Below are 56888 nucleotides of genomic sequence, written 5' to 3' on the forward strand. Positions count from 1 at the left end.
GCCGAAGTGCAAAGGAGGGTTCGCGTGTCAAGCCCTCGGTTGTTGTTCTAGTTGGTTTGGGCGTCCCCGACCCAATGACCAGGAACTTCGTGGTTGCGATGTTCATGCAAGCATTAATTAATTAATGCTTGCATGAACTAGTGCGTTCTGTCTTTAGGTCTTGCACTCACGCACGCAATCACGCACGCACGCAATCACGCACTCATGCACGCATGCGTTAAGTAGTTAGTTATCTAGTGAGTGACTGAACGCGTGAGTTAGATAACTAGTGAGTGAACGAACGCGTGAGTTAGATAACTAGTGAGTGAACGAACGCGTGAGTGAGTGAGTTAGTGCTAGCATGAGTTCATGAAGGTAATCATGGTGTATAGCGAGGCCGGGGGCGTCACGAAAACCACCACAGCTGTATCGCTGGCGATGGTTTCGGCGGCGGCTGGAAATTCCACCACCTTGATAGATCTGGACCCTAGAGGTGCTGCCACCAAGTGGGTCGGCAGTTATCCAGACGAATCCTGGAAGCATGTGGGAGCGATCCTTGCGGACTCGAATCCGGAGGGGTGGGCTGATGACCTGGCAATTCCCACCGAGTGGTCCGAACGTCTGCGAATTCTTCCTTCAGCGCGGTCCCTCTCGAATCGCGAAAAGGACTACGAAGACCATGCAGAGCTACGCCTCGCCGTGGCATTAGAGGGACACTCCTCGAATGTCGTAGTCATCGACTGCCCAAACCGGCAGGGTGGTCTTCTGACCCAGAACGCGCTGGCTGCTTCCACGCTTGTTGTCTATGCGGCCACGGCCAATCAAGACGGACTCGACGGGGTCGAGGGGGCGCGAGAGAGTGTCCAAAAGTTCCGAGCAAGCCGCGAGAAGATCGGGGCGACGGTCAACCTCCACGAAGCAGGGATTGTCGTCGGAGCTGTGAAGGACACGGTGATGACGAAGGTGTCCACCAAGGCGCTTGAGCTTCTACATGAAACAGGACTTCAGCTCAGCCCCATCATCCCGAACCGGACGATCGTTGACCAGTCGCGAATGACAGGGGAGTGGTACGGCAAGTTCGACAAGGGTTCCCCTGTGCTTGCCGCTTACCAGCAGGTATTTTCAAAAATCATTAATTAATGCATGCGTTCACGCATTCGTGAAAGGTAGCGACAGTGAGTAGCGAACCCGACCTGAGCATCCCACGCAGAGGGCCCCGTCCCGCCGCCGATGAAGCCGTTGACTCCGCTGAGGTCGCACGGGCAACGAAGATCCCGCCCCGACCGGTGGGGCGACCCCGCCGTCAGAGGGCCGAACCAGTCATTCAATTCTCGACGCGTTTGGGTATGAGCTACCGAGAAGCCATCGACTCGGTCATGGATGAAACCGGCGACACCATCCGCGAAATCATCGAGCACGCTCTCCTAGAGACCTACCCAGGCCACTTCAAGCAAAAGTCGTCGAAGCAGCGGTAAGACGGCGAGCTGAAACGCCCAGGCCTGACTACCACCTGCAGGGCCCCGGCAGTGCTGACACACCACCGGGGCCATCGGCCACAGACAACCAAGGAGCTGTGACCTATGAACCACCGTAACTCGCAAGCCGCCATCGAAGACCCTGGGAGCCCCTCTGAGGCACCTTCGGTCGAAATACACCCTGCTGTCATCGTGTGGGCGCTCGTAATCGGGCTTATAGTCGCTTTCGCGGTCACAGCATCAAGCTTCGCTCTCAGCTTCGTGACGCTTTATGACCTGGCAGCTATGGCAGGCGCGCGCGATTTGGCGTGGGTAATCCCCGTAGTGCTGGACGGCCCGATCCTCGCGGCCGGCATCTTCCGAATCGCGCTGTCTCAGCACTCCGACCGGCGAACCATCGTTGGTCGAAGATTCATTATCGCGGTCTTTGCCCTTACCGGCCTGGCCAGCATGGCGGGAAACGCGTACCACGCAGTGTTAACGGTGACAGATCTCGATGCCTCGGTTGCAGGGGCGATCGGAGCGCTTGCCCCCCTCATGGTGATGACGATGAGCGAGATGATCTCCATCGTCATCAGCGCGCCTCGGCTCCGCGCCTCGGGCCCACCCAACACCACCGCCCCCGATGTCGAGGTGCCGCCTAAGGCCGAGAGCGCGCAGACCAACGAAGCGACAGCCCAGCTCATCACTCTCTTCGACGAGCGTGGTGGCCTTGATGACGCTGTCTGGCTAACCGCCCACATGTATCAGAACCATCCAGACACTCAAGGCAACTTCGCCGCCGTCAGCAGGCACTTAGGCGTAACGGCTACGGCCGTGTCAAAGCGCTACGACAAGTGGGCGAGGCTGATGAATGCGGTGACCGCAGCGAAAGCAGCGGAAGCCGAAGCTCGAAACTCGGCGGACCGCAACCAGGATCGCCTCAAACGCGACGCGGCGGATGATCCTTTAGTTTCCAGCCCAAGTTCCGACACTGCGGCTCCCGAGTATGCGGAGGCGACACGGTGACACAGCAACGAGCCCATTAAGACCCCGCGGCGCTGTGATCACCGCGCGGACGCCGATGAGTTTACCGACCGCGGTTACGCCGGCGCATCGATCAAAAACATCATCGCCAACTCATTCATCGAGCGAGCAAAACCACTTTCGCAGGACTCGCCTCGTAGAGGCGAGTTTCGGTTGCGCTCACCAATCACCCCCGAGCGACCGATCTGAAGAGGCGTCGGGCCCGCTGTGACCGAAACCCGCGGCGCAGCAGCTTCCTGCGGGTTTGGGTGTGCGTTTTGACCATCGTCATAACGGACGATCGAGAACGGCCTTCCAGGGCCGAGTCTGTCAGTTTCAGAAGTAGGCTGCACGATTTGCTGGGGTTTTACCCGTGATTGCAGTTGTCTTCTGACATTCTGAGTGCAGAAGTGAACTGCACAATCGGCACCACAGGTCGGGGTGTTCAAGGCTGTGGTGGGGGTGGGCGGCCGATGTGCGGACGGGTCGATACGTCGACCAGAATCATCGGTATGACGGAAGAGCGGTCGGCAGAGACTTTTGTGGGGTTCGCGGTGCGCTGGGAACCCTATGGAGGTGCCGATGACGAAGACATCTTCGTGGCGTTCGGGATTTCGGGTGCGGAGTATCGGCGCCGGTTGTGGTGGGCCTTGAATCTGCCCAGTGGCCCAGACCTGGACGACGATGTCCGTGATCGACTCCGTGAGTACGCCATGCGTACCACGCGCCTACGCCGTCGTCGGGGCGGTAGCGAAGTTCGCGATGCACTCAGTGGCGTGTGGAAATGGGGTGATTCCTACGGTGATCGCGACGTGAATCGACTTCCCACCAGCGAGGGCGATCAACGCGAGGATCAGTAGTGTCGATGACGTTTGTCAGTGTCAGAAGTTGGCTGCACTTCGTGCTGACGCCGGGTGTTGGCCTGGGGAACCTTTGGTGCGGTTTCGCAGCGCCCGCGTGATGTCGATGATCGTCATGGCCAGCAGGACTGGTTTGGCAATGCTCAGTACGGCCGCGGACCCGATGACCGAGGCAACCAGAATTGAGTAGATGTCCACCGGTCAGGTCTTGTCGCTGATGTCGTTCGGTGTTGTCGGTGCTGTCGTCGACGGTTCGGATTTGTGGTGCTCGATGATGTCGGCGTCGTCGGCGAAGATCAGCGTTCCGTCTTCCGACGCGATGGCCCATCGATGGGGCATGGCCCAGTCTCGGCCGGCGGCGGGGACGGTCAGCAAGTAGTCGGCGAAGTCCTCGACTACGGTCCCGGTAGCGGTGCCGCCCTCTAGGCGTCGCACTTGGAGTGTGTCACCAATGGTGGGTGGTGTCGTTGTGATCTCTACCGGTTCGGTCATGACGGAATTGAAGCAGACGAATTCTCGTGGCTGATCATGCGTCCATCGATTTTCAAAGTCGTCGATGTGCCCGAGACCCCCACGGTGGCAGCTTCGGAAGTTGACTCGCATCGGCCCGGCGGGCCATGTGCGAGAAACGGCGATTGGCGGTGGGCTATTTCAAGTGCCGGTACAGCGTCGATCGCGACACTCCGAGCACTTCTCGGATGTCGGTGAGTGACATTCCGCCGGTGCGCATTCGCTTCGCTTGTTTGATTTGCGTCCCGGACATCGCCGGTGGTCGGCCACCGAGTCGCCCTTGGGCGCGTGCCACCGCCAGTCCGAGGTTGGTGCGTTCGCGGATGAGGTTGCGTTCGAATTCCGCCAACGCTCCGAAGATGGAGTAGATCAGCTTTCCGCCGGAGGTGGTCGTGTCGATCGCTTCGGTCAGCGAGCGGAATCCGACGCCATCGACGTCGAGCTGCTCGACCGTTTCGAGGAGATGGGGGAGTGATCGCCCGAGACGGTCGAGTCGCCACACGACCAACGTGTCGCCGCGCCGCAGATGCGAGAACAGATCCGACAGCTGCGGCCGAGACGTCGTCGCACCCGACGCAGTTTCCGTCCACACTCTCGAACACCCGGCAGCGCTCAAAGCTTCGCTCTGCGCGTCGGCGCTCTGATCGGTCGTCGACACCCTCGCGTAGCCCAGAAGTTCTCCCACAGGGTCGAGTGTGTCACAACTCGTCGTAGGGACACATTTCGGCGTGTCGGTTTTGAACATGAGTTCTGACACACACGCCCATCGTCCTTGCCGTGTCAAATCCAGGGCGTGTCTAAAACGAAGGTTAAAGACACGTAGTCATAAGTGAGCGCCTAGGTTCGGACGATCGGGCAGTCAAAGCACCAAAGGAGTAATCTAGCGTTTTCGCTAGATTACTTGAGAGGTGTCAAGTGCAGCGCACTTCTGAACTCGTGCACTCGTCTTCTGAAACTGACATAGTCCATCGGCCGCGGCCGGAAGCGAATTGTCCGGTAAGACCGTCTTTCTCGACCCCGGCCACCAAGGCACCGGGCATTCGGAGAATCTGCAGCGTCAGGTCGACGATGGCCGCGGCGGAACCAAAGACTGTCAGACCACGGGCATGACCACACTGGACGGCGTGCCCGAGCACACCATCAACTGGAAAGTCAGTGAACTGGTTCGATCCAGCCTGGAAAGTCTGGGTGCGACGGTGAAGACGAGCCGAGCGGACGACACCGGGTGGGGCGGATGCGTCGACGACAGAGCACGCGCTGCGAGCGAGTCCGGGGCCGATCTCGCCGTGAGCATCCACGCGGATTCCACGAGCACCACAACCGATACCGGTAAGCACGGATTTCATCTGATCGTTCCGACGCTACCGATTCCGAACGCGGCGGCCGATGCAGCCCAGTCCGGAGGTGGGCGCACGGCTTCGAAGCTGATGCGCGATTCGTACGTGCGTGCCGGATTCGATCCGGCCAACTACGCAGGCGTCGACGACGGAATTCAGGAGCGATCCGATGTCGCCGGCCCGGCGTTGACCACGGTGCCCCTCGTCTTCGTGGAAATGGGCAACGGATCGAACCCGGACGATGCGGCACTTCTGGAAAGCTCGGAAGGCCAGCTCGAGCACGCGATCGCGATATCGACCGGGATCATCGATTACCTGCTCGGTGCCGAGACGTCCGCTACGACGGCAGCGAGCCCGGCAGCTGCACCGGCCGGTACGACGAGCACCGACACCCCGGCACCGGCGACATCCTCGCCCACAGGAGCGGGGACTGCCGTCGAGGGCCGTAGTGCGTTGTCGCGATTGCTCGAGAGCGTCTCTCCGTACATCGACTCCTTCGGGGTCGACGGTTTGTCCTCGCTGGTGACCCAGGACAACGTCGCCAGTGTGTCGAACTTCGCGCAAGGCCTGCTGAAACAGATGCTCGCCGACCGGTAGGCTCGGACGCCGTGACGCGTCGACGAATCCCGGTGGTGATCATCGCGGGCTTCCTCGGCGCCGGGAAGACGACTCTGCTCAATCACCTGCTGCGCAACGACGCAGGGATTCGAATCGGCGTCGTGGTGAACGACTTCGGGGCCATCAACATTGATTCCATGCTGGTGGCAGGGCAGGTCGATTCGATGATCTCGCTCGGCAACGGATGCATCTGCTGCGCGGTCGATCTCGACGACATGGATGCGATGTTCGATGCGCTCGCACATCGGCGTTCGAGCATCGACGTGATCGTGGTGGAGGCAAGTGGGCTGGCCGAACCCCGCAACCTGATCCGAATGGTGCGCGGCAGCGAGAACGAGTTCATCGTCTACGGCGGGCTCGTCGTAGTGGTCGACGCCGTGGAGTTCCCGCAGACCCGTGTACTGCACCCCGAAATCGACCAGCACCTGCAGTTGGCCGACCTCGTGGTGTTGAACAAGTCCGATGCCGTCTCGGCATCCGAACGCTCCGACCTCGAGTTCACGGTGCGCGGCGTTGTAGGTGAGGTGCCCGTCGTACCGGTCGCCTTCGGTCGAGTGGACCCACTGTTGCTGTTCGACCGTCGTGAGGATCGTGCTGTCGAGTCGACGATCGCCGTGCAATTGTCGCTCGACGAGCTCCTCCGTCAGCAGCATTTCGAGCATGACGACGAACACGACGACTGCGACCACCACCTACACGCGCAGTACTCGCACACCGAGTTCGTCACCACCGATCCGATCGAACCGCGACGGTTGATCGAGTTCCTGGAGAATCCCTCGGGAAATCTCTACCGCATCAAAGGTGTCGTGTATTTCGCGATACCGGGCTACATGCAGAAATTCATCGTCCATACCGTGGGTCGCCACATTCGTCTCGAAGCGACGTCGTGGTCGAGGGGTGAGACCGAACAGACCTCGCTGGTGCTGATCGGTACCGAACTCGACACATCGGTAGTGGAGAAACGGCTGCGGGCCTGCGTGCGGGAACCGGCCGAGCGCTGCGATGCCTCGTCGATGCTCCCGGTCCATCGCTACCTCGACACGGCGTAGCTCCTACAGTCCGACCCACTCGGTACGTCCGCCCTCGAATCCCTGCCGCTTCCAGATCGGAACCTCGGCCTTGATGCGCTCGACCAGACGGGCGCAGGCCGCGAAGGCCTCGGCGCGGTGAGCCGAACCGACGGCAGCGACGAGGGCGAGATCGCCGACCCGCAGGTCGCCGACACGGTGTACCGCCGCCACGGTGAGACCGGTCTCGGCCGAGACCTCCGCGCAGCATCGGCTCAAGAAGCGCTCCGCGTCGGGGTGGGCGCGGTATTCGAGGGTCTCGACGGCGTGGCCCTCGTCGTGATCACGCACGATCCCGCTGAACAGCACAACCGCGCCGTGACGTGAATCCTGCACTGCCGCTTCTACTTCGGCGCTACTGAGTGGTTCACTGGAAATTCGTGCAACGAGCTCACTCATCGTGGGGTCCTCCTCCGGCGATCTGGGCCAACACATGGTCCAGCAATGGATCGAGTACGGCGAGACCGTCCTTGACGCCGCCGGGCGAACCCGGCAGATTGACGATCAGCGTGCGTCCGATCAGCCCCGACACACCCCGGCTGAGCACCGCGTGCGGCGTCGCAGATGTTCCGCGGGTCCGGATCGCGTCGGCGATTCCGGGCATGTCCGTATCGAGGAGCGCTGCCGTGGCCTCCGGCGTCGCGTCGGTCGGGGACACTCCGGTGCCTCCGGTACTGATGATCAACGACGGTTCCCCGCGTAGCGAGTCCTGCAGTCCGGCCGCGATATCGGCATCGGCATACACCAGCGGACCCCGCACGGTGAAGCCTCGATCGGTCAACCAGCCGGCGATCGCCGGGCCGGTGGTGTCCGGTCGTGTTCCCCGCGCGCCACCGGTGGAGGCCACCAACACCGTTGCCGATCGTGCCGACTCCGCCCTCGGTGCGGCCGACTCCGGAGGGAAGCCCTGCTCCTGATCGCGCTGCCAATGGCCGTGTTTGCCGCCGTCCTTGGTGATCAGCCGAACGCCGTTCATCGTTGCGGCAGGGTCGACTGCCTTGACCATGTCGTGCAAGGTCAGCCCGGCCACCGCCACGGCCGTCAGTGCCTCCATCTCCACTCCGGTGCGGCCGGTGGTGCGCGCTGTGGCCTCGACCGTGATGGTCGAGTCGGTGAACCCGAACGAGATCTTCACCGAGGAGAGCGCAAGCTGATGACACAGAGGAATCAGCTCCGAGGTTCGCTTCGCCGCCGAGATGCCCGCGATGCGCGCTGTGGCCAGGACATCGGCCTTGGGCATATCGTCTGCGCGCACGAGCGCGATGACCTCGGCGGTGGTGACGAACTCCCCGGCAGCGACGGCCGTTCGGGAGGTCTGCTTCTTGTGTGCCACATCGACCATGCGAGCGCGGCCCTGATCGTCGAGATGGGACAGGTGGGAGTGCGAGGCATCGGTGGTCACAGTGGCCATACTTCCACGTTGGATCCCGCCGCGAGTTCGGTTGTCTCGGAGTCGATGTCGATCAGAACATCAGCCCAGGCCAGTGCAGCGACCAAATGAGAGCCCGGGCCCGCCACGAGCTCGACCCGTCCGTCGTCGCGTAGCCTGCCGCGCAGCAACTGTCGTCTGCCCGGAGGGGACACGATCGCGTCGTGCAGCAGCGCCGTACCGGACGATATCGGAGGTAGGCCTGCGGCCCTGCGAACGATGTTGCGCGCGAACATGATGTACGAGACAACCGTGCTGACGGGGTTGCCGGGGAAGCTGAGGACAGGAACGCCGTCGAACATCGTCATGCCCTGCGGCCCGCCCGGTTGCATGCGGACCGAACCGAAGGTGCCGCCCAGTGGGCGCAGCACGTCCTTGACCACCTCGAAGTCGCCCATCGAGACTCCGCCGGAGGTGATGATCAGCTCCGCCGACTGTGTTGCCTCGTCGAGAACCTGTCGAAATCGGCTCGGATCGTCCGAGCTGCGCGCGACCATGACCACCTCGGCACCACTGGCTCGCAGATGCGCGGCCAGAGTGATGCCGTTCGAGTCGTAGATCTGGCCGGGGGTGAGCGTCGATCCGGCATCGACGAGTTCTGCACCGGTGGTCACCACAGCCACTCGCGGGCGTGAGCGGACGTCGACCTCGGCGTAGCCGACGGCCGCGAGCACCGAGATGTGCCGGGGTTCGAGCACTCGACTCGCCTCGACCAGCACTGTTCCGATGCGAACGTCGCTGCCCTGTTCGCGAACGAATTCACCTGGGGCGCGGCCTCGTTCGATCGTCACCGAGCCCTCGGTGGTCACCGTGGTGTCCTCGACGGGGACGATGGCGTCGGCTCCCTCGGGAATCGGTGCGCCGGTCATGATCTTCGCCGCGCTACCCGAGGCCAGCACGGCCGATGCCGCCGGCCCCGCCGCGATGACGGTCGAGACCGGGAGAGTCACCGGAGTCGTGCTCACCGAACGTGAATCGACTGCGTAGCCGTCCATCTGCGAATTGCGGAACAGGGGCAGATCGACCGGCGAACGCACGTCCTCGAAGCAGACTCGACCCAGTGCCTCGGCCAGCGGAATGCGCTGCGCAGGTCTGGTCGCCAGTGCCGCGAGCAGAGCCTCGACGGCCGCGGCGTGCTCCTCGACGGAAGTGGCGCTCACTGCGCAGGTCCGGTGATCGCGCAGGTGTGCTGAGCCGTCATGGGTGACCATCCTAAGCACGCCGATCAGACCGTCGAGTGTGGGCTGCGGCATACTGGGTAGACAGGTTCACGGCAGGCGTGATCGAGATCGACGAAGGCGAGGTACGAGGTGACGGTGGACAGTGTCACCTCGCTCGGAATCCCGGTGATCGGGGGAGCTGCGCGCGGCAGTTCGCCCGGGCAGGCGAATTCCGTGGAGGATCGACCGGACGTACCCCATCTGATCGACCGCTTCGGGCGCGTCGCACGAGATCTACGTATCTCCATCACCGAGAAGTGTTCGCTTCGCTGCACCTACTGCATGCCGGAGGAGGGCCTTCCGGCAATTCCTGCAGCGAATCTGCTCACCCCTGCCGAAATTGCCCGCGTGGTCTCGGTGTCGGTGCGTCTGCTGGGTATCCGCGACGTGCGTTTCACCGGAGGCGAGCCGCTCATGCGCCGCGACCTGGACGAGATCCTGCGGTTGTGCTCCGATGCGGCGGCAGGCGTGCCACTGTCGATGACCACCAATGCGGTCGGACTCGAGCATCGGGCGAGTTCACTGGCCGACGCCGGGTTGACCCGGATCAACGTCTCTCTGGATTCGGTCGACCGGGCGGATTTCGCGCGCTTGACCCGTCGAGACCGGTTGCCCTCCGTGCTCGCAGGCATCCGAGCAGCCAAGCGAGCAGGCATCGGGCCGGTGAAGGTGAACGCAGTTCTGATGCACGACACGTTGTCCGGGGCAGTCGACCTGTTGCGGTGGTGCCTCGACGAAGGGGTGGCGCTTCGCTTCATCGAGCAGATGCCGCTCGACGCGGATCACGAATGGGCCCGCAACAACATGATCGACGCCCAGACTCTGATCGACGAGTTGTCGATGGCGTTCGAGTTGCGCTCCGTGGGTCGCGCGGATCCGTCCGCGCCCGCCGAGGAGTGGAGCGTCGACGGTACGGACGCCACGGTCGGCATCATCGCGTCGGTGACGCGCTCATTCTGCGGGGACTGCGACCGAACGAGGGTCACCGCCGAAGGGACCATTCGGTCGTGCCTGTTCAGTGACGACGAGACCGATCTGCGCGCAGCACTTCGCGGCGGTGCCACCGATCACGAGTTGGCCGACGTGTGGCGCGGAGCGATGTGGAACAAGTGGGCGGGCCACGGCATCGACGCCGAGGGCTTCGTCCCGCCTGCGCGCAGTATGGGGGCAATCGGTGGGTGATCTGCAGTCGACGAGCGATGCCGTGCCGTCGACCCGTGTCGAGGTGCGCTATTTCGCCGCCGCGGTGGATGCCTCGGGCTGCGACTGCGAGTACATCACCGTGCCTTCCGGGGCAACTCTGAAGGATCTGCGGGACGAGATCCGATCGCGTCACGGTGCGCCGATGGAGCCGATCCTGCGAGTATCGGCGTATCTCGTCGGTGACGATCTCACCCGCGATCTCGATCGTGCGATCGGCAGCAGAGTGGATGTCCTGCCGCCGTTCGCAGGTGGCTGACCTGCGCTCGGTTCAGCCACCTGCCGCAGCGCTCAGCGGCCGGTCTTCCACCAATCGTCGAACGGCGTCACCGGTACCGCGCGCTTGTGACGGGTCGCCATGAACATCTTCTCCAGCTTCTCGGCCACCTCGTCGGCGACCTCTCTGCCTTCGAGGTAGTCGTCGATCTGCTCGTATGTCACACCGAGCGCCTCCTCGTCCGGTAGAGCCGGGCGATCGTCTTCGAGATCGGCGGTGGGGACCTTTCGCCACGTGCTCTCCGGTGCGCCGAGCTCGCGCAGCAGAGCGGCTCCTTGCCGCTTGCTCAAGCCCGTCAGCGGCGTCAGGTCGACGCCGCCGTCGCCGAATTTGGTGAAGAAGCCGGTGAGCGCCTCGGCGGCATGGTCGGTACCGACGACGACGTAGCCGAGCTCGCCTGCGATGGCGTACTGCGCAACCATTCGCTGCCGGGCCTTGACGTTCCCGCGCACGAAATCGCGCACCTCAGCGGTGCCCAACGCGTCTGCCGTTGCAGCTGCGGCGGCATCGGCCGCCTCCCTGATGTTCACGGTGACCGTCCGGTCCGGTTCGATGAACCGCAGTGCGATGGCCGCATCGTCCTCGTCGGCCTGCACGCCGTAGGGGAGTCGAACGGCAACGAACTCGGCCTCGTGACCGTCGGCCCGCAGCTCCGCTGCGGCCTGCTGACAGAGCTTGCCGGTGAGTGTGCTGTCCTGTCCGCCGCTGATCCCGAGCACATATCCGGAGGCCGGCGTCGACGTCAGATAGTCCTTGAGGAAATCCACCCGCCGGCGGACCTCCGTGACCGGGTCGATGGTCGACTGCACAGCCAGCTCCCGCATGATTCCGGTCCGCAGTTCCGAGTTGATGAGTCCCATCACGTCATCCTAATGACGGGTGCACGGGAGCCGCCCGCACCCGCGCCGTGCGTAGTGTCGGTGGTCGTGAGCGCACCCTCCGACATCTTCGTCAAACGTGACCCCGACGCGCATCCGGACTTCTTCGCGGCCGAGGCGACCGGGCTGCGCTGGCTCGGCGAGGCAGGTGCGCCGGTCGTGCGGGTGCTCGGGCTCGGACCGACGTACATCGAGCTCGAACGCCTGGTTGCGGCCCGACCCACGCGCTCCGCCGCCGAGAGATTCGGGCGAGAGCTGGCAGGCGTGCACGCTGCGGGAGCGCTCGGTTTCGGTGCCCCGCCGACAGGCTCCGACGGGGCACCGTTCACCGGGCGACTGTTCATCGGCTCCCGTCCCATGAGCAGCACGGTGCATCGCACGTGGGGAGCCTTCTACGCAGCAGAACGAGTCCTACCTTTTCTGCGCATCGCTGTCGATGCCGGGAGCGTCACTGCGGCGGAGGCGTCGACGGTCGAATCGGCCTGCGCACGGGTGGCAGCGGGGGAGTTCGACGATGGCGAACCGCCGAGTCGGCTGCACGGGGATCTGTGGAACGGCAATGTGTTCTGGACCGAGGCGGGCGTGGTGCTGATCGATCCGGCGGCCCACGGCGGGCATCGCGAGACCGATCTGGCGATGTTGGCCCTGTTCGGATGTCCGGGACTGGACGCGGTCATCGAGGGTTACCACGACGTTCGGTCACTGCGAGGCGGTTGGCGCGAGCGCATCCCACTGCATCAGCTTCACCCGCTCGCCGTTCACGCTGCCGGACACGGCCGTTCCTACGGTGAGGCGCTGCACGCTGCGGCCGTCGCAGTCGAGAGACTGTGAATCCGACTGTCGATCCGCGGGGCTAGCCGACGCGAGTTGCTCTGCGTACCAAGTCTTCCCAGCCGTCGGCCAGCCGCTCCTTGGTCATTCCGAGATCGCGGTATTGGTGCAACACCAACGTTGCTTCCAGTGGTGTGAGGAGCCAATGTGCGAGCAGCGGGATGTCTCCGTCCACGCCGGCGGCGCGGAGCAGCGAGACCACGTGCGTGAAGTTCACCATGTGCGCCGGCGCGGAGTATCGACCGTCGGCCGAAGTCTCGGCGGCGCGGAGTATTTCACCCTGGGTGCTGACGAATTCGAGCCGCGCCCGTCCGAAGGCGACGAGCCGGTCGACCGGATCGGCACCGGGGCCCAGTGGCGGGTCGCCGAACATGAAGGCGTGTTGCAACTTCTGCTCGGTGTGGTCGAGCAAGGCTCGCATCAGCCCGGCCCGGTTGCCGAAGCGGCGAAACACTGTGCCTTTGCCCACGCCGGCCCGGTGCGCCACCGCGTCCATGGTGATGGCGTCGGCCCCGATGGTCGCCACCAGATCCGTTGCGGCATCGAGCAGCAGGCGGCGGTTGCGTGCTGCGTCGCATCGCTCGGTGTCTTCACCCGCAATGGGCAGCATGGGGCGGGTCACAGTGATCAGCTTACCCCGGCGGGAACATAAATGGACCACAGTCCGTTTTCATGGTTAGAATCGATCAGACGATCACGTCATCCGAACTTTCGAAGGAAGGTCTCATGTCAGACGCTCAGGTACTCGTTCTCGTCGGCAGCTTGCGTGCCGAATCGATGAACAGGCAGATCGCCGAGACCGCCGTCACCGTGGCACCCTCCGGTGCCGAGGTCGTGGTGTACGACGGTCTGGGAGATGTCCCCTTCTACAACGAGGATGTCGACGTGGAGGGGGCCGTCCCCGCCGCCGCGCTCGATCTGCGCGCAGCGGCCGAGAAGGCGTCGGCCCTGCTGTTGGTCACGCCCGAATACAACGGCACCATTCCTGCCGTCTTGAAGAACGCCATCGACTGGCTCTCGCGTCCTTACGGTGCCGGCGCGATGGTCGGTAAGCCGGTCGTCGTCATCAGTGCATCGCCGAGTGGCAACGGGGCCAAGTGGGCACACGAGGACGCGAGCAAAGCGGTCCGTATCGCCGGTGGATCGGTGCTCGAGGACGTACAGCTCTCCATCGGCGGCACCGGCGACAAGTTCGGTTCGGCTCACCCGCGCGAGAACGCCGAGGTGTCCGGAGAAATCGGCCATGTGGTGGCCGAGTTGGTCAAGGCCTCGAATGAACTCGTCAACGCCTGACGCCTAAATGGTATCGGAAATCGTTTTCATGTAGTCTCGGCTCATGAAGGTGAGAAATTCTCTGAAATCGCTCAAGAACAAGCCCGGCGCGCAGGTGGTTCGTCGCCGCGGCACGATGTTCGTGATCAACAAGAAGGAGCCGCGGTTCAAGGCTCGGCAGCGCTGACGCGAACGTCATCGACGACGAGGGCCCCCGGATATGATCCGGGGGTCCTCGTCGTGCATGGTCGACCGCCGATGACGATCGTCACAATGTGCGTCGACTCTCGTTGTGATGGACAACACGCCTCGCCTGTGACGTACGACACGCCGAACTGACGCGATTTTTTCCCGTGAGCAACCCTGTGACCAGCGAATACCATGAATGTTGTTCGCAACATGTCGTGTTGTAGGCAGATGTCGGACACAAGGTGTAGTGTTTGTCCGACCGAGAGGCCACAACTCGAAGAGCCTGAGAATGCGGGTTCGAGCAGGTCGAAGTCGCCCTGAGCGGGGGATGTTCTCGGTGCCACACGCAGAGCACATCGGTCGCCATCGGTGCACCCGATGGCGACAAGGGAAAGAGGGACACCCATGAGCATCACCGTTTACACCAAGCCTGCCTGTGTTCAGTGCAATGCCACCTACCGCGCTCTCGACAAGGCGGGAATCGAGTACTCCGTCGTCGACATCTCCCAGGACCCCGAGGCCCGCGACTACGTCATGGCTCTCGGCTACCTACAGGCTCCCGTCGTCGTCGCCGGTGAGGATCACTGGTCCGGATTCCGCCCGGATCGCATCAAGGCCCTCGCCGTGAACGCCGCTTGAACAGAGCGAGAAAGTGAGCGGTGAGCGTGGAACCGCGATCCTCCAACTCACTGGTGTACTTCTCCAGCGCATCGGAGAACACGCATCGCTTCGTCTCGAAACTGGACATTCCTGCAACACGAATTCCGCTCCGTGATCCGGAAGGCACGTTCCGTGTCGATTCCCCCTACGTTCTCATCGTGCCGACGTACGGGGGAGGGGTCACCTACACCGGGCGCGACACCAACTACGTCCCCAAGCGCGTGATCAAGTTTCTCAACGACAAGCACAATCGGTCGTTGATTCGAGCGGTCATCGCTGCCGGAAACACCAACTTCGGTGATTCGTTCTGTTTCGCGGGAGATGTCATCTCGCAGAAATGTGCAGTCCCGTACCTGTACCGGTTCGAGTTGATGGGTACCCCGGAGGACGTTCTTCGGGTTCGCGAGGGACTCGAAGACTTCTGGGAGCGCGAGGTTCGTCGCGCCGCCCACACTCACTAGCCCACCACGCAACATTAGGAGCACTCGCCGTGGCACCGACCATCACCGACGCAGCACCAGCGCCCACCGTCCACGGCGGCGGCGACATGGATTACCACGCGCTCAATGCGATGCTCAACCTCTACGGCCCCAACGGCGAGATCCAGTTCGAGAAGGATCGCGAGGCTGCCAATCAGTACTTCCTGCAGCACGTCAACCAGAACACCGTGTTCTTCCACGATCTGGACGAGAAGCTCGACTACCTCGTCGAGGAGAACTACTACGAACCCGAGGTGCTGGATCAGTACTCGCGCGAGTTCGTCAAGTTCCTGATCAACCACGCGTACTCGAAGAAGTTTCGATTCCCCACCTTCCTCGGTGCGTTCAAGTACTACACCTCCTACACGCTCAAGACATTCGACGGCAAGCGTTACCTCGAGCGCTTCGAGGACCGTGTCTGCATGGTGGCCCTGACGCTCGCGGCCGGAGACGAGGCGCTGGCCACCGATCTCGTCGACGAGATCATCGCCGGCCGGTTCCAACCCGCGACGCCCACCTTCCTCAACTCCGGTAAGAAGCAGCGCGGCGAGCCCGTGTCCTGCTTCCTGCTGCGTATCGAGGACAACATGGAGTCCATCGGTCGGTCGATCAACTCCGCGCTGCAGCTGTCCAAGCGCGGCGGCGGAGTTGCACTGTTGCTGAGCAACATTCGCGAATCCGGGGCTCCGATCAAGCGCATCGAGAACCAGTCCTCGGGTGTCATCCCGATCATGAAGTTGCTCGAGGATTCGTTCTCGTACGCCAACCAGCTCGGTGCCCGTCAGGGTGCGGGCGCGGTGTACCTGCACGCGCACCACCCCGACGTCTACAAGTTCCTCGACACCAAGCGTGAGAACGCGGACGAGAAGATCCGCATCAAGACGCTCTCGCTCGGGATCGTCATCCCGGACATCACGTTCGAGCTGGCCAAGAAGAACGAGGACATGTACCTGTTCTCGCCGTACGACGTCGAGCGCATCTACGGCGTGCCGTTCGCAGACATCAACGTCTCCGAGAAGTACTACGAGATGGTCGACGACAAGCGGATCCGCAAGACCAAAATCAAGTCGCGCGAGTTCTTCCAGACTCTGGCCGAACTGCAATTCGAGTCCGGCTACCCGTACATCATGTACGAGGACACCGTCAATCGCGCGAACCCGGTGAAGGGCAAGATCACTCACTCGAACCTGTGCTCGGAGATCCTTCAGGTCTCGACGCCGTCGACGTTCAACGACGACCTCTCGTACAGCCATGTCGGCAAGGACATCTCGTGCAACCTGGGCTCGCTCAACATCGCCAAAACGATGGACTCGCCCGATTTCGGTAAGACCATCGCGGTGGCCATCCGTGGTCTGACTGCGGTCTCGGATCAGACCCACATCTTCTCTGTGCCGTCGATCGAGCAGGGCAACAACGATTCTCACGCGATCGGCCTGGGGCAGATGAACCTGCACGGCTACCTCGCGCGCGAGCGTATTCACTACGGATCGACCGAGGGCATCGACTTCACGAACATCTACTTCTACACCGTCGTGTTCCACGCGATCCAGGCATCGAACCAGCTGGCGAAGGCGCGCGGGCAGTACTTCAAGGGCTTCCCCGACTCCAAGTACGCATCGGGTGAGTTCTTCGACAAGTACATCGATCAGGTCTGGGAGCCGGCAACACCCAAGGTGGCCAAGCTGTTCGCCGATTCCGGCGTCGCCATCCCGACACAGGCCGACTGGACTGCGTTGAAGGCCTCGGTGCAAGAGCACGGCATCTACAACCAGAACCTGCAGGCCGTGCCGCCGACGGGTTCGATCTCGTACATCAACAACTCCACCTCGTCGATCCACCCGGTGGCGTCGAAGATCGAGATTCGCAAGGAAGGCAAGATCGGCCGCGTCTACTACCCGGCACCGTATCTCGACAACGACAACCTGGACTACTACCAGGACGCATACGAGATCGGTTACGAGAAGATCATCGACACCTACGCTGCTGCAACGCAACACGTCGATCAGGGTCTGTCGTTGACCCTGTTCTTCAAGGACACCGCCACCACTCGCGACATCAACCGCGCGCAGATCTACGCATGGCGCAAGGGCATCAAGACGCTGTACTACATCCGTCTGCGGCAGATGGCCCTCGAGGGCACCGAGGTCGAGGGCTGCGTGTCCTGCATGCTCTAGCGCTCTGCCGTCGTGCGCCTTTTGCGTACCTGGAGGTACGCAAAAGGCGCACGACGAAAGATGTCGTACCCACTTGGCACGATGACCGGCCATGGACGATGGTCGGGGGGACGGTCGAGAACTACAGGTTCTGATCGATACGCAATGGGGACTGTTCACGCAGTCGCAGGTCACAGCCTTGGGTTACAGTCGAAACAGGGTTCGCCGACTGGTGAACAGCGGGGCGTGGATCACTGTGCTCAGAGGCGTCTACTCCATCTTCACCGGTCCGCTGACTCGCGAGCGGGTCCTGATGGCAGCACTTCTGTACGGAGGTGGGCATGCGATGCTGAGCCATCGATCCGCGGCCGAGGAGTGGGGATTTCGGCCGCCCGAACCCACCGCTGCGGTCCATGTGACCGTCCCGTACGGAAAGTCCGCCCGCAACCAGCGTTCCACGGCGCGCAAAGACCCCACCGTCGGGACCAGGCTGGTAGCGGGCGTCGGATCGTCTCTCCATCCTGGAGTGGTCGTCCACAGATCCCGCGCGCACCGGCACATCGGCGTCGAGGGTGAGATGCCGCGGACGACGTTGGTGGACACCGCAATCGACCTTGCGGTGTCCGAGTCGACACCCGAGCAGGCAGTCGCGAGCCTGGTGTCGTCGGTGACCGATCGCAGCATCCGCTTGACCGATGTGCGGGAGCAGATCGCTCTCCGACGGCCATACCGTACTGCACGGCGCTCGGCAAGGCCATCGACCTGCTCGCGAACGGAGTTCAGTCGATTCTCGAACTCGAATACGCAACCAACGTCGAAGCGGCTCACGGGCTTCCGGCTGCCGAGCGACAGAGTCTGGTTCAGGTCGACGGACGCACACTGTACGAGGATGTGGTGTACCGGGTCGGAACTCGCACCGTGACGGTGCGTCTGGACGGGCGTCGCTTCCATTCGATGCGCGAGGTCGCGTTTCGAGATCGGCGACGGGACAATGCCGCGGAACTCGCAGGCCGGGCGCGGCTGGTGTTCGGCTACGAGGAAGTCAGCCGAGATCGGTGTGGCGTGGCGAGAGATGTCGCACAGGTTCTGCGGCGCGAGGGTTGGGGCGGTGTCCCCACGTCGTGCGCCTTTTGCGCACCTACAGGTACGCAAAAGGCGCACGACACAGATCTTGTGTTGGCTATTGATGTCGGACACAAGCGGTAGTGTTCAGGCAGGCCAGTATTCGGCAGATTTCTTCGGTAGATAGGACACATGGTGAAGCTCATCGATCGCGTCTCCGCAATCAACTGGAATCGGGTCCAGGACGACAAGGACTCCGAAGTCTGGGAGCGGCTCACCAGTAATTTCTGGTTGCCGGAGAAGGTGCCGGTGTCCAACGACATTCCGTCCTGGGCCACGTTGACCGCCGTCGAGAAGCAACTCACCATGCGGGTGTTCACCGGCTTGACGCTGCTGGACACGATCCAGGGCACCGTCGGCGCGGTCAGTCTGATTCCGGACGCCATCACGCCCCACGAAGAAGCGGTGTACACCAACATCGCCTTCATGGAGTCGGTGCACGCCAAGAGTTACAGCTCCATCTTCTCCACCCTCAGCTCCACCCGCGACATCGACGACGCGTTCCGCTGGTCCGAGGAGAACGTCAATCTCCAGCGCAAAGCCGAGATCGTCCTGAACTTCTACCACGGGGACGATCCGCTCAAGCGCAAGGTCGCGTCCACGCTGCTCGAGTCCTTCCTTTTCTACTCCGGCTTCTATCTGCCGATGTACTGGTCTTCGCGCGCGAAGCTCACCAACACTGCGGACCTGATCCGCCTGATCATCCGCGACGAGGCGGTACACGGGTACTACATCGGCTACAAGTACCAGAAGGGCCTCGAGAAGGTCAGCGAGGCGCAGCGCGAAGAGCTCAAGAACTACACGTTCGAGTTGCTGTTCGAGTTGTACGACAACGAGGTGGAGTACACCCAGGACCTCTACGACGAGATCGGGCTGACCGAGGACGTCAAGAAGTTCCTGCGGTACAACGCCAACAAGGCGCTCAACAACCTCGGCTACGAGGGCCTGTTCCCCAAGGACGAAACGGATGTGAATCCGGCGATTCTGTCGGCACTGTCGCCGAACGCCGACGAGAACCACGACTTCTTCTCCGGTTCGGGCTCCTCGTACGTCATCGGTAAGGCGGTCAACACCGAGGACGAGGACTGGGATTTCTGACGGCCCCCGGGCACACCGGGACGCTCACGAATTCGGTGGACGTCCCGGTGCGCGAATATCCTTCGCCTCTTTCGGCATTCGACCCTGCTCGCTCAGTGCCCGGCGCAACAAGAACTCGATCTGAGCGTTGGTGCTCCGTAGTTCGTCCGACGCCCATCGAGCAAGGGCGTCGTGCACAGCCGGATCCAGCCGGAGCAGAATCTTCTTACGCTCGGCAACCATGGCTCACTGGTACAGCGATCCGGTATTGATGACCGGCTGGGTGTCGTTGTCGCTGCACAACACGACCAGCAGATTCGACACCATCGTGGCCTTGCGTTCCTCGTCGAGCTCGACGAACTGCTTTTCCTCGAGCTTCGACAATGCCATCTCCACCATTCCGACAGCGCCTTCGACAATCTGCTGACGCGCCGCGATCACCGCTCCCGCTTGTTGGCGTCGTAGCATCGCCTGAGCAATTTCCGGGGCATAGGCGAGGCGGTTGATTCGGGTTTCGATGACCTCGACGCCTGCCGAGCGCACCCGGGCGTGCACTTCCTGCGACATGGCAGCGGTGATCTCGTCGGCGTTCTCCCGCAACGACATCCGTCCTTCGGCGTCGTAGGGATAGCTGCCTGCGATGTGGCGGACCGCCGACTCGGTCTGTACGGCCACGAACTCCTCGTAGTCATCGACCTGAAACGAGGCCAGAGCGGTATCGGCGACCTGCCAGACGACGATGGCCGAAATCTCGATCGGATTGCCCTCGGCGTCGTTGACCTTGGATTGCCCGGTCTCGTGGTTGCGAATTCGCGTCGAGATGGCCCTGCGGTAGGTCAACGGATTGGTCCAGCGCAATCCCGGAGTGCGCAAGGTACCGCTGTACGAGCTTCCGAGCAGTTGCAGAACCCGAGCTTGGTTCGGTTGCACCAGCGTCAATCCCATGAGTGCAGGAATCGAGAGCACGAACAGCACGATTCCGCCGACGACGAGTCCGACGATCGAGAACACGAGTCCGAGCGCGAACGCGGCGATTCCGCCGAGAAACAGCACCAAGCCGACGCCGAGCATCGACCAGCCGGGCAGATCCCATCCGGTGCGTTCGGCGATGGTGGTCGTTGGAGTACCCGTCGGCTCCTCGGCGACGGTTACGGGTGTGGACATGGGGACCTCCTAGTCGATGATGATATTAAAGTGATATCACATTTTGTCGATCGAGGGAGCCCGAGGAACGGTCAACTCGGCGTGAGTGGGTGAGGTCAGCGGCGGAACCACGCCGCAGGATCGTCGGCGACGGCTTTCTCGATCCGCAATTTCGAGGTCGCGGTGAGATTGTCCGGCAGCGCGTCGAGTGCGAACCAGGCCACGTCGAGGTTCTCGTCGTCGGCGACGTGCGGGACGCCTGCGACATATCGGGCGAGGAACGTGATGTCGAGATACTGCGCGACATCGCCGTTGGGATAGGTGATCGGCTCGGTCACATCGACGCTCGTCAACCGAACGATCGTGGCCTCGACCCCGGTCTCTTCGCCGATCTCTCGCAGCGCGGCGGGCGCGGGTTCCTCGCCCGGCTCCAGGATTCCGGAGACCACGGCCCAGGTGTTGTTGTCCGCCCGCAGCGTCAGCAGTACACGTCGGTCGTCATCGAGAACGACCGCACTGACGCCGGAGAGCCACAGGGGAGAGGTGCCGACGACGCTGCGCAGCGCTTGCACGAATTCTGGGATGGGCACGGCGACGGAACCTCGCGTTCAGGAGACGTAGGCGTTCAGGAGACGTACGCGTTCAGGGAAGCGGACAGATCGGCCAGGATGGCTCGTGCTGCGACGACACCGCTACCAGACCACACCGTGTCGTTCACCGCGAACACTCGCCCGTCGGTGACCGAGCCGAGATCGTGCCAGGCGTCGCTGTTCATCACCTCGCGACCGAAACTCTCGCCGTCCGGACCGGAGAACCGAACGTAGACGATGTCGCCCTCGGCCGGCGCGAGGTCATCGGAATCGATCGAGAAGTCCGGGCCGCGCTGACTTTGCGGTCTCGCGACCCCCACCTCTGCCAGAACCTGACCCGCGAACGAGTCCGGCCCGTCCACCTCGATGGAGTCTGCGCCGAATCGGATGACCGACGCCTGGGTCTGAGTGGCGTCGATCTCGCGACCGACTCGCTCGGCATCGGCGGAGAACGAGGCGAGCGCGTCGAATCCGGACTGCCCTCTACCCAGCGCCGCCGCCGACTGCAGGAAGGTGTCCTTCCAGTTCTGTCCGGTGGCGGTGAAGACGGTCGGTGCGATGGCGCTCAGGGAGTCGTAGGTATCTGGTCCGAGAGAATCCGATCCCAGGATCAGATCGGGATCGAGAGCGGCGATGGCATCGATATCCGGTGCGCCGACCGGACCGACCGACGGCACGGACGCCAAACCGGTTCCCAAGTACAGCGGTTGATCTCCGTCGCCGCGGAAATAAGGATCGAGCGTCGCCGCGCCGACGACGCGTTCCCAGATTCCGACCGCGCAGCTCGCGTCCAGGCCTGCAGCGTCGAGTACGACGATGCGTCGAGGGTCGGCCGGGATGACGCTGATTCCCTCGGCGTGGCCTACGGGTCGGGTGTCTCCCTCGACGCCGGTCCGATCGAGTGGGGCGAGGGCGGGGCACAGCCCGACGGTGTCTCGGTTGTTCCCGACCACTCCGGCACCGGCGATGTTGGTCGTGGTGCGGATGATGCTCGATGCGTCGTCGCCGGACTCGGAGTCCGAACAACCTGCCAGTGCCACAGCTGCGGCAACGCACACTGCGGCGACAGCGCCGATTCTGCGCGGTGCGCACGAACGGGGGTGGCGCGGATGGAATGGCACAGCGGGACTTCCTTCGCCGGTCGGGTGGTTTCACACAGTATCGGAAGGCGACGGCGGTGAAACACTCGAACGGGCACCGTCGAGCTCACGAAATCAGCGGCTGCGGCGAGGTCGCCCACGAGGACGGAAATGCCGACAGCGCAGGCAGATCACTCGATTCGGGCGGCAGCGTTCGCGTCCAATACGACACACGGTAGGACCGGTTCGGCAAGCCTCGGTCCGACGGTCTACGATTCGAGGAGCGCACGACTAGATGACGTCGCCTCGTGGTTCGGGGTCCGACGCGCAATCAGGAGGATCTGTGACTGCCCTAGCGCCCAGGCCCGCTTCCGCGGTGGATGCTGCTCGGCCGTTCCCGCAGCGGATGGGACCGAAGGGGTCGTTTCTGCACAAAGCGGTAACGACCACCGATCCCAAGGTGTTGGGGATCATGTACATCGCGACATCGTTCGCGTTTTTCCTCGTCGGCGGGCTGATGGCGCTGTTGATGCGCGCCGAGTTGGCCGTACCCGGCCTGCAGTTCCTGTCGAACGAGCAGTACAACCAGCTGTTCACCATGCACGGCACCATCATGCTGCTGCTGTACGCGACACCGATCGTGTTCGGCTTCGCGAACTACATCCTCCCGCTGCAGATCGGTGCGCCCGACGTCGCGTTCCCGCGGTTGAACGCGTTCTCGTACTGGCTGTACCTGTTCGGGGCGTTGATCACCACGGCCGGGTTCATCACTCCCGGTGGCGCGGCGGACTTCGGATGGACCGCCTACACACCACTGACCTCGGCACTGCACTCGCCGGGTGTGGGTGCCGACCTGTGGATCATGGGTCTTGCCGTTGCCGGCCTCGGCACCATCCTCGGCGGCGTCAACATGATCACCACGGTGATCTGCCTTCGTGCCCCCGGTATGACGATGTTCCGCATGCCGATCTTCACCTGGAACATCCTGGTGACGTCGATCCTGATTCTGCTGGCCTTCCCGCTGCTGACGGCGGCGCTGCTCGGCTTGGCCGCGGACCGGCACCTGGGTGCGCATCTGTTCGATCCGGCAACCGGTGGCGTACTGCTGTGGCAGCACCTGTTCTGGTTCTTCGGTCACCCCGAGGTGTACATCATCGCGCTGCCGTTCTTCGGCATCGTCACGGAGATCTTCCCGGTCTTCTCCCGTAAGCCGATCTTCGGATACTCCGGTCTGATCTACGCGACGATCGCTATCGCGGCACTCTCCATCGCGGTGTGGGCGCACCACATGTACGCCACCGGTGCGGTGCTGCTGCCGTTCTTCTCGTTCATGACGTTCCTGATCGCCGTGCCCACCGGTGTGAAGATCTTCAACTGGGTCGGCACCATGTGGCGCGGTCAGGTGACGTTGGAAACGCCGATGCTGTTTTCCATCGGCTTCTTGATCACGTTCGTCTTCGGCGGATTGACCGGTGTGCTCCTGGCCTCGCCGCCGATCGACTTCCACGTCACCGACACGTACTTCGTCGTCGCCCACTTCCATTACGTCGTCTTCGGCACCGTGGTGTTCGCGACGTACGCAGGCATCTACTTCTGGTTCCCCAAGATGACGGGCCGGATGATGGACGAGGCGCTCGGCAAGTGGCACTTCTGGCTGACGTTCTTCGGCTTCCACGCAACGTTCCTGGTGCAGCACTGGCTCGGTAACGAGGGAATGCCGCGTCGTTACGCCGACTACCTCCCCTCGGACGGCTTCACCACGCTGAACATCATCTCCACGATCGGTGCATTCATCCTCGGTGCGTCGACCCTGCCGTTCGTGTGGAACATCTTCAAGTCCTACCGATACGGCGAGGTCGTCACCGTCGACGATCCATGGGGCTACGGAAACTCCCTGGAATGGGCCACGTCCTGCCCGCCGCCGCGGCACAACTTCACCGAGCTGCCGCGAATCCGGTCCGAGCGTCCGGCGTTCGAGCTGCACTATCCGCACATGGTCGAGCGGATGCGCGCGGAAGCGCACGTCGGTCCCGGAGCACATGGCGGTAGTACCACCGCAGTGATGGAACAGGTCCGCCGGGCTCCGATCGCCACCAGCGATCACGAGGGCTCCGGCGACCACGACCCCAAGTAGTTCACAGCACAGCGAGAGCCCCTCCCGGCTACCGGGTGGGGCTCTTCGCTTGCGACAATCTCGTGGCAAGCGAAGTTCGGGGCAAGACCAAGATCCGGTCGGTAGACGGCCACACGCGAAAGGGAGATCCGGTGAGCTCGAGCGACACCGCAGTGCTGGTGACGGTGACGGGACCCGACAAGCCGGGTGTCACGTCGGTGCTGTTCGCGGCGCTGTCTCGGCACGACGTGAGCTTGCTCGACGTCGAGCAGGTCGTCATCCGAGGCCGACTGACCCTCGGTGTTCTGCTCACCTGTCCCCGAGATCCCGAAGCCCTGCAGGAAGAGCTCGAGGACGCCATGGCCACGGTCGGTGTGCATGTCGACGTGGAGATCGGAACCTCGCGGGCCGGCGGACAGATATTGGCCACCCACGTCGTCGTGGTTCTCGGCCGACCTGTCACCGCACGGGCCTTCAGTGCCATCTCGCGCCAATTGGCCCGTCAAGGTGCCAATATCGACTCCATCAGAGGAATTGCCGATTACCCCGTGACCGGCCTCGAACTGCAGGTCACGGCAACCGACACCTCGCCCGATGCCGACGTGCAATTGCGCACCGGTCTCGCGGCGATCGCGGCGGGAATCGGTGTCGACATCGCCGTGGAACGAGCCGGGATCGCGCGTCGATCCAAGCGGCTCATCGTCTTCGATGTCGACTCCACGCTGGTGCAAGGCGAGGTCATCGAGATGTTGGCGGCTCGTGCCGGCCGCGAAGACGAGGTCCGCGCGGTCACCGAGGCGGCCATGCGCGGCGAGATCGACTTCACGGAATCGCTCGAACAGCGGGTGGCCGCGCTGGCAGGTCTCGACGAATCGGTCATCGACGAAGTCGGTGAGAGTCTCGCGCTGACGGCAGGCGCTCGCACGACCATCCGGACCCTTCGACGACTCGGGTTCGCCTGCGGCGTCGTATCTGGAGGTTTTCGTCAGGTCATCGAAGGGCTCGCGCACGAACTCGAACTGGACTACGTCAAAGCGAACACGCTCGAAATCATCGACGGAAAGCTCACCGGGCGGGTCACCGGAGAAATCGTCGATCGCGCGGCGAAGGCGACGGCGCTACGGGAGTTCGCGGCCCAAGCCGGCGTGCCGATGGACCAGACCGTCGCAGTCGGCGACGGTGCCAACGATATCGACATGCTGACCGCGGCAGGTCTGGGTGTTGCATTCAATGCCAAGCCGGCGTTGCGAGAGATTGCGGATACCGCCATTTCGCATCCGTACCTGGACGCTGTGCTGTTCATACTCGGTGTCACCCGCAACGAAATCGAAGCCGCGGACGCAGTCGACGGGGGAGTCCGCCGCATCCCGATCCTGTGACGGGCGAGTCCGTGGCCGGAGGTCCCGAGTTCGCGGAGGTGGACATCGACGTGGCCGACCGGAGTGACGAGGAGCAATTCTCCTCGGACAACACGTTCGCCTCGCGTCATGGCGCGCTCGCTCGTGGGTACGGAGGGGCAGAGGATCCAGCCGATTCGGCGGACGTTCTGGCCATGCCGCTGGTGTTGCACATTCCCAAGGCCGATCCGCCGTTGCGATTCGAGTTGCTCGAGGCAGCGGCAACGGCCACGGTCATGCTGTGCCTCGATCCGCGTGTGGGAGTGGGTGCTTCGTGGCACGAGTCCTTCACCGACTGGACATCGGCTCGGATTCGCAAAGTCGCCCGGCGAGCGCGCGACGCGCAGTGGGCCGCGTCACAGGATGTCCCGGGCGTCACTGTCGACATCGGTGGTGCGTCGGCACGGGCATTCGTGCCAGGCCGAGTCGGGGATCTGGATCCGCGGATCAAGCGCCTGCAGATCGGTGGCACGGACGTACCGGCCGAGGACGAGCCCTCGCCCTCGGAGGGTCCGGTCTTGTGGGTGGATGCCTCATTGTCCATGACGGTGGGTAAGGCCGCGGCTCAAGTGGGACACGCCTCGATGTTGCTCGCCGGGGCGATGAGCGTGGACCAGTGTCGACAATGGGCCGCGGCAGGTTATCGGTGCTCGGTCCGCTCGGCCGACTCCCGTCAGTGGGCGCGTGCGATGGATGAAGTGCGGCGCGGCGAGGCCGTTGCCGTGCGAGATGCCGGCTTCACCGAAGTGGCACCCGGTTCGACGACGGTGATCGCGGTTCCCCGATAGCGGAGCTATCCCAGACAAAGGTCCACTGTCGTGTAAGTGGCTATGCAGATGGTATCCAGCAGTGCGGAGACTGAACCCATGTTCATCTCACCGTTTCGCTCGGTCGTCGGTAGGCGGCTGCCCTCTCGACTGATTGCCCTCTACGTGGGGCTGTGGCTGTACGGGGCGTCGATGTCGTTGATGATCGCCGGCGGCCTCGGCGTCAATCCGTGGGATGTACTCCACCAGGGTCTCGAAAGCCACCTCCCGCTCAGTTTCGGAACCATCACCGCCATCACCGGAGTGGTGGTGCTCCTGATGTGGATACCGCTGCGCCAACGCCCGGGCCTGGGAACCGTGAGTAACGTCGTGGTGATCGCGCTCGCCGTGGATGCGACCACCGCGATGTTGCCGAATCTCGACGGGATCGTGATTCGAGCACTGGCGATGGTGTCGGGGATCGTGATCAACGCGTTCGCCACCGCGCTCTACATCGGTGCCGGAATGGGGCCGGGGCTCCGAGACGGATTGATGACCGGCCTCGTGCACAGGACCGGGTGGTCGATTCGGCTGACTCGCACCGGGATCGAATCGACCGTAGTGCTCACCGGTTGGTTGCTCGGCGGCACGCTCGGATTGGGAACTGTGCTCTACGCGCTCGGAGTCGGTCCCCTGATACAGCTGTTCATGACTCACTTGCCTGCGCTGCGGTACACCAGCACCGTGGATCCGGTTACCGATATCGTCGAACCGGCTTCCAGCGCAACGGTATCGGAGGGAACCCCGTCGAGATTGGCGGAATCGAGTACTGGGACGAAACGCGAGGTCGACCAACTCGGGCACGCCAGAGTGATCTCCGCGGGTCCGCCCGAATGCAGAATCAGCAACGAACTCGCATCGTCGACGCGGCCGCCGTCGGAAGCGTAGGACCGGACGTCGGAGCCGTCGACCCAGGCTTGGATGGTCCGTATCGAATCGTCGTTCCAGCGAGCGGTGTCGAATTCCGTTCCGGCGGAATCGAACCACACCAGATCGGGCCGACCGGTCGGCGTTGCTCGGCCGGTGAAGAACTCCTGCTGCCGAAGGGTCGGTGCACTCGCGCGGATACGAAGCAATCGGCCGACGTAGCGAATCATGTTCTGATCAGCGGCATCCCAGTCGATGGCCCACGCATCCGCGGCCGGTGTGTCCTCAGGAACGCAGTACGCGTTGTTGTTGCCGGCCTGAGTGTGGCCCAATTCGTCGCCGGCGAGCAGCATCGGCGTTCCGGTCGACAGTGTCAGTGTGGCCAGCAGGGCACGAACATGGCGACCGCGTGCGTCGAGGATGGACTTGTCTTCCGTCGGCCCCTCCACGCCGTGATTGACGGACGAGTTGTTGTCGGTTCCGTCCCTGTTCTGTTCGCCGTTGGCTTCGTTGTGTTTGTCCTGGTAGGACACCAGGTCTCGGGCGGTGAACCCGTCGTGCGCGGTGATGAAGTTGATCGATGCCCATGGCAGGCGACCGCCGCCCGCGAACAGATCTTCCGAACCGGCCAGCCGCGATGCCACGTCACGCACGCCGTGATGACCTGCCCAGAAGCCGCGCATCGTGTCGCGATAGCGATCGTTCCATTCCGAGAATGCAACGCCGAAGTTGCCGACTTGGTAGCCGGCTCCGGTGGCGTCCCATGGTTCGGCGATCAGTTTGGCTTGCGACAGAACAGGATCGACGGCGATGGCCGTCAACAGCGGTGCGCGAGTATCGAATCGCCAACCCCCGGGCCGGCCGAGAGTGCTGGCGAGATCGAATCGGAAGCCGTCCACACCCATCTCCTGAACCCAGTACCGCAGGCTGTCGCACACCATGCGCACCACCGCGGGCGAGGCGGAATCGAGGGTGTTTCCGCAACCGGTCAGATCGACGTCCGATCCGCGTCCGTCGAGCAGGTAGTAGCCGGGCGCATCCAACCCCCGCCAGCTGATCGAGGGGCCGTCCACCGAGGATTCGCACGTGTGGTTGTAGACGACGTCGAGGATCACCTCGATTCCCACGGCGTGCAACGCGTCGACCATTGCGGCGAACTCCTCGACCTCCTGGCCGGGAACGGCAGCGAAACGCGGGTCCGGCGCAAAGTATGCTCCCGTCGAATAGCCCCAGTGGTTTCGCATTCCACGCGCACGCACGCCGGGCTCGGTGAACGTGGTCTGCACCGGCAGCAACTCCACCGAGGTGATGCCGATGCGCGCGAGATGTTCGAGTACCGCGGGTTGGGTCAGGCCGAGGTAGGTTCCGCGAAGATTCTCCGGCACAGCGTCATTGCGGGCGGTGAACGATCCCACGTGCAACTCGTAGAGGACGGTTCGGTCCCAGGGGACGTCCGGCCGCGCAGGTCGGTCGGGGCCGGTCAGCGGTGCGCGTACCACGGCGACGGGTACGTGGCCGAGCGAATCGACAGAACTCGGTGCCCCGAACGGATCGTCGACGTACGCCAACGAGGCAGCCGGGTCTCCGAAGCCTCCCGTCACTTGTCGCGCGGAGGGATCGAGCAGAAGTTTTGCGCCGTTGAACCGACGCCCCGAGTGTGGATCCCAGGTGCCGTGCGCACGGAAGCCGTACCGGTCGCCGGGCCGGACTCCGGGGACGAACGCGTGTCGAACCCCGAAGGTGCGGGTGGCCAGCTCTACCCGGCGTTCGCCACCCTGCGGGTCGATCAGGCACACTTCGACGCCCTCGGCCTCGGGCGCGTGGACTGCAAATTGTGTACCAGTTGGCATCGCCGTGGCACCCAGAGGGAACGGCGAACCAGGCGGATTGGGGCTGGATTCACCGTCGACCGACGGGTGCGGGCTGGGAGGTAGATCGTCATTGCGCGACACGCGTGCATATCCTGCCGTGAATGCGCAGCGGATGTGCGAGAAGATAGGCGTCGTGTCTGAACCGGATCCCGACCTGCTCGTAGATTTCACCGACGTTGTCGTCCGCCGCGGCGGGGTGACCTTGGTGGGACCCGTCACGTGGAAGGTGGAACTGGACGAACGATGGGTCGTCCTGGGACCGAACGGTGCCGGAAAGACGTCGTTGCTCCGCATCGCGGCGGCCGAAATCCATCCCACCTCGGGTACAGCCCACGTTCTCGGTGAGGTGATGGGCAGATCCGACGTCTCCGAACTGAGACCGCGGATCGGCCTGTCCTCGTCCTCACTGGCGCATCGCATTCCGGCCGACGAACTCGTGTCCGATCTGGTGGTCTCCGCCGGGTATTCGGTGCTCGGGCGCTGGCGCGAGAAATACGATGCGGTCGACACCGAGAGGGCGGTGGAGATGCTCGAGAGTCTCGGTGCCGAACATCTCGCCACCCGCACCTATGGAACCCTCTCCGAGGGGGAACGCAAACGGGTTCTCATCGCGCGCGCTCTGATGACCGACCCCGAACTGCTGTTGCTCGACGAGCCCGCCGCAGGCCTCGACCTGGGTGGTCGGGAGGAACTGGTAGCACGATTGGCCGATCTCGCGGCCGACCCGGACGCGCCTGCCACCGTGCTCATCACCCATCACGTGGAGGAAATTCCCCCTGGGTTCAGTCACGCGCTGCTCCTCAAGGAAGGCGGCGTGGTGGCGCAGGGATTGGTCGACGACGTCGTCACGGCCGAGAACCTGACCGAGGCGTTCAGCCAGTCGATCTCGCTCGATCGCGTCGACGGCCGGTTCTTCGCCCGCCGTACCCGCGCTGCCGGAGCGCATCGGCGCTAGCCCGTGCCGCCGGATCGAGCTGCTCGGTGCAGCGGTACGTTGCCGACATGAGCTCGAACGGTGCTGCCGATCACGTCCCTGCCCGCGACGCGGCGACGGTCATTCTGATTCGCGACAGTCGATCACGGACCGAGGTCGAGGTGTTCTTGCTCGAACGCGTCGGTGGGATGGCGTTCGCGGGCGGTATGACGGTCTTTCCCGGTGGCGGCGTCGACGCGTCCGACGCGGCAGCAGACGTCCGATGGGCCGGCCCGCCGCCGTCCTGGTGGGCCGAGCGCCTCGGAACCGACGAGGGCAAGGCGCAGGCTCTCGTGTGTGCGGCGGCGCGAGAGACGTTCGAGGAGTGCGGGGTGCTACTGGCCGGGTCCACCCCGGATTCGATCGTTGCCGACACCGCTCCCTTCACGGCGGAGCGGGGCAGGCTCGAGCGGCGTGAACTCTCGTTCGCAGAGTTTCTGACCGCTCACGATCTGGTGCTGCGGTCCGATCTGCTCCGGCCGTGGTCACACTGGATCACGCCGGTCGGCGAAGCGCGTCGGTACGACACCCGGTTCTTCGTCGCGGTCCTGCCGGAAGGCCAGATCGCGGACGGTGACACCAGCGAGGCTGCGTCGGTGAGCTGGCGTTCGACGGGTGACGCGCTGGCGGATTGGCGCGCCGGCCACACCATCCTGCTGCCGCCGACGTGGAGTCAGTTGGACGAGTTGTCGCGTTTCGCCACTGTCGCCGAGGTCGTCGATCACGAACGTCGGATAGCGCCGGTCCTGCCGACGTTGATCCGCGAAGACGGCGCAGTCCGGGTGCTGTTCGACGGAGACGATGCCTACTACGCGGGAGTGCGACATCCCTGGTCGGATCGTCCGGAGTCGGCCCGGTAGCCTTCCGCACATGGCTGAGTTCGTGAATCTCGAGGTTTCCGACGGTATCGGCACCATCCGCTTGGATCGTCCGCCGATGAATGCTCTCGATCGTCAGATGCAGGAGGAGATTCGCGCTGCGGCGCGTCAGGCCACGGTCGATGCCGAGATCAAGGCGGTCGTCGTCTACGGCGGCGAGAAAGTGTTCGCGGCCGGTGCCGACATCAAGGAGATGGCGAACTTGTCTGCGGCAGAGATGGCGGAGATCGCGGGCGACCTGCAGTCCGCACTCGGCTCGCTGAGCACCATCCCCAAGCCTGTCGTGGCCGCAGTGACCGGATACGCACTGGGCGGCGGGCTCGAGGTCGCGCTCGGGGCCGATCGTCGAATTGCCGGCGACAACGCCAAGTTCGGAGTCCCGGAAGTGCTGCTCGGGGTGATCCCCGGCGGCGGCGGAACTCAACGACTGGCTCGGCTGATCGGGCCGAGTCGTGCGAAGGACATGGTCTTCACCGGGCGGTTCGTCGGCGCGGAGGAGGCGCTGCGCATCGGCTTGGTGGACGAGGTGGTCGCTCCCGACGAGGTGTACAACGCGGCGCGGGCATGGGCGGCCCAGTTCACCACCGGTGCATCGCGAGCGCTCGCTGCAGCGAAGGCGTCGATCGACCAAGGGCTCGATGTCGACCTCACCAACGGTCTTCGCATCGAAGCTCAGCAGTTCGCGGCCCTGTTCGCCACCGAGGATCGCACGATCGGAATGACGTCGTTCGTGGCCGACGGGCCGGGTAAAGCGAGGTTCACCGGTAGGTGAACATCGTCGATGGCCGAGAAGAGTTGTTCTCCAGCTACCGGATAGTAGGCTCGCCTGATGACTGCAAGCCCCCACGACGGTGTGAATAGATCGATCTCGAGTGTGTCGGTCGAGGCGGAGGATCGGACTGTCGATCCGGCCCCGAACCCGCACGCCACTGCCGAGCAGGTCGAAGCCGCACGGTCGGACACCAAACTGGCGCAGGTGCTCTACCACGATTGGGAAGCCGAGACCTACGACGACAAGTGGTCGATCTCCTACGACGAGCGCTGCATCGATTACGCCCGCGGAAGATTCGATCAGGCCGTCTCCGGCGACCCGTCGGCCCAGTCGGCTCTGCCGTACGGGCGCGCACTCGAGCTGGGCTGCGGAACGGGTTTCTTTCTGCTCAATCTGATGCAGGCAGGCATCGCCGAGAAGGGCTCGGTCACCGATCTCTCTCCCGGAATGGTGAAGGTCGCCCTGCGCAATGCCGAACACCTCGGACTCGACGTCGACGGCCGCGTCGCCGATGCGGAGACCATTCCGTACGAGGACGACACCTTCGACCTCGTCGTCGGGCACGCTGTGCTGCATCACATCCCGGACGTCGAACAGTCCCTGCGTGAGGTACTGCGTGTGCTCAAACCCGGCGGCAGGTTCGTCTTCGCGGGTGAACCGACCACGGTGGGCAACTTCTACGCTCGCTGGCTCGGGCGCATCACCTGGGAAGCGACCACTCGCGTCACCAAGTTGCCGTTCCTCGCGGACTGGCGCAAGCCGCAGGAGGAGCTCGACGAGTCCTCGCGGGCAGCAGCACTCGAGGCCGTCGTCGACCTGCACACGTTCGACCCGACCGATCTCGAGAACATCGCGTTGGCGGCCGGAGCCGAGCAGGTACAGGCCAACACCGAGGAGTTCGCCGCCGCACTGCTCGGTTGGCCGGTGCGGACATTCGAAGCCGCTGTTCCCGCAGGCAAGCTGGGCTGGAACTGGGCCAAGTTCGCCTTCGGTGGCTGGAAGACATTGAGTTGGGTCGACGAGAACGTGCTGCAGCACGTGGTTCCGCGCGGACTGTTCTACAACGTGATGATCACCGGCACCAAGCCTGTGCCTCGCGCTTGATCGGCCCCGCCCTCGCCGCCGGCCGACTGCGAGTTCGGTAGTGGGCTACGAGTTCACCGGCACCGACCTCGACTTCCTGCGAAGCGAGGCCGGTGCAGGCGCTCTCGACGCCGTGGATCGACTCGAGCTGACAGCGCGTACATCGGTGCGCGATATCGCGTCGGTGCGGACTCGTTTTCCTGACCAATTCGGTGCCGTGATCGAAACCGTCACCGTTCGCCGCAAGGCGCGTGCGAAGTTGGTCGATGCCGACCACTGGTTGGTGACCGACGAGGCCGTCCAACAGGCAACGCCGACGATCGTGGCGCGCAGGCGGGCTGTCCGGCTGGCCGGACGGCGGGTGCACGACGTCACCTGTTCTATCGGCAGTGAACTCGCGGTGTTGGTCGGATCGGCCGAGCTGGCGTTGGGAAGCGATCTCGATCCGATTCGTCTTCGCATGGCCGCACACAACGTCCCTGATGCCGCAGTACTGCGTGCCGACGCGTTGACCCCGACAACCCGCGGGACCGTCGTCGTGGCAGATCCCGGCCGTCGAGTCGGTGGCCGGCGACGGCACGATCCGGCCGCGCTGCAGCCTCCGTTGCCGGATCTGTTCGACGCTTATCGAGGGCGCGATCTGGTGGTCAAGTGCGCCCCCGGACTCGACTTCGATGCCCTCGACTGGGCGGGTGAGATCGAGGTCGTCTCGCTCGACGGCGGAGTACGCGAAGCGTGCCTATGGTCGGAAGGGCTGAGCGAGCCCGGTATCGGCCGTCGTGCGGCGGTTCTTCGATCCGACGGTAGTGCGCTCGACATCACCGATGCCGAATCCGACGAGATCCCGGTTCGGCCGCCGGGGGACTACATCGTCGATCCCGACGGCGCAGTGGTGCGGGCCGGTTTGGTGCGGCACTACGGGGCCAGATTCGGTCTGTGGCAACTCGATCCACGCATCGCGTATCTGACCGGCGATACCGTCCCGCCGGGGGTGCGCGGGTTCCGGATTCTGGAGCAGTCGAAGTTCTCCGAGAAGGTGTTGCGTCAGCAACTGAGCAGGCTGGACTGCGGCTCGGTCGAGATTCTCGTTCGCGGGGTCGACGTGGATCCGGCATTGCTTCGACCGCGGCTGAGGCTTCGAGGGGCCGTGGCGTTGTCGGTCGTGATCACCCGGCTCGATCGTTCTGCCGTGGCCTTCGTGTGCGAGCCCGGTGCCGTCGGTCAGCCGGTGTAGGTGAAGATCTCACCCAGGTAGCCGGCGGTGACGATCTGGCCGTCGGGCCCGACGGAGGTGCCTACCGTGGAACCGACGACATCGGGGACAGGTTGCGAGTCCACCGTTTCGCCGGTCGCCGCGTCGAAGGTGAGCAGGGCCAGGCCCTCGCCGTCTCGGACGACGGTATGGCCGTGTCCGTCGGCGGATTGCGCCGCCGTTCCTGCTTGCACGATGTCCTCTCGTACCCACACGCGCTCGGCGGAATCACCGTTGTCACGTAATCCGATCAGGGTGCCGTCGCCGCCTGCGGGGACGATCGTGCCGTCCGAGGCGATCGAGGGGGAGGCCCCGATGCCGAGTCCGGTGCCCTCCGTCCACTTCTGGTGCCCGTCGGTCGTATCGAAGGCGGTCAACCGCCCGTCCACGTCCGCGAGATAGACCGTCGAACCGTCCGCCGACAGCACCGGAGACGACGCAACTCCCGCGGGCAGGAGATCCGAGGACCAGCCCTCGGCCAGTCCGGGCGAGCCGTCGCGGTTGTAGGTGACCGAGACGAGTTGAGGCGCAATGGAACCCGGACGCCACAGCGTCAGATACATCGTTCCGGTCGCGGTGTCGACGGCAGGGGCCGCAGGAACAGGGCATTCGGATCCACCCGAGCTGCATTGGGCCAGGCCGGTGTCGACCGGCAGAAAATCGGTGTTCGGATCGGCGAGGAAGTTGGGCGTGGGAACGAGATCGAGGATCGGCACTCGAAGGTGCCCGGTCTGCGAGTCCAGGACGCTGACCTGACCCATCTGGGTGACCGAGACCACGCTCCCGTCCCCGAGGAACTGGGCCGATTTGGGGACGCCGTACACCGGTGTACGCCAACGAAGTTGCCCGTGATCGTTGTACGAATTCATGCCGCCGTCGTCGCCGATGTAGACGTTGATGGCCGAGTCGACGGTGGGCGTTGCGGTCACCGCCGAGGGGCCGACGCGGTTGCACCAACGCTTGCGGGCGGAATCGATCTCGAACGAGAACAGGTTGCAGCCGGATTCGGTTGCTGCAGTGACGAACATCTGGCCGGTCGAGCCGATGGAGACCGGCGACGACACCGTGCCACCGGTGGGCCGGGTCCAGTCCAAGGTCAGGGGAGTGTCGACCGATACGGCAGTCGAGCCACTGTTGCGGGCGTCGGCATGGGCGGCGGGCCAGGAATCGGGAGAGAGCGGGTCGATGGCGGTCGTGTCGGAACTGCAGCCGCTCAGAGTCACCAGCACGAGAGCAGCTGCGACCGCAGTGCCCTTCATACCGGTGCTGGTGGTGGCACTGACGCCGCGCATGGATTGCTCCCCATCGGTTCTCGAGTGCCCGACGCGGTGCCGGGGCGTCCTGTTCGTCTGTGTCGACGAGAGTCGACAGGCAACCCTAGCTCCCCGGTGGGCGCCGGCAGAGAGCGGGCGAACGGGAAACTAGGGTGAACGTCCATGACGAGTATGTGGAACGCACCGCTGCGGACCCGGTGGCGCGGGTCGAGACGCCGCGATACCGAGCAGGCGCGGTTTCTCACGCGTGCTTCCCTCGAGTGGGTGCTCGCGAACAAGGCATACACGCCCTGGTATCTGGTGCGGTACTACCGGCTGGCCAAGTTCAAGTTGGCCAATCCGCACGTGATCCTCAAAGGGATGGTGTTTCTCGGCAAGAACGTCGAGATTCACTCCACCCCCGAACTCTCGCGCCTCGAGATCGGCCGCTGGGTCCACATCGGTGACGGCAACGCCATTCGCTGTCACGAGGGTTCGCTGCGGATCGGAGACAAGGTCGTCTTCGGCAAGGACAACGTGGTCAACACCTATCTCGATATCGAGATCGGCGCGTCGACTCTGGTTGCCGACTGGTGCTACATCTGCGATTTCGATCATCGGATGGACGATGTGAACATGCCCATCAAGGATCAGGGAATCGTGAAAGGGCCGGTGCGGATAGGGCCGGACACCTGGATTGCTGCCAAGGTGACCATCCTGCGCGAGACTCGGATCGGGCGTGGCTGTGTGCTCGGTGCGCATGCGGTGGTCAAGGGTGAGATCCCCGATTACAGCATCGCCGTCGGTGCCCCGGCCAAGGTCGTCCGCAACCGGAAGGACGCCTGGGAGGCCGGTGCCGCCGACCGCGCGAAATACATCGCCGCGCTCGAGGACATCGCCCGCAAGAAGGCACTGGGTCAGGCCGAGGCCGCGCGGGAGAGCTGAGCGGTCGAGGGAGTTCCGGGCGTATCAGGTACGCCCGGGCAGAGCGCGTTCGGCGATGTGCGGACGCGCCAGCGGATGCCGAACCTTACGTTTGGCCCCGAGATAGACCTGCACCGTCGATTCGGCGACGTGTCTCCAGTCGAAGTCCACGGTGAGGCGTTGCCGAGCTGCAACGGCCCGCTCCTGCGCAGCGTCGGCATTGTCGAGGACTCGCCGCACCGCCGCCGCCAGGCCGGCGACATCGGCAGGCTCGAAGGACAGGCCGGTGACCCCGTCGACGATCGCTTCTCCCAAACCGCCTGCGGTGGAGGCGACCAGCGGAGTGCCGGCTGCTGCCGCCTCGAGCGCGATGATGCCGAAGGGCTCGTACCGGCTGGGAAGAACGATGGCGTCGGCACCGTGCAGCCAGCCGAGGAGTTCGGTGTGGTTCAGATTGCCGAGGAACGAGACCGCCCGGGCCACTCGATGGGTGCGGGCCAATCCCGCCAACCAGGCGTACTGGGTGCCCTCGCCGGCGATGTGCAAGGTGGTGCCCGGGTGACTCCGTCGGATACGCGGTAGTGCCGCTATGGCGTCCTGGATCCCCTTCTCGTACTCGAGTCGGCCGACGTAGAGCAACTTCGCAGGCTCCGATCGAGGCTCGCGCAGGCGAAAGCTCCACGCGGATCCGTCGATTCCGTTACGAATCACCGAGACCGCCGAATCGGAGATCTGGAACAGGGTGGTGACCTCGTCCTTCATCGAGGCCGAACAGGTGATGACCGCGTCGGAATCATTGGCCAGCCACCACTCGATCGAGTGCACCTGGCGATTGACCGGACCGGAAATCCAACCACTGTGGCGTCCGGCCTCGGTGGCGTGGATGGTCGAGACCAGAGGTACGTCGAAGAACTCGGCGAGCGCGATGGCGGGGTGCGCGACCAGCCAGTCGTGAGCGTGGACCACATCGGGCTGCCAGCCCTCACCCAGGCCCGGCTTGCTCAGCGCGACCCCGGCCCGCACCATGGCATGGCCCATCGCGAGGGTCCAGGCGAGCATGTCCTCACCGAAGACGAAGTGCGCCGGGTCCTCCGCGACGGCGACCACGAGTACCCCGTCGGCGATCTCGTGGGACGTCGGGTGACTGGCTGCGTCCGTGCCGGTGGGGCGGCGTGAGAGCACGACGACCTCGTGTCCGCAGCGGACCAGCTCGGTGGCCAGATGGTGAACGTGGCGACCGAGGCCGCCGACCACGACGGGTGGGTACTCCCACGACACCATCAGAATCTTCATGGCCCCCCTGCATTTCCTCGCTCGCTACCGTTGCCCGGACCGCGCAGTCGGCGCGCGTCCAACGCGGGAAACAGGCCGTCCGCACGGTTCCACTGCGTTGCCAGCTCGCTTGCCCGTGCACCCGCCCCGTGTGCGGCTGCACCCGCGATCTCACGCAGCGCGTGCGCGTGAACGTGCGCGCGCTCCCGCGCGTAGCCGGCCGCGGAGTCCTTGCTGACCATGAACGCCCAGTCGCTGGCCACGGCCATCAGTGTCTCACGCAGTATCTGATCGTTGACCCGATTGCGCAGTTCCGGGCCATCGCTGCGTCGGTGCCCGCGGCGGGCGCGCTCGACCGCGTCGAGGGCGGTGCGAGTGACCTCGGAGTTCAACGCCACCAGGTCGGCGACGTCCTCGCCTGCCCACACCCGCCAGTCCTTGCCTGATCCCCAGGACGAGTCCGCCAGCTCGATCGGGGTTCCGACATAGCCTCGCGTGCGGGCATCGTTCAGCGTTCCGACGGTGATACCGGCGGCGGGAAGTGCCCGCATGAGCTTGTCGAGCCACTGCGGGCCCTCGTGCCACCAGTGTCCGAACAGCTCGGTGTCGAACGCCGCGACCACGAGCGCATCGCGTCCTATTCGCTCGGATTCCGAGACGAGCCTGCGACGAACGACGTCGACGAAATCTGCGACATGGCGGTCGACCGTCGCGGAGGCGCGCGCGGGATCGTAGGGGGCTTTGTCGTTCGAGGCGACGGTGCGGCCGGTGACGCGGGAGGGTTTGAGGCCGGTGTCGTGATCGTAGGTGTGGAAGTCCCGGTAGGCGCCGTGGCCCGGATACCCCGACTTCGGTGACCACACCCGATAGCTGACCGGAAGATCGCGACCGAACGCGAGCACATCCGAATTCCACACCGGCCTGCCGAGGGAGGTGTCACCGCGCAGCGCTGGGCCGTCGACCATGAAGTGCGAGACCCCCGCCGACGCGTATTCGGTTTCCATGCCGGGAGTGAAGGCACACTCCGGTGCCCAGATGCCCGACGGTGCTGTGCCCCATCGCGCCTGGGCATCCAGTAGACCTTCTCGAAGCGAGAATTCGCGCAATCGGGGATCGAGCAGCGGCGCGAACGGGTGCGCCAGTGGCCCGCCCAACAGCTCGACCGTCCCGGCATCGAGCAGCGCCCGAAGTGCCGCGGATCCGCCGTGTCGCCACCGTGACTCGAACCGCTCGATGGCCGCGGCGGAGCGTCGGTGTTCGCGAACGGACAGGCTGCGATCGGCTGCCTCGTGCGCGCGTAGCTGCCAGTTCCCGAGCCAGTGATGCATACCCGACAGGCAGTGCGGATCGTCGAGTTGGGCGGCCAGAACCGGAGTGACGCCCAGGGACAGGACATCGGTGTAGCCGTCGTCGGCCAGTCGCTCCAGTGTCGCGACGAGCGGGAGGTAGGAGTCGGCCCAGGACTGGTACAACCACTCCTCGCCGACCGGCCACCGCCCGTGGTTGGCCAACCACGGCAGGTGCGAGTGCAGCACCAGCGTGAACATGCCCGGCACGGTGGTACCGGATGTCACCCGATCACCGCGCTCGCGCTCTTGCGGGCGACGGCGACCAGGTCGAGGCTGGCGTCGATGCTGTCGGCGGTGATCTCGAAGTCCTCGATCGTGATCGCCGCGACGTCGTCGGCGAGCTCGGCAGGCCACGGCTCACCGGCCAATGCCCGTTCGATCTGAGCGTCGATGAACGACCCGCCGTGCTTGTCGTCGAGAGCGGCGAGGGTGGCACCGTGCCGGACGCCGGTGAGTTCGTCGACCTCGAGCCTCGCGTCGACGAGAATCTCGGTGAGTTCACCGGCGTCGAGTTCGCGGGTATGGAACGGGTTGAGCGGCGTATCGCGACCGGGCGAGAAGGTGATGCGATTGGGCGTGCTGATCAACAGTGTCCCGCCGGGCCGCAGAATCCGGTGGACTTCGGCCAGAAACGCGCCCTGGTCCCACAGATGCTCGATCACCTGGAAGTTGACGACGACGTCGACCGAGGAATCGACGAAAGGGAGGCGGTCGAGGTTGCCGCGCAGCATCGTCACCCTGGGGTACCGGGCGTGCACGTGCGCGGCGGCCGACGCGTCGTAGTCGAGGCCGATCACATGTGCGGCGACGTCGGCGATCATGTTGGCCCCGTAGCCTTCTCCCGATCCGGCCTCGAGCACCGTGCGGTCGCGGCAGCGCTCGACCAGAGCTCGGTAGACCACCTCGTGGCGACGGAACCAGTAGTTCTCCTCGGCGATGCCGGGCACTGTTCTCTCGCCGGTCAGGGGGAGTGTTTCCGGTACCGGTGGCCGAGCCGATGAATCGTTCACCGACGAAAGGCTAGTGGAGGCACAGAAGATGTAGGCCACCGTGGTCTCCATAACTCTCGGGGTGCAGATGTATGGTCGGACGGACGCGAGGGCAAGTTACCCATCAGTAACTACGGTGAGGTAACCTCGTCCGAGACCGTATTGAGGCACGAACCCTTAGAACACTCACGATCAGCAGAACATGACCAGGAGGTCGACGCAGACCCATGACGAACATCGTTGTTTTGATCAAGCAGGTTCCAGACACGTGGTCCGAGCGCAAGCTCACCGATGGTGACTACACCCTCGATCGCGAGGCTGCCGACGCCGTCCTCGACGAGATCAACGAGCGGGCCGTCGAAGAAGCACTGCTCATCAAGGAAGCTCAGGGAGGTGAGGTCAAGGTTCTGTCCGCAGGCCCCGATCGCGCCACCGATGCCATCCGCAAGGCCCTGTCCATGGGTGCGGACAGCGCAGTGCACCTCAACGACCCGAGCCTGCACGGCTCCGACGCGATCCAGACCGGATACGCCCTGGCTGCCGCGCTGGGCAACGTCGCATTCGAGAACGACGAGCCGGCCGATCTCATCATCGCCGGCAACGAGGCCACCGACGGTCGCACCGGTGCTGTTCCCGCCATCATCGCCGAATACCTGCAGATCCCTGCGCTGACCCAACTGCGCAAGCTCGCGGTGGCAGACGGCAAGGTCACCGGCGAGCGGGAGACCGACGAAGGCATCTTCGGCCTCGAAGCCGCACTGCCCGCCATCGTCAGCGTCACCGAGAAGATCAACGAGCCTCGCTTCCCGTCCTTCAAGGGAATCATGGCCGCCAAGAAGAAGACGGTGCAGACCATCACGCTGGCCGAGATCGGTGTCGAGGACGGCATCGTCGGAGTCGACAACGCCGGAACCACTGTCACCTCGTCCACCCCGAAGCCTCCCAAGACTGCCGGCGAGCGGCTCACCGACGAGGGCGACGGCGGCGACAAGATTGCCGCCTACCTGGTCGGCCAGAAGATCATCTGATCCCGCCCCACCGAGCTATCGAAGACCAACGAGGAGCAAGTCATGGCAGAAGTACTCGTGCTCGTGGAGCACGTCGAGGGAACACTGAAGAAGGTCAGCACCGAGCTGATCACCGCTGCTCGCGCCCTGGGTGAGCCGTCGGCAGTCGTCACCGGCCCGGTCGGCACCACCGACAAGGTCGCCGACGCACTGACCGAGGCCGGCGCCGAGAAGATCTACGCCGCCGAATCCGACGATGTCGACGGATTTCTCGTCACCCCGAAGGTCGACGTGCTATCGACGCTGGCCGAGTCGGTCTCGCCCGCGGCGATCATCACGGCAGCCACGATCGAAGGCAAAGAAGTTGCGGGCCGTCTGGCAGCGCGACTGGGCTCGGGCTACCACAACGACGTCGTCGCGCTCAATGGTGACGGTAGCGCCGTCTACTCCATCTTCGGCGGCGCGTTCACCGTCGAGGCGAAGGCCAACGGTGACGTACCGGTCATCTCGGTCCGCCCCGGAGCAGTCGAGGCCGAGCCCAAGGCCGGAGCGGGCACCCGCGAAACCGTCGAGGTCCCGGCTCAGGAAGACGGCACCGTCAAGATCACCTCGCGCGACCCGATCGTCGGTGGCGACCGTCCGGAACTCACCGAGGCAACGGTCGTCGTCTCCGGTGGTCGCGGTGTCGGCAGCGCCGACAAGTTCTCGGTCGTCGAAGAGCTCGCCGACTCTCTCGGTGCCGCAGTCGGTGCCTCGCGCGCCGCGGTGGACTCCGGCTACTACCCGGGCCAGTTCCAGGTGGGTCAGACGGGTAAGACCGTCTCGCCGCAGCTGTACGTCGCACTGGGAATTTCCGGTGCCATCCAGCACCGTGCGGGCATGCAGACCTCGAAGACGATCGTCGCAGTGAACAAGGACGAGGAAGCCCCCATCTTCGAGATCGCCGACTACGGCATCGTCGGCGACCTGTTCAACGTCGCACCGCAGCTGACCGAAGCAGTGAAGAAGCACAAGGGATAGTCCGTATCCACGCTTCCTGACGGGCCCTCACCGCGTGTGTGCGGTGGGGGCCCGTCTGCGTGGCCCACTGCAAATTCATACTCGCAGTGCAACCTTGTTCACGAAAACTCTTCCGACACGTTCCCCCGGCGATGCCCGGTAGATGTCCGCGCTCGTTAGACACACCTCATGACCACTTCCGTCATGAGCTCGACCACCTCGATCGTCCCGGCCACCGACCGCTACTCGCTCGTGTTGTCCACCGATCCGGAACACCGACTCGCGGCGCAGCGTCTGCGCTACGACGTGTTCGCTTCCGAACCGGGATTCACTGTTCCCACCGATGCCGATGGCGTCGACGCAGATCGATTCGACGAATTCTGCGATCACCTTCTCGTCCGTGACCTGTGGACCGAGACGTTCGTCGGCTGCTACCGCATGTTGCCGCCGCCGGCCGCCGTGGCCGCGGGTGGCTACTACACCGCAACCGAGTTCGATATCTCCGCACTCGATCCCGTCGGCATGAACATCGTCGAAATGGGTAGAGCCGCAGTCCATCCCGAGCACCGTTCCGGGTCCGTTCTCGGTCTGATGTGGGCGGGAATTCTGCACTACCTCGACGTGACGGGGTACGAGTGGGTGATGGGATGTGTGTCGGTTCCGATGAGATCGGCACCGGACGAACCCCTCGGGGCCAACGTCCGCGGTGTCCGAGACCGCTTGTTGGACAGGCATGCAACGACACCCGACCGACGGGTCCGACCGTACGTTCCGGTCGTCGTCGACGGGGTCGAACTCCGCGATATCGCACCAGCGAAGAAGACCTCCATGCCTCCGCTGCTGAACGGTTACCTGCGACTCGGGGCGTCCATCTGCGGTGAGCCCGCACATGATCCGGAATTTGGTGTCGCCGATTTCGTCGCGCTGCTCGGGCTGCACGAGGCGAACACTCGATATCTCGACCGCTTGCGCGCGGCCGCAGCGACCTTCGAGTCGGGTGCCCGGTGACCGAATCGATGGCGCACACTCACGCGTGGATGCCGTCGTCTCCGTGCGGTGAAGGCTGTCTGCCGAAGAACCCACCGACGGTGGGACGGATCGTGCTCGTGCTGCGCGTTCTCCTGGCATTGGCGGCGTTCGGTCTGCTGCCGGTACTGGTCGCACTCGGCGTGCCCTTCCCTCGTGTGCGTCGGACGCTGACCCGGATCGGGGCCAGAACGCTGCTGTTCGCCATCGGAATCGACCTGACGGTGCTCGACGCACGGTCGGAGCGGGAACGATCGCGTACCGCAGGAGGTGCGCTGCATGTTGCCGGCCACATCTCCTGGACCGACGTCGTGGTGCTCACTGCGGTGCAACCCTCGACCTTCGTCGCGCGGGCCGACCTCGTCGACTGGCCGGTACTCGGTCGACTGGCACGAGCGATGAAAGTACTTCCGATCGATCGAGCCCGCCTGCGTGAGCTTCCCGGTGTCGTCGAGCAGGTGGCCGATCGCGTCCGGGCGGGTGGATCTGTCGTCGCCTTCCCCGAGGCCACCACCTGGTGCGGGCGGGCCTACGGTTCGTTGCGCCCGGCATTGATGCAGGCGGCCATCGATTCGGAGACCTGGGTACAGCCCATTCGGCTGCGCTACCTCGATCGAACCGGGGAGCAGACCGCGGCCACCTGCTTCGTCGGCGACGAGACGATCGGTGCCTCCATCGGCCGAATCTTCCGTCTGCGTGGAATGCGGGCCGAGGTGGAGTTCACGGCACCGGAAGCGCCAGGCAGCGATCGGCGTGACCTCGCCCGACGCTGTGAGGTGGCCATTCGACGCGACCACGTCCACGACCACGCGCTGCACGAGGTCATGGCCGAAGACCGACGACGCCCGGTGCCGCCGACGGTATCGGCGGCCTGAAGGAGGCAACGCATGCTGTGAGCGCGGACCCACCTCGCGCAGGTAGGTCCGCACTCACAGCACCGGGTATCGTCTAGCCTGTTATGCCTTCTGTGCGCAGTGCGACTGCTTCCACCCCACCGGTGTACCTCGATCACGCGGCGACAACTCCGATGTTGCCGTGCGCGATCGAGGCGATGACCTCTGTGTTCGCCACCGTCGGAAATGCATCCTCGCTGCACACCTCCGGCCGCTCCGCACGGCGTCGGGTGGAGGAATCCCGCGAATCGATTGCCGAAGATCTCGGTGCTCGTCCGTCCGAGGTGATCTTCACCTCGGGCGGCACCGAAAGTGACAACCTCGCCGTCAAGGGCATCTTCGCGGCTCGTAGAGATGCCGACGCGGCCCTGACCCGGATCATTGCCAGCTCCGTGGAACATCATGCGGTGCTCGATGCCGTCGAATGGCTCGTCGCGCACGAGGGTGCCAGTGTCACCTGGCTTCCGGTCGACACCGACGGTCGGGTGAGACCGGAGGTGCTGCGTGCAGAACTTGCACTGCATGCGGACGAGACTGCGCTGGTCACCGTCATGTGGGCCAACAACGAGATCGGCACGGTGATGCCGATCGCCGAACTGGCAGCCATCGCAGCCGAGTACGGCGTCCCGATGCACAGTGACGCGATCCAGGCCGTTGCGCATCTGCCCGTGGATTTCGCGGCCAGCGGCCTGTCCGCGTTGAGTATCGCTGCCCACAAGTTCGGTGGTCCGCAAGGCGTCGGCGCTCTGTTGCTGGGTCGACAGGTTCCGTGCGTTCCGTTGTTTCACGGCGGCGGACACGAGCGGGACGTGCGCTCGGGAACTCCGGACACGGCAGGCGTCGTCGCGATGGCGGCTGCGCTGCGGTTCACCGTCGAGAACGCCTCCGAGCACCACACCGAGCTGAGTGCACTGCGCGATCGATTGATCGCCGGGGTCAGGGATTGCGTTCCCGACGCCATTCTCAACGGGCCGGAAGGTGACGATCGGCTGGCGGGCAACGTACACTTCACTTTCCCTGGCTGCGAGGGCGATTCGCTGCTGATGCTGCTCGACGCGGCGGGCATCGAGTGTTCGACGGGGTCGGCATGCACTGCCGGTGTCGCCAGTGCCAGCCATGTACTGATCGCTCTCGGCTGCGATCCCGGCGTTGCCCGTGGATCGCTGCGGTTCTCTTTGGGAGCCGGCTCGTCCGATTCGGACGTCACCACTGTGCTTGCGGCCCTGCCGCAGGTCGTCGAACGTGCTCGCGCGGCCGGATTGGCCGGCGTCGGAGCTCGAGGAGGAAATCGCTGATGCGTGTTCTGGCTGCTATGAGCGGGGGCGTCGATTCGGCTGTGGCCGCAGCCCGAGCGGTGGACGAGGGCCACGATGTCGTCGGCGTGCACCTCGCGCTGTCCACTGCTCCCGGTGCACTGCGCACCGGTTCGCGCGGTTGCTGCTCCAAAGAGGACGCCGGTGACGCTCGGCGGGCCGCCGATGTGCTCGGTATTCCTTTCTACGTCTGGGATTTCGCCGATCGTTTCAAAGAAGACGTGATCGACGACTTCGTCGCGTCCTACGCAGCGGGGGAGACGCCGAATCCCTGTTTGCGTTGCAACGAGAAGATCAAGTTCTCGGCGTTGGCAGACCGTGCTCTCGCTCTGGGCTTCGACGCCGTGGCCACCGGCCACTACGCTCAGTTGCACGACGGTGTGCTGCGCCGAGCGGTGGACGCGGACAAGGACCAGTCCTACGTGTTGGCCGTGCTGAACAAGGCGCAGCTCTCCCGCGCGATGTTTCCCATCGGCGATACGCCGAAGTCCGAGATCCGGTTCGAGGCTGCCGAGCGTGGGTTGGCGGTGGCCGACAAGCCGGACAGTCACGATATCTGCTTCATTCCCTCCGGGGACACACGCGCTTTCCTCGGTGCTCACATCGGGGTGCGACCGGGCAAGGTCGTCGACTCCGATACCGGGGCCGAACTGGCCGACCACGACGGAGTGCACGGTTTCACCATCGGACAACGCAAGGGGCTCGGTGTCGAGGGGCCTGCGGCGGACGGCCGTCCGCGCTACGTGACCTCCATCGAACCCGACAGCGGTACCGTCATGGTCGGGTCAGCACAGAAGCTCGATGTCTGGGCGATCAGCGGCGATCGCGCGATCTGGACCGAGGGAACCGCCCCGACCGGGCCTGTCGAGTGTGTCGTTCAGGTACGCGCGCACGGTGGGCTGAGCGAGGCCGTCGCCGAGGCGGTGGGCGAGGGAATGGACATCCAGCTTCGGGCTCCGCTGACCGGTGTCGCCAAGGGGCAGGCAGCGGTGCTGTACCGCAAGGACATTCACGGAGACATCGTCATCGGTAGCTCGACCATCTCGGGTACTCGATCCGAGCGCGAGTGAGCTCGAGAGATTTCGCGGGTCTCGCGACCGGAATCGGCTCGTGGCCGGGCACCGATATCGCGGAGGCCGCAGCGATCGTCGTCGGCGAGTTCACCGATCTTGCACACCTCGTAGAACTGCCGGCCCGCGGCCTGGGTGCGGACATGATCGGGCGCACCGGGGCCATCATGGTCGACTTCGAACTCGACGTACGGACCTCCGGCTATCGCGTCGTCCCACGTCCGATGCTCGCCGGTCGCCGGGCGACAGATTTTCTGACCGAGGACCTCGATGTGCTCGAGGAAATCTGGGAGGTGTCGGGGCTTCGCGGCAGCGGACGCACCATCAAGGTCCAGGCCGCCGGTCCGTTCACGATGGCAGCCCAGGTCGAACTTCGGCACGGGCATCGGGCTCTGACCGATCGAGGGGCGCTGCGGCATATCGCAGAATCTCTCGGCGAAGGAGTGCGCCTGCATTGCGCGGAGGTGACGCGTCGGCTGGGAGCCGAGGTTGTCGTTCAACTCGACGAACCCAGTCTCGCAGCGGTTCTGGCGGGCAGCTTGTCCGGCATCACCGGACTCGACTCGGTGCGCGCGGTCCCCGAACCCGACGTGCTCGAGCTACTCGATCTCGTGATCGAGACGATCGATCTGCCCGTTGCGGTGCACTGCTGCGACGGAGGTGCTCCCGTGGATCTGTTGCGCCGATCGAGGGTCGCGGCCGTCTCCGTGGACGCGACTGCGCTGCGCCGCACTGATTTCGACGGAATCGGTGAACTGCTGCAAGGGGGAAAGACCCTGATGCTGGGGTTGATTCCATCGGAAGCTCCCGTCCCGACACCTCATTGGCGCGAACTCGCGCAGCCCGGTGTGACGTTGATCGACCGTCTCGGCTTCGATCGCTCCGTTCTCGCCGCACAGATCTCGGTGACGCCCGTGTGTGGGCTCGCGGGCAGTACACCGGAATGGGCGCGCAGCGCGGTGGGACTCGCGCGAGATATCGCCGACGCATTCGCCGATGCACCTGATTCGTTGTGAGGGCACGTCTGCGATCGACGGCCGTCCTGCGGATTCAGCATCGCCTATGCCCTTTGTGTTCGGACCTGCGAGCGGATGTGACACTATTCACAAGGCCGTTGGGGGTCAGTTGAATCAGTGGGAGTTCGGAAAATGGCATCAGGTGGTCGCGACTTCGATGAGGTTGCCTCCCTCCGGCGTACAGGCCGACACCGTCGAGGCGTCGTGGCGAAACTCGCGGCATCGACGTCCGACTGGTATCACGCACCACACGATTTCGACTGGATAATCAACCACCGGTCCACCCGCCCACTGACCGGGATCATCCGGGTCGTGTTCGGCACGGCCGTGTTGATGTACGCCCTCACGTCGATTCTGATGCTGTCCAGCGACCTCGGTCCCAGCGGTACCTTCGAAGTCGGCTGGGTGGTCTTCGTGCTGTTCACCCAAGCACTCGTTGCCGCACGATGCGTTCTCGGTCCGATTCCGGGCAAGAAATTCTTCATCGGATTTCTGGCGTTCGGCGACATTCTGACGACCTCGGTACTGGTGCTGTACGAGCCCATCGCGTCACTGATCGGAACCGTGTTGTTCGCCGTCACCGGCGCGTTCTGTACGTATTTCCTGAGCCCGCGTCTGCTGGTGGCCCATCTGGTGTGGACAGCGACGTTCATCATCGGTTTCGGCATTCGGGTGCTCGTGTCGGTGTTGGACGGAGACGTGGGATACATAGACGCGCCGTCGGTGGTGACGGCGACCGTGGTCCTGCTTCTGGCGACGGTGGGTGTGCCGGTGTTCGCCCAGGTGGCATGGACGACTCTGTCCAACGACGCCAAACGGTCGGTCCTCGACCCGTTGACCGGGGTGTTCAATCGGCGCGGTATCGACAGCGAACTGCTCGATCTGTGGCGGCATGCGCGTAAGGAAGGCAAGTCGATGGCGTTCGTCGTCGTCGACATCGACAAGTTCAAAGCTGTCAACGACAACTTCGGCCACAGTCGCGGCGACGAGGTGATCATTCGAGTGGCCGATCGGTTGCGGCGTCTCGTTCGACAGGAGGGCGGAGCGCTTGCCCGAACCGGCGGCGAGGAGTTTCTGGTGGCCTTGGTCGGCGATGCGCGGCGAATGGTCGACCTCGGCTTGGAGATGGTGCAGGCCCTGTGCGATCAACGAGACGACATTCCCGTCACCGTCAGTGTCGGAATGGCACTGCTGCGCGAGGACTCCGCGTTGTGGGACGTCGGGACCTCGGTGGTGGGACGCGCGGTGCGCACCGCGGACACAGCGATGTACCGGTCGAAGCAATCCGGTGGCAATCGCCTGATCGTCGACGAGATCTGACCGTCCGCACGCACCGACCCTCGGTGCGCCGACGTCGCTCGTCGAGTGCTCTGAGATGATCGACGGATGTACCGGCTATCGGATGCTCAGAGACGTGGACTGCCCGCAGGAGTGCTGCTCTCGGTGATGGCGTCCGTGCTCGGCGGCATCTATGCCGATTCCTTCGTCACCGGGTTCGCTCTGACCGCGGGTGTCTGTGCGGTTGCCCTGATCTCCGCCACCTTGCTGCTGGGACTGATGGGCCGATAGAACGGCCGTGTCGTGTCCGTCCCCGAGTGGTGTCGGTGGGTTCCGTTAATCTTCCAGACGTGCCTGAGTCGACCGAACTGCCTGTAGGAGCCGAGGACACCGCTGTGGATGCCGGTGTCGAACTCGACGCAGCGTCGTCCGCCGATCGCGAGCGATGGCAGACCTTGGCCGAGGAAGTACGCGGTCACCAGTTCCGGTACTACGTGCGCGACGCGCCGATCGTGTCCGACGGCGAATTCGACGCGCTGTTGCGTGAGCTGACCGAACTGGAGGAAGCACACCCGGAACTGCGCACCGCGGATTCCCCGACCCAACTGGTCGGAGGTGGCTTCGCGACGGAATTCACTGCCGTGGACCATCTGGAACGAATGCTCAGCTTGGACAACGTGTTCGATCACGACGAGCTTCGTGCCTGGGCCAAGCGAGTCGAGACCGAGGCAGGGCCCGAACTCGAGTATCTGTGCGAGGTCAAGATCGACGGCGTCGCCTTGAACCTGGTGTACGAGAACGGCGCGCTGGTACGCGGTGCCACCCGCGGCGACGGGCGCACCGGGGAGGACGTGACACTCAACGCGCGCACCATCGACGACATCCCGGACACCCTCACCGGAACCGAGCAGTACCCCGTGCCGGAACTACTCGAGGTGCGCGGTGAGGTCTTCTTCCGCCTCGACGATTTTCGAGCCCTCAACGCCGCTCTCGTAGAAGAAGGGAAACCCCCGTTCGCCAACCCGAGAAACTCGGCTGCGGGTTCGCTGCGACAGAAGAATCCCGCCGTCACCTCCAGGCGTCGCCTCGGCATGATCTGCCACGGACTCGGGCGCATGGTGGGCTTCACCCCCGAATCGCAGTGGCACGCGTACGAGGCGCTCCGCGCCTGGGGGCTGCCGATCTCGACTCACACAACTCGGGTGCGTGGCATAGAGGCGGTCGTCGAGAAGGTCGTCTACTGGGACCAGCACCGGCACGACGTCGAACACGAGATCGACGGCCTCGTGGTCAAGATCGACGACATGTCGCTGCATCGGCGGCTGGGAACGACGTCGCGGGCCCCGCGGTGGGCAATTGCGTACAAGTATCCACCCGAGGAAGTCACCACCACGCTGCTCGATATTCGTGTCAGCGTCGGGAGGACGGGCAGAGTCACTCCGTTCGCGTACATGACGCCTGTCCTGGTGGCCGGCTCCACGGTCTCGTTGGCGACGTTGCACAACGCCTCCGAGGTCAAACGCAAAGGTGTGTTGATCGGCGACACGGTGACCATTCGCAAAGCGGGTGAGGTCATTCCAGAGGTTCTCGGGCCGGTGGTCGACGCCAGGACCGGTACGGAGACCGAGTTCGTCATGCCCTCCGAATGCCCGGAATGCTCGACCCCGCTGGCTCCGGCGAAGGAGGGCGACGCCGACCTGCGCTGCCCCAATTCACAGTTCTGTCCGGCCCAGCGGCGCGAGCGTGTGTTCTTCGTCGCCGAGCGGCAGCGATTCGACATCGAAGGCCTCGGATACGAGGCCGCCACCGACTTGTTGGCCACCGGAGCCATCGAGGACGAGGGCGACTTGTTCTCGTTGACCGACGCCGATCTGATGAAGACGGCGATCTTCCGCACCAAATCCGGAACGCTGTCCGCCACGGGACGAAAGTTGCTCGACAATCTGGCTGTCGCGAAGAACCAGCCACTGTGGCGCGTGCTGGTCAGCCTTTCCATCCGGCATGTCGGCCCGTCGGCAGCGCGCGCGCTAGCCGGAGAATTCGGCAGTCTCGAACGCATCGAGGCCGCGTCGGTGGAGGAGTTGTCGGCGGTCGACGGGGTGGGCGGCACCATTGCGGCCGCTGTGTCGGAATGGTTCGACGTCGAGTGGCATCGAACCATCGTCGACAAATGGCGGGCCGCCGGCGTGCGCATGGAGGACGAGCGCGATGCGTCGATCGAGCGCAACCTCGAGGGACTCTCGATCGTGGTGACCGGGTCCCTGGCGACCTACTCACGCGACGAGGCCAAGGAAGCGATCCTGCTGCGAGGTGGCAAGGCCGCGGGGTCGGTGTCGAAGAAGACGGCATTCGTCGTCGTCGGAGAGTCACCGGGTTCCAAGCACGACAAGGCGATCGAGCTGGGGGTCCCGGTGCTGGACGAAGCAGGATTCACGCTGCTGCTGACGGAGGGCCCAGGGGCCGTGGGTCCCGCGGACTCGACCTCTGAACCCGAGGACTGACAGGCTCGGAGTTCCGGCGCGCGATCTGTTCGGGCGCGGGTCAGTTCAGAACGGTGGCCACGATGCCTGCGAGATATCCGAGGCGGGCCACCTCGGAGGGCCGAAACTCCGGGCCACCGGGACGCCCGAGCATGAGGACAGTGCCGGTATTGCCAAGGGGAGCGGCCGCGATCCTGGTGTCCATATCGCGCCACACCTGCGGAACCCACTCGGCCTCGGAGTCCAGGGCCGCCGGGGCGGTGAGCGGGAACCACGGCAGCTCGGTGGCATGGGTCTCGGGCGCTCCGGGGCTGCCGACCAGGCGGAACGGGCCGTGAGCATTGGTGGCGATCACTGTGCTCCACCCCACCCGTAGGACGCGAGGGGCACCGTCGACGAGTACCTGCAATCGGTCGTCGGACGCGGCCGCGACGCGATCTATCAGTTCCAGTTCTCGGTGCGTGTCGAGGACGCCGGTGTACGGCCGAATCGAATCGACCCGTACGTCGTCGAGGTGCTCGGCGGCGGTGATGAGCGTATCGGGTAGCGATCCCGGTGCGACATCGACGACCAGATCGTCGACCGCGTATCCGTCGCCGCGTTCGATCACGTCGAGGGAGAGAATGTCCGCTCCTACGGAACCGAGCGCGACGGCCAAGGACCCGAGGCTGCCCGGCCTATCCGGCAGTTGAACACGGAGCAGGTAGGACATGTCACGCTCCCTTTCGGATTCTGGCTACTTCGGCCACTCGATGTCATCGGTTGTGACCCACGAGTGGAAAGGGAACACAGTGCACCCCGGCGCGAGCAATCCTTGCATCTTCGACCTGTGCGGATCGACGCGCAACGCGGGCAGTGACAATTCTGACACCGAAGCACCCGAGAGGCGTGCGTGAAGGCTGCGTAACGTTTCGCACTAGGCTGGACTGCGTTTGCGGACCCGTTCGGTCTGCACGAAAAACGGGGTCGCGTCTGCCGGCCCCACTCGAACTGTGTGAAAGGGGTCTACGCGGTGCCTGACATCTCCCGCGACGAGGTCGCTCACCTCGCCCGGCTGTCGCGCTTGGCTCTCAGCGACGCCGAACTCGACGAGTTCGCCGGCCAGCTGGATTCGATTCTCCACCACGTCAAAGCCGTGGCGGAGGTGGCGACGGACGATGTTCCGCCGACAGCCAACCCCAGTGCCATCGTCAATGTGACGCGTCCCGACGTGATCGTTCCCGGACTCACTCCGGAGCAGTCGCTGTCCGAAGCGCCCAACGCGGAGGAGGGCCGTTTCGCGGTGCCGCAGATCCTGGGAGAGAGCGAATGACCGACGTGACCAGGCTCGATGCCTCCGAGCTCGCCGCCCGTATCCACGCCCGTGAGCTCAGCGCCGTCGAGGTGACCCAGGCGCACCTGGACCGCATCTCCGAGGTCGATGGTGACCTCCATGCATTCCTGCACGTCGCGGGTGCCGAGGCTCTCGCTGCGGCGTCGGATGTCGATGCAGGCTTGGCCGCCGGCCATGCCCCCGCGTCGGCTCTGGCAGGCGTCCCGTTGGCGCTCAAGGACGTGTTCACCACCACCGACATGCCGACGACCGCCGGCTCGAAGATTCTCGACGGATGGATGTCGCCCTACGACGCCACACTGACCACCAAGTTGCGTGCAGCGGGCATTCCGGTGTTGGGCAAGACCAACATGGACGAGTTCGCGATGGGTTCTTCCACCGAGAACTCGGCGTACGGACCGACCAAGAATCCGTGGGACACCACGCGCATTCCCGGTGGTTCCGGCGGTGGCAGCGCTGCGGCCCTCGCGTCGTACCAGGCACCGATCGCCATCGGCACCGACACCGGTGGATCGATTCGTCAGCCCGCGGCGCTGACCGGAACCGTGGGCACCAAGCCGACGTACGGCAGCGTCTCGCGGTACGGGCTGATCGCCTGCGCGTCCTCACTCGATCAGGGCGGTCCCTGTGGTCGCACGGTGCTCGACACCGCGTTGCTGCACGAGGTCATCGCCGGATACGACCCGCGAGACTCCACATCGGTGGACGCAGCAGTTCGACCAGTTGTCGCGGCAGCACGAGAAGGAGCACGGGCAGACCTGTCCGGCGTTCGTGTCGGAGTGGTCGAGGAATTGCACTCCGACCAGTATCAGCCCGGGGTGATCTCGTCTTTCGATGCCGCGGTGGCCACACTCACCGAACTCGGTGCCGAGGTCGTGCAGGTCTCGTGCCCCAATTTCGTGCATGCGTTGGCCGCGTACTACCTGATTCTGCCGTCCGAGGTGTCGTCCAACCTGGCTCGGTTCGACGGGATGCGGTACGGCTTGCGCGCCGGTGACGATGGCAGTCACAGCGCCGAGCAGGTCATGGCGATCACGCGTGCGCAGGGGTTCGGCCCGGAAGTCAAGCGTCGCATCATGATCGGGACGTACGCCCTCTCGGCCGGGTACTACGACGCCTACTACGGTTCGGCGCTGAAGGTTCGTACGCTGATTGCACGCGATTTCGATGCCGCATACGAGAAGGTCGACGTGCTGGTGTCACCGACGACTCCGACGACGGCATTTCCGTTGGGGGACAAGGTGGACGACCCGATGGCGATGTATCTCAACGACCTGTGCACGCTGCCGACGAACCTCGCAGGTCACTGCGCGATGTCGGTGCCCTCGGGTCTTGCGTCCGAGGACGGTCTGCCCGTGGGATTGCAGATCATGGCTCCCGCGTTCGCAGACGAGCGGCTCTACCGGATCGGTGCAGCCTACGAGGCCGCTCGCGGCGACCTGAGGTAGTTCGAGGTGCTGCATCGGTGGGCTGTGGATCTGGCTCATCAGCCGCTGCTGTCCGGAGCAGTGCCGACGGTCGCCCTGGCGTCGGCGGCACTGCTGTGTGCCGCTGTGGTCGGCGTACTCGTCGTGCGCGTTCGGCACCGCCGCGCCGTGGGGGCCGTGCTCGGCTCCCTCGGCGCACTCGGGCTTGTCGCCTCGGTCTTGGTGGCGGCAACGGTGCTCACCAATCTGACGGTGACTCGATACCCGACGGTCGCGCTGGCGTTGGGACACAGCCCGGCGGTCCAGGCCGAGGGACACGGCCGGTTGGTCGATCGCGAGATACCCGGAACGGTCTCGCACTTCGCCGCGCGGCCGGCCACGATCTATCTACCGGCGTCGTACGACGCCGGAGCAGAGAATCTGCCCGTGCTGGTACTGCTCACCGGTCAACCCGGCCACGTCGTCGACTGGATCGAAGGCGGCCGTGTCGTGCAGACGATGGACGCCTTCGCCGCACGACACGACGGTGCCGCTCCGATCGTCGTCGTTGCGGACGGGCTGGGTGACACCGAGGCGAACCCGATGTGCATGGATTCCGATCTCGGGAATGCGGCGACGTACCTCTCGGTCGATGTGCCGAACTGGATTCGGTCGAACTTCAGGGTGTCCTCCGATCCGCGGGCGTGGGCTGTCGGCGGGTATTCCTACGGTGGAACCTGCGCACTGCAACTGGCATTGGCGGAGCCGTCGGTGTACCCGACCTTTCTCGACATCTCCGGTGAGGACGAGCAACGGCGTGGGACGAGAAGCGAATCCGTCGCTGCAGCATTCGGCATCGACGACCCCGAGACCGAGGCGCGTTTCGAGCGAACCACTCCGCTGTACATGCTGTCGCACAGGAGTTTTCCGGACTCGGCCGGTGCCTTCGTCGCCGGTTCGGACGACGAAGAGTTCCGGCCCCAGACCGAGCGGGCCTACGAGGCTGCGGCTGCAGCCGGACTGGATGTGCACTACAGCGAGCTACCCGGTGGACACTCGATGCAGGTGTGGGCTCCGGCATTGGCGCAGGAGATGGAGTGGCTCGGCCAACGCTGGGGGTTGGTCGGCTGACCGAGCGGGGGAGCGCGGACGCTCGTCAACGACAACGCGGCATGGCCGTGCCTTGCTCGGTTCCGTATCGGTGGCCGTGTCCGGAATCGGCATCGAGCGCTGCGGCCAGATCGACCGAGGTCTGCACGAAGCTGATGATCGGCAACCACATCGGCGACGGTGCATCGTGGTGGGTGACCTGCTGTGTCGGAGCCGACCACAGAAGGCTCGCGGACCATGCGACGACAGGATCCGAGGCATTGGCGAGCACGGTGGCGTCGTCGGTGTTCACGGCTCCGGCGGGTGGTCCTGCCCAGACGGCACCGCAAATGCCGGGGAGCGTCTGCCGAAGTGACACATACGCGTCGCTTCCCGCCACCGAACCCAAACTCTGCCCGTAGACGATGACGCTCGGCGGCCTCGTCTGCTCCGCCGCTCGCGTCGCGACCGCGCGAACCATCGCGTACGCCGAGCGTCGCGCGTCGTCCTCGGCGAACAGGAACGTCGCCCAGCTGGGTTTGTTCGAGTACTGCAACGCAACGGTTGCGACGTCGCCGCGGAATCGGAGTTCGGCGCCGGCGACCGCATTCTCGTCGACCCAGCCCGAGCCGGTCGGTATCGCCACGACCACGACACCGCGCTCGAAAGCGCCGGCACGTTCCATCTCTGCGACGGCCGCGTCGACCCGCTGATCCAGCGTGGGTGCCGAGTCGAGACCCACATAGGTACGCACCGTGGTGGGATCGAGTCCACCCGAGACGAACCTCCTGCCTTCCCTACCCAGGGTGTTCCACGGCACCAGCGATTCCGGGCTCCCGGATCTGGTCCTGGTGGTTGGAGCGGGCACGGTGTCCTCGGTCGCCGAGCTCGAAGCAGAGAGGGAACCGGCCACGGCCGAGCGGATGACCGGCCCGCCGACGCCGTAGGACAACACCCCGAGGACCGTGATGAGGACGACCGAGCGGACGCTACACACTCTCGATACTGCATGAGCGAGTCCGCACAGGGCCAGAGCGACGCAGGCGGCTCCGCCCAGGACGTCGACGACATATGTCCAGTGCACCGTGTCGGCATCCATCGCGGCACGTAACCGGTTCTGCCACAACATGTTCGAGTACACCGCTGCGGTGGAGGTCAGCGCTCCCACGCATACTGCCCACGCCCGAGGTCGGATCCGAGTATGCCGCCCAGTTCCGAATGCCCGCCTCGCGCAACACACGATTGCGAGCCCGATCGCCATCGCGACGCCGGTCAACAGTGCCTGGGTCACCGCGGGCCGGGGGAGTAGTCCAGGAGCCGAAGACATCAGTACAGCTGCAGTGAGTGCGGCGGAGGTGCCCACTCGCGGGAGTCGTTGCCCCGTGGCTGTGGATGCAGTGTCGCCGTGCGTCTCGTTCGTAGGCGCGGTGGCCGCGGGCACAGCAGTCGACGGCACCGTACTCGTTGGCGCGGCACTCGACGGTGCGGCGGCCCCGGCGATCGACCCGGTCATCGGCGTGTACTCGGCTCGCCGATGTGCACTCGTCTGCGCAGGCAACGGACCGTCAGCAGGGCCGAGAGTGCTGCCAGGGTGATCGACGCGCCGCCGAGCGCCCACGGCAGTGCAGGTTCGGACACCGGCGTACCGAAGAACTGTCGCCAGGAATTGATGTCGACGGCCATCGCAGCCACCGATGCGGAGGCCTCGCACGCCTGGCGAGGGCCAGTG

55 protein-coding genes and 2 pseudogenes (1 of these 57 running past the window's edge) are annotated in these 56888 nt (G+C 64.5%); 37 read left to right on the top strand and 20 right to left on the bottom strand.

Annotation, left to right across the window (positions count from 1 at the left end):
• Window positions 1-348: 348 nt before the first annotated feature.
• From J1M87_RS13485 to J1M87_RS13495, 3 genes are all read left to right on the top strand, one after another.
• Window positions 349-1119 (top strand): ParA family protein, encoded by a 771-nt coding sequence (locus tag J1M87_RS13485; protein ID WP_032406388.1) that lies wholly within the window; start codon window positions 349-351, stop codon window positions 1117-1119.
• A gap of 440 nt (window positions 1120-1559) precedes the next feature.
• Window positions 1560-2462, top strand: coding sequence for a DUF2637 domain-containing protein (locus J1M87_RS13490; protein WP_206489970.1), 903 nt, complete (start codon window positions 1560-1562; stop codon window positions 2460-2462).
• A 509-nt stretch (window positions 2463-2971) separates the two neighbouring features.
• Window positions 2972-3319 (top strand): hypothetical protein, encoded by a 348-nt coding sequence (locus J1M87_RS13495; protein WP_094642614.1) that lies wholly within the window; start codon window positions 2972-2974, stop codon window positions 3317-3319.
• Between the two features lie 21 nt (window positions 3320-3340).
• Here the strand turns inward: J1M87_RS13495 and J1M87_RS13500 are convergent, their stop codons facing one another.
• From J1M87_RS13500 to J1M87_RS13510, 3 genes are all read right to left on the bottom strand, one after another.
• Window positions 3341-3517 (bottom strand): hypothetical protein, encoded by a 177-nt coding sequence (locus J1M87_RS13500; protein ID WP_176458463.1) that lies wholly within the window; start codon window positions 3515-3517, stop codon window positions 3341-3343.
• A gap of 3 nt (window positions 3518-3520) precedes the next feature.
• A complete protein-coding gene (locus tag J1M87_RS13505; protein WP_068051213.1) occupies window positions 3521-3811 on the bottom strand; it encodes a hypothetical protein in 291 nt (96 codons plus the stop codon).
• Between the two features lie 154 nt (window positions 3812-3965).
• Complete coding sequence (locus J1M87_RS13510) at window positions 3966-4514, bottom strand: recombinase family protein (protein WP_032375677.1); 549 nt, start codon at window positions 4512-4514, stop codon at window positions 3966-3968.
• Window positions 4515-4797: 283 nt separating this feature from the next.
• Here J1M87_RS13510 and J1M87_RS13515 point away from each other — a divergent pair.
• Window positions 4798-5763 (top strand): annotated as a pseudogene (locus J1M87_RS13515) (N-acetylmuramoyl-L-alanine amidase); the annotation flags it as partial.
• An 11-nt stretch (window positions 5764-5774) separates the two neighbouring features.
• The gene (locus J1M87_RS29290; protein WP_206489972.1) at window positions 5775-6833 is read left to right on the top strand and encodes a GTP-binding protein; all 1059 of its coding nucleotides are present in this window, start codon (window positions 5775-5777) and stop codon (window positions 6831-6833) included.
• 3 nt (window positions 6834-6836) lie between these two features.
• On the opposite strand, the gene J1M87_RS13525 is transcribed toward J1M87_RS29290, so the two are convergent.
• From J1M87_RS13525 to glp, 3 genes are read right to left on the bottom strand one after another with little or no spacing between them, the layout of a single operon-like run.
• Window positions 6837-7250, bottom strand: a complete 414-nt coding sequence (locus J1M87_RS13525; protein WP_206489973.1) for a molybdenum cofactor biosynthesis protein MoaE — start codon at window positions 7248-7250, stop codon at window positions 6837-6839.
• Window positions 7243-8262, bottom strand: a complete 1020-nt coding sequence (moaCB, locus tag J1M87_RS13530; RefSeq protein WP_206489974.1) for a bifunctional molybdenum cofactor biosynthesis protein MoaC/MoaB — start codon at window positions 8260-8262, stop codon at window positions 7243-7245. Before moaCB ends, J1M87_RS13525 begins: the two co-directional genes overlap by 8 nt.
• Complete coding sequence (gene glp / locus J1M87_RS13535; protein WP_307830808.1) at window positions 8250-9440, bottom strand: gephyrin-like molybdotransferase Glp; 1191 nt, start codon at window positions 9438-9440, stop codon at window positions 8250-8252. The genes moaCB and glp overlap by 13 nt, the downstream gene beginning before the upstream one ends.
• Window positions 9441-9626: 186 nt before the next feature.
• Here glp and moaA point away from each other — a divergent pair, with 186 nt between their 5' ends.
• Both moaA and J1M87_RS13545 read left to right on the top strand, forming a co-directional pair.
• Window positions 9627-10682: a GTP 3',8-cyclase MoaA gene (gene moaA / locus J1M87_RS13540; protein WP_206490020.1), complete on the top strand. Its 1056-nt coding sequence runs from the start codon at window positions 9627-9629 to the stop codon at window positions 10680-10682.
• A complete protein-coding gene (locus J1M87_RS13545; protein WP_206489975.1) occupies window positions 10675-10959 on the top strand; it encodes a MoaD/ThiS family protein in 285 nt (94 codons plus the stop codon). The genes moaA and J1M87_RS13545 overlap by 8 nt, the downstream gene beginning before the upstream one ends.
• A 32-nt stretch (window positions 10960-10991) precedes the next feature.
• Here the strand turns inward: J1M87_RS13545 and nadE are convergent, their stop codons facing one another.
• On the bottom strand, window positions 10992-11837 hold the full coding sequence (gene nadE, locus J1M87_RS13550; protein ID WP_206489976.1) for an ammonia-dependent NAD(+) synthetase: 846 nt from the start codon (window positions 11835-11837) through the stop codon (window positions 10992-10994).
• A gap of 60 nt (window positions 11838-11897) precedes the next feature.
• Here nadE and J1M87_RS13555 point away from each other — a divergent pair, with 60 nt between their 5' ends.
• Complete coding sequence (locus J1M87_RS13555) at window positions 11898-12686, top strand: fructosamine kinase family protein (RefSeq protein ID WP_307830812.1); 789 nt, start codon at window positions 11898-11900, stop codon at window positions 12684-12686.
• A 22-nt stretch (window positions 12687-12708) separates the two neighbouring features.
• On the opposite strand, the gene J1M87_RS13560 is transcribed toward J1M87_RS13555, so the two are convergent.
• Entirely contained in the window at window positions 12709-13308 is a 600-nt protein-coding gene (locus J1M87_RS13560) for a TetR/AcrR family transcriptional regulator (protein ID WP_206489978.1), read from the bottom strand.
• Between the two features lie 104 nt (window positions 13309-13412).
• On the opposite strand from J1M87_RS13560, the gene J1M87_RS13565 reads away from it, so the two are divergent.
• From J1M87_RS13565 to nrdF, 7 genes and pseudogenes are all read left to right on the top strand, one after another.
• Window positions 13413-13979 carry an NAD(P)H-dependent oxidoreductase gene (locus tag J1M87_RS13565; protein WP_206489979.1) on the top strand — a complete coding sequence of 189 codons (567 nt, stop codon included), beginning with the start codon at window positions 13413-13415 and terminating at the stop codon, window positions 13977-13979.
• Window positions 13980-14022: 43 nt separating this feature from the next.
• Complete coding sequence (gene ykgO / locus J1M87_RS13570; RefSeq protein WP_206489980.1) at window positions 14023-14145, top strand: type B 50S ribosomal protein L36; 123 nt, start codon at window positions 14023-14025, stop codon at window positions 14143-14145.
• Window positions 14146-14552: 407 nt separating this feature from the next.
• A complete protein-coding gene (locus J1M87_RS13575) occupies window positions 14553-14786 on the top strand; it encodes a redoxin NrdH (RefSeq protein WP_206489981.1) in 234 nt (77 codons plus the stop codon).
• A 20-nt stretch (window positions 14787-14806) separates the two neighbouring features.
• Window positions 14807-15268: a class Ib ribonucleoside-diphosphate reductase assembly flavoprotein NrdI gene (nrdI, locus tag J1M87_RS13580; RefSeq protein WP_206489982.1), complete on the top strand. Its 462-nt coding sequence runs from the start codon at window positions 14807-14809 to the stop codon at window positions 15266-15268.
• Between the two features lie 29 nt (window positions 15269-15297).
• Window positions 15298-17460: a class 1b ribonucleoside-diphosphate reductase subunit alpha gene (gene nrdE / locus J1M87_RS13585; protein WP_206489983.1), complete on the top strand. Its 2163-nt coding sequence runs from the start codon at window positions 15298-15300 to the stop codon at window positions 17458-17460.
• Between the two features lie 91 nt (window positions 17461-17551).
• Window positions 17552-18645, top strand: a pseudogene (locus tag J1M87_RS13590) (type IV toxin-antitoxin system AbiEi family antitoxin domain-containing protein).
• 48 nt (window positions 18646-18693) lie between these two features.
• Entirely contained in the window at window positions 18694-19659 is a 966-nt protein-coding gene (gene nrdF, locus J1M87_RS13595; protein ID WP_008717549.1) for a class 1b ribonucleoside-diphosphate reductase subunit beta, read from the top strand.
• Window positions 19660-19683: 24 nt separating this feature from the next.
• Here nrdF and J1M87_RS13600 read toward each other — a convergent pair whose 3' ends face one another.
• The 4 genes from J1M87_RS13600 to J1M87_RS13615 form a co-directional block, all read right to left on the bottom strand.
• On the bottom strand, window positions 19684-19881 hold the full coding sequence (locus tag J1M87_RS13600; protein ID WP_206489984.1) for a hypothetical protein: 198 nt from the start codon (window positions 19879-19881) through the stop codon (window positions 19684-19686).
• Window positions 19882-19884: 3 nt separating this feature from the next.
• Window positions 19885-20802 (bottom strand): SPFH domain-containing protein, encoded by a 918-nt coding sequence (locus J1M87_RS13605; RefSeq protein ID WP_206489985.1) that lies wholly within the window; start codon window positions 20800-20802, stop codon window positions 19885-19887.
• 95 nt (window positions 20803-20897) lie between these two features.
• Complete coding sequence (locus tag J1M87_RS13610) at window positions 20898-21371, bottom strand: NUDIX domain-containing protein (protein ID WP_206489986.1); 474 nt, start codon at window positions 21369-21371, stop codon at window positions 20898-20900.
• A 35-nt stretch (window positions 21372-21406) separates the two neighbouring features.
• Window positions 21407-22492, bottom strand: a complete 1086-nt coding sequence (locus J1M87_RS13615; RefSeq protein ID WP_307830809.1) for an iron-siderophore ABC transporter substrate-binding protein — start codon at window positions 22490-22492, stop codon at window positions 21407-21409.
• Window positions 22493-22793: 301 nt separating this feature from the next.
• Here J1M87_RS13615 and ctaD point away from each other — a divergent pair, with 301 nt between their 5' ends.
• The 3 genes from ctaD to J1M87_RS13630 all read left to right on the top strand — a co-directional run bounded on the left by ctaD (window position 22794) and on the right by J1M87_RS13630 (window position 26748).
• Complete coding sequence (gene ctaD / locus J1M87_RS13620) at window positions 22794-24584, top strand: cytochrome c oxidase subunit I (protein WP_206489987.1); 1791 nt, start codon at window positions 22794-22796, stop codon at window positions 24582-24584.
• A 131-nt stretch (window positions 24585-24715) separates the two neighbouring features.
• Entirely contained in the window at window positions 24716-25942 is a 1227-nt protein-coding gene (gene serB / locus J1M87_RS13625) for a phosphoserine phosphatase SerB (RefSeq protein ID WP_206489988.1), read from the top strand.
• Window positions 25939-26748 carry an aminoacyl-tRNA hydrolase gene (locus tag J1M87_RS13630; protein ID WP_206489989.1) on the top strand — a complete coding sequence of 270 codons (810 nt, stop codon included), beginning with the start codon at window positions 25939-25941 and terminating at the stop codon, window positions 26746-26748. The genes serB and J1M87_RS13630 overlap by 4 nt, the downstream gene beginning before the upstream one ends.
• 671 nt (window positions 26749-27419) lie before the next feature.
• Here the strand turns inward: J1M87_RS13630 and glgX are convergent.
• Window positions 27420-29585: a glycogen debranching protein GlgX gene (glgX, locus tag J1M87_RS13635; RefSeq protein WP_206489990.1), complete on the bottom strand. Its 2166-nt coding sequence runs from the start codon at window positions 29583-29585 to the stop codon at window positions 27420-27422.
• A 31-nt stretch (window positions 29586-29616) separates the two neighbouring features.
• Between glgX and J1M87_RS13640 the strand changes: the two genes are divergently transcribed.
• Genes J1M87_RS13640 through J1M87_RS13660 form a run of 5 tightly spaced genes read left to right on the top strand, consistent with a single transcriptional unit; the run spans window position 29617 to window position 34444 of the window.
• The gene (locus J1M87_RS13640) at window positions 29617-30459 is read left to right on the top strand and encodes an ABC transporter ATP-binding protein (protein WP_206489991.1); all 843 of its coding nucleotides are present in this window, start codon (window positions 29617-29619) and stop codon (window positions 30457-30459) included.
• A 47-nt stretch (window positions 30460-30506) separates the two neighbouring features.
• A complete protein-coding gene (locus J1M87_RS13645) occupies window positions 30507-31337 on the top strand; it encodes an NUDIX domain-containing protein (RefSeq protein ID WP_206489992.1) in 831 nt (276 codons plus the stop codon).
• 10 nt (window positions 31338-31347) lie between these two features.
• Window positions 31348-32127, top strand: coding sequence for an enoyl-CoA hydratase/isomerase family protein (locus J1M87_RS13650; protein ID WP_206489993.1), 780 nt, complete (start codon window positions 31348-31350; stop codon window positions 32125-32127).
• Window positions 32128-32184: 57 nt separating this feature from the next.
• Window positions 32185-33231: a class I SAM-dependent methyltransferase gene (locus J1M87_RS13655; protein WP_241256906.1), complete on the top strand. Its 1047-nt coding sequence runs from the start codon at window positions 32185-32187 to the stop codon at window positions 33229-33231.
• Between the two features lie 40 nt (window positions 33232-33271).
• Entirely contained in the window at window positions 33272-34444 is a 1173-nt protein-coding gene (locus tag J1M87_RS13660) for a class I SAM-dependent methyltransferase (protein WP_206489994.1), read from the top strand.
• On the opposite strand, the gene J1M87_RS13665 is transcribed toward J1M87_RS13660, so the two are convergent.
• The gene (locus J1M87_RS13665) at window positions 34432-35754 is read right to left on the bottom strand and encodes a PQQ-binding-like beta-propeller repeat protein (RefSeq protein ID WP_206489995.1); all 1323 of its coding nucleotides are present in this window, start codon (window positions 35752-35754) and stop codon (window positions 34432-34434) included. The two genes, J1M87_RS13660 and J1M87_RS13665, sit on opposite strands and share 13 nt — an antisense overlap.
• A 144-nt stretch (window positions 35755-35898) precedes the next feature.
• On the opposite strand from J1M87_RS13665, the gene J1M87_RS13670 reads away from it, so the two are divergent.
• Window positions 35899-36660, top strand: coding sequence for an acyltransferase (locus J1M87_RS13670; RefSeq protein ID WP_206489996.1), 762 nt, complete (start codon window positions 35899-35901; stop codon window positions 36658-36660).
• Between the two features lie 24 nt (window positions 36661-36684).
• Here the strand turns inward: J1M87_RS13670 and J1M87_RS13675 are convergent, their stop codons facing one another.
• Genes J1M87_RS13675 through J1M87_RS13685 form a run of 3 tightly spaced genes read right to left on the bottom strand, consistent with a single transcriptional unit; the run spans window position 36685 to window position 40321 of the window.
• The gene (locus tag J1M87_RS13675; RefSeq protein WP_206489997.1) at window positions 36685-37932 is read right to left on the bottom strand and encodes a glycosyltransferase family 4 protein; all 1248 of its coding nucleotides are present in this window, start codon (window positions 37930-37932) and stop codon (window positions 36685-36687) included.
• Window positions 37929-39458: a glycoside hydrolase family 57 protein gene (locus tag J1M87_RS13680; protein WP_206490023.1), complete on the bottom strand. Its 1530-nt coding sequence runs from the start codon at window positions 39456-39458 to the stop codon at window positions 37929-37931. Before J1M87_RS13680 ends, J1M87_RS13675 begins: the two co-directional genes overlap by 4 nt.
• Before the next feature lie 23 nt (window positions 39459-39481).
• A complete protein-coding gene (locus J1M87_RS13685; protein WP_206489998.1) occupies window positions 39482-40321 on the bottom strand; it encodes a bifunctional 2-polyprenyl-6-hydroxyphenol methylase/3-demethylubiquinol 3-O-methyltransferase UbiG in 840 nt (279 codons plus the stop codon).
• A gap of 155 nt (window positions 40322-40476) precedes the next feature.
• Here J1M87_RS13685 and J1M87_RS13690 point away from each other — a divergent pair, with 155 nt between their 5' ends.
• The 10 genes from J1M87_RS13690 to ligA all read left to right on the top strand — a co-directional run bounded on the left by J1M87_RS13690 (window position 40477) and on the right by ligA (window position 51352).
• Complete coding sequence (locus J1M87_RS13690) at window positions 40477-41277, top strand: electron transfer flavoprotein subunit beta/FixA family protein (RefSeq protein WP_206489999.1); 801 nt, start codon at window positions 40477-40479, stop codon at window positions 41275-41277.
• Window positions 41278-41319: 42 nt separating this feature from the next.
• Window positions 41320-42276, top strand: coding sequence for an electron transfer flavoprotein subunit alpha/FixB family protein (locus J1M87_RS13695; protein ID WP_206490000.1), 957 nt, complete (start codon window positions 41320-41322; stop codon window positions 42274-42276).
• A gap of 168 nt (window positions 42277-42444) precedes the next feature.
• Window positions 42445-43263, top strand: coding sequence for a GNAT family N-acetyltransferase (locus J1M87_RS13700; protein ID WP_206490001.1), 819 nt, complete (start codon window positions 42445-42447; stop codon window positions 43261-43263).
• Window positions 43260-44156, top strand: a complete 897-nt coding sequence (locus tag J1M87_RS13705) for a lysophospholipid acyltransferase family protein (RefSeq protein WP_307830810.1) — start codon at window positions 43260-43262, stop codon at window positions 44154-44156. Before J1M87_RS13700 ends, J1M87_RS13705 begins: the two co-directional genes overlap by 4 nt.
• A gap of 83 nt (window positions 44157-44239) precedes the next feature.
• A complete protein-coding gene (locus tag J1M87_RS13710; protein WP_206490002.1) occupies window positions 44240-45469 on the top strand; it encodes a cysteine desulfurase family protein in 1230 nt (409 codons plus the stop codon).
• Window positions 45469-46557, top strand: a complete 1089-nt coding sequence (gene mnmA / locus J1M87_RS13715) for a tRNA 2-thiouridine(34) synthase MnmA (RefSeq protein WP_206490003.1) — start codon at window positions 45469-45471, stop codon at window positions 46555-46557. The genes J1M87_RS13710 and mnmA overlap by 1 nt, the downstream gene beginning before the upstream one ends.
• Window positions 46554-47573 (top strand): methionine synthase, encoded by a 1020-nt coding sequence (locus J1M87_RS13720; protein ID WP_206490004.1) that lies wholly within the window; start codon window positions 46554-46556, stop codon window positions 47571-47573. Before mnmA ends, J1M87_RS13720 begins: the two co-directional genes overlap by 4 nt.
• Before the next feature lie 204 nt (window positions 47574-47777).
• Window positions 47778-48893, top strand: a complete 1116-nt coding sequence (locus J1M87_RS13725) for a GGDEF domain-containing protein (protein ID WP_206490005.1) — start codon at window positions 47778-47780, stop codon at window positions 48891-48893.
• Window positions 48894-48959: 66 nt separating this feature from the next.
• Complete coding sequence (locus tag J1M87_RS13730; RefSeq protein ID WP_206490006.1) at window positions 48960-49142, top strand: hypothetical protein; 183 nt, start codon at window positions 48960-48962, stop codon at window positions 49140-49142.
• A gap of 104 nt (window positions 49143-49246) precedes the next feature.
• Window positions 49247-51352 (top strand): NAD-dependent DNA ligase LigA, encoded by a 2106-nt coding sequence (gene ligA / locus J1M87_RS13735; protein ID WP_206490025.1) that lies wholly within the window; start codon window positions 49247-49249, stop codon window positions 51350-51352.
• Between the two features lie 40 nt (window positions 51353-51392).
• On the opposite strand, the gene J1M87_RS13740 is transcribed toward ligA, so the two are convergent.
• Entirely contained in the window at window positions 51393-52043 is a 651-nt protein-coding gene (locus J1M87_RS13740) for an amino acid-binding protein (RefSeq protein ID WP_206490007.1), read from the bottom strand.
• Between the two features lie 300 nt (window positions 52044-52343).
• Between J1M87_RS13740 and gatC the strand changes: the two genes are divergently transcribed.
• The 3 genes from gatC to J1M87_RS13755 are packed head-to-tail and all read left to right on the top strand — an operon-like array spanning window position 52344 to window position 55201.
• Window positions 52344-52643 carry an Asp-tRNA(Asn)/Glu-tRNA(Gln) amidotransferase subunit GatC gene (gene gatC / locus J1M87_RS13745; protein WP_206490008.1) on the top strand — a complete coding sequence of 100 codons (300 nt, stop codon included), beginning with the start codon at window positions 52344-52346 and terminating at the stop codon, window positions 52641-52643.
• A complete protein-coding gene (gatA, locus tag J1M87_RS13750; protein WP_206490009.1) occupies window positions 52640-54112 on the top strand; it encodes an Asp-tRNA(Asn)/Glu-tRNA(Gln) amidotransferase subunit GatA in 1473 nt (490 codons plus the stop codon). The genes gatC and gatA overlap by 4 nt, the downstream gene beginning before the upstream one ends.
• A gap of 6 nt (window positions 54113-54118) precedes the next feature.
• Window positions 54119-55201: an alpha/beta hydrolase-fold protein gene (locus tag J1M87_RS13755; protein WP_307830811.1), complete on the top strand. Its 1083-nt coding sequence runs from the start codon at window positions 54119-54121 to the stop codon at window positions 55199-55201.
• Between the two features lie 25 nt (window positions 55202-55226).
• Here J1M87_RS13755 and J1M87_RS13760 read toward each other — a convergent pair whose 3' ends face one another.
• Window positions 55227-56672: an alpha/beta-hydrolase family protein gene (locus J1M87_RS13760; protein WP_206490010.1), complete on the bottom strand. Its 1446-nt coding sequence runs from the start codon at window positions 56670-56672 to the stop codon at window positions 55227-55229.
• Window positions 56669-56888: the end of a hypothetical protein gene (locus J1M87_RS13765; protein WP_206490011.1), read on the bottom strand. It continues 425 nt past the right edge of the window; the window shows 220 of its 645 coding nt (coding positions 426-645); its start codon lies off the right edge, out of view; the stop codon is at window positions 56669-56671. The genes J1M87_RS13760 and J1M87_RS13765 overlap by 4 nt, the downstream gene beginning before the upstream one ends.

It is taken from the genome of Rhodococcus sp. KRD162 (assembly GCF_017168335.1).
Classification (GTDB): domain Bacteria; phylum Actinomycetota; class Actinomycetes; order Mycobacteriales; family Mycobacteriaceae; genus Rhodococcoides.

What these genes read in the sequence shown, in the direction of transcription:
- J1M87_RS13565 (WP_206489979.1), top strand. Translation starts at nt 13,413, where the DNA reads ATGTCAGACGCTCAGGTACTCGTTCTCGTCGGCAGCTTGCGTGCCGAA.
- gatA (WP_206490009.1), top strand. Translation starts at nt 52,640, where the DNA reads ATGACCGACGTGACCAGGCTCGATGCCTCCGAGCTCGCCGCCCGTATC.
- J1M87_RS13505 (WP_068051213.1), bottom strand. Translation starts at nt 3,811, where the DNA reads ATGACCGAACCGGTAGAGATCACAACGACACCACCCACCATTGGTGAC.
- J1M87_RS13605 (WP_206489985.1), bottom strand. Translation starts at nt 20,802, where the DNA reads ATGTCCACACCCGTAACCGTCGCCGAGGAGCCGACGGGTACTCCAACG.
- J1M87_RS13600 (WP_206489984.1), bottom strand. Translation starts at nt 19,881, where the DNA reads ATGGTTGCCGAGCGTAAGAAGATTCTGCTCCGGCTGGATCCGGCTGTG.
- J1M87_RS13655 (WP_241256906.1), top strand. Translation starts at nt 32,185, where the DNA reads ATGACTGCAAGCCCCCACGACGGTGTGAATAGATCGATCTCGAGTGTG.
- nadE (WP_206489976.1), bottom strand. Translation starts at nt 11,837, where the DNA reads ATGGGACTCATCAACTCGGAACTGCGGACCGGAATCATGCGGGAGCTG.
- J1M87_RS13710 (WP_206490002.1), top strand. Translation starts at nt 44,240, where the DNA reads ATGCCTTCTGTGCGCAGTGCGACTGCTTCCACCCCACCGGTGTACCTC.
- J1M87_RS13740 (WP_206490007.1), bottom strand. Translation starts at nt 52,043, where the DNA reads ATGTCCTACCTGCTCCGTGTTCAACTGCCGGATAGGCCGGGCAGCCTC.
- J1M87_RS13685 (WP_206489998.1), bottom strand. Translation starts at nt 40,321, where the DNA reads ATGGAGACCACGGTGGCCTACATCTTCTGTGCCTCCACTAGCCTTTCG.
- J1M87_RS13695 (WP_206490000.1), top strand. Translation starts at nt 41,320, where the DNA reads ATGGCAGAAGTACTCGTGCTCGTGGAGCACGTCGAGGGAACACTGAAG.
- nrdF (WP_008717549.1), top strand. Translation starts at nt 18,694, where the DNA reads ATGGTGAAGCTCATCGATCGCGTCTCCGCAATCAACTGGAATCGGGTC.
- J1M87_RS13495 (WP_094642614.1), top strand. Translation starts at nt 2,972, where the DNA reads ATGACGGAAGAGCGGTCGGCAGAGACTTTTGTGGGGTTCGCGGTGCGC.
- J1M87_RS13690 (WP_206489999.1), top strand. Translation starts at nt 40,477, where the DNA reads ATGACGAACATCGTTGTTTTGATCAAGCAGGTTCCAGACACGTGGTCC.
- ykgO (WP_206489980.1), top strand. Translation starts at nt 14,023, where the DNA reads ATGAAGGTGAGAAATTCTCTGAAATCGCTCAAGAACAAGCCCGGCGCG.
- J1M87_RS13760 (WP_206490010.1), bottom strand. Translation starts at nt 56,672, where the DNA reads ATGACCGGGTCGATCGCCGGGGCCGCCGCACCGTCGAGTGCCGCGCCA.
- J1M87_RS13680 (WP_206490023.1), bottom strand. Translation starts at nt 39,458, where the DNA reads ATGTTCACGCTGGTGCTGCACTCGCACCTGCCGTGGTTGGCCAACCAC.
- J1M87_RS13485 (WP_032406388.1), top strand. Translation starts at nt 349, where the DNA reads ATGAAGGTAATCATGGTGTATAGCGAGGCCGGGGGCGTCACGAAAACC.
- mnmA (WP_206490003.1), top strand. Translation starts at nt 45,469, where the DNA reads ATGCGTGTTCTGGCTGCTATGAGCGGGGGCGTCGATTCGGCTGTGGCC.
- J1M87_RS13650 (WP_206489993.1), top strand. Translation starts at nt 31,348, where the DNA reads ATGGCTGAGTTCGTGAATCTCGAGGTTTCCGACGGTATCGGCACCATC.
- J1M87_RS13645 (WP_206489992.1), top strand. Translation starts at nt 30,507, where the DNA reads ATGAGCTCGAACGGTGCTGCCGATCACGTCCCTGCCCGCGACGCGGCG.
- moaCB (WP_206489974.1), bottom strand. Translation starts at nt 8,262, where the DNA reads ATGGCCACTGTGACCACCGATGCCTCGCACTCCCACCTGTCCCATCTC.
- J1M87_RS13665 (WP_206489995.1), bottom strand. Translation starts at nt 35,754, where the DNA reads ATGCGCGGCGTCAGTGCCACCACCAGCACCGGTATGAAGGGCACTGCG.
- J1M87_RS13700 (WP_206490001.1), top strand. Translation starts at nt 42,445, where the DNA reads ATGACCACTTCCGTCATGAGCTCGACCACCTCGATCGTCCCGGCCACC.
- J1M87_RS13730 (WP_206490006.1), top strand. Translation starts at nt 48,960, where the DNA reads ATGTACCGGCTATCGGATGCTCAGAGACGTGGACTGCCCGCAGGAGTG.
- J1M87_RS13640 (WP_206489991.1), top strand. Translation starts at nt 29,617, where the DNA reads ATGTGCGAGAAGATAGGCGTCGTGTCTGAACCGGATCCCGACCTGCTC.
- J1M87_RS13525 (WP_206489973.1), bottom strand. Translation starts at nt 7,250, where the DNA reads ATGAGTGAGCTCGTTGCACGAATTTCCAGTGAACCACTCAGTAGCGCC.
- J1M87_RS13675 (WP_206489997.1), bottom strand. Translation starts at nt 37,932, where the DNA reads ATGAAGATTCTGATGGTGTCGTGGGAGTACCCACCCGTCGTGGTCGGC.
- J1M87_RS13575 (WP_206489981.1), top strand. Translation starts at nt 14,553, where the DNA reads ATGAGCATCACCGTTTACACCAAGCCTGCCTGTGTTCAGTGCAATGCC.
- J1M87_RS13670 (WP_206489996.1), top strand. Translation starts at nt 35,899, where the DNA reads ATGACGAGTATGTGGAACGCACCGCTGCGGACCCGGTGGCGCGGGTCG.
- J1M87_RS13490 (WP_206489970.1), top strand. Translation starts at nt 1,560, where the DNA reads ATGAACCACCGTAACTCGCAAGCCGCCATCGAAGACCCTGGGAGCCCC.